The organism is Pelistega suis, assembly GCF_013133795.1.
Classification (GTDB): Bacteria; Pseudomonadota; Gammaproteobacteria; order Burkholderiales; family Burkholderiaceae_B; genus Taylorella; species Taylorella suis.
On the sequence record NZ_JABGBN010000002.1, the window covers coordinates 115,344 to 173,014 of the forward strand.

Here is a 57,671-nt window from a genome sequence, read left to right on the forward strand (position 1 = left end):
TCTAAGCAATTATCAGTATTCGTTGGCTTGATTATTACTAACTGTATTGTGATGGGACGTGCTGAAGCCTTTGCGATGAAAGAACCTCCAGTAGCGAGCTTTGTAGATGGTCTTGGCAACGGTATGGGCTATGGTGTTATTTTAGTTATTGTTGCCTTTATTCGTGAACTGATTGGTTCAGGTAAATTGTTTGGTATCACTATTTTCCAAACTATTCAAGACGGTGGTTGGTATCAAGCAAATGGTTTATTCCTACTTGCACCAAGTGCTTTCTTTATTATTGGTTTTATCATCTGGGGTCTGCGTACTTTAAGACCAGAGCAGGCGGAGAAGTAAACGATGGAACACTATATTGCGATTTTCGTAAAGTCCATATTTATTGAGAATATGGCACTGTCATTCTTCTTAGGGATGTGTACGTTCTTAGCCGTCTCTAAAAAAGTATCTACCGCTTTTGGTTTAGGTGTTGCAGTCACGGTTGTATTAGCTATTTCTGTCCCTGTTAACCAATTAGTATTTTCGTTGGTACTTAAAGATGGAGCCATTGTTGAGGGAGTGGATTTAACTTTCTTAAAATTCATTACCTTCATCGGCGTTATTGCGGCTATTGTTCAAATTCTTGAGATGATTTTGGATAAATATTTCCCTGCGCTTTATAACGCATTAGGTATTTTCTTGCCTCTCATTGCGGTGAACTGTGCAATTTTTGGTGGCGTATCGTTTATGGTTCAGCGAGATTATAATTTTGCTGAATCAGTGGTATATGGTACTGGAGCGGGTCTTGGCTGGATGCTAGCGATTGTAGCATTAGCAGGTATCACAGAGAAAATGAAATATGCTGATGTACCAAAGGGTTTACGTGGTTTAGGTATTACCTTTATCAGCGGTGGCTTGATGGCATTAGGGTTTATGTCATTTTCTGGTATTCAGCTATAAGGAGGGTATCGAATGGAAATTACCTTAGGTATCGTTATGTTTACAGCGGTGATTTTGGTACTTGCCTTAATCATCCTTTTGGCCAAATCAAAACTAGTGAATAGCGGTGATATCACGATTGATATCAATAATGACCCAGAAAAATCAATTACCTTACCAGCTGGCGGTAAATTATTAGGTGCATTAGCTAGTAAGGGTATCTTTGTGTCATCTGCTTGTGGTGGTGGTGGCTCTTGCGGACAATGTCGCGTTATTGTGAAAAGTGGTGGTGGCGATATTTTACCGACAGAACTATCACATATTAATAAACGTGAAGCAAAAGAAGGTTGCCGTTTATCTTGTCAAGTTAACGTCAAAGGCGATATGCAAGTGGAATTGCCCGAGGACGTGTTTGGCGTGAAAAAATGGGAATGTACAGTTATCTCTAATGATAATAAAGCGACCTTTATTAAAGAGTTGAAACTAGCTATCCCCGAGGGCGAAGAAGTCCCTTTCCGTGCAGGTGGTTATATTCAAATTGAGGCAGGACCTCATACTGTAGCCTATAAAGATTTTGATATTCCTCAAGAGTATCATGAGGATTGGGATAAGTTTAATTTATGGCGCTATGTGTCTAAAGTGGATGAGCCGATTGTACGCGCGTATTCTATGGCCTCTTATCCAGAAGAAAAAGGCATTATTATGCTTAATGTGCGTATTGCATGCCCACCACCCAATAACCCTGATGTTGCACCAGGTCAGATGTCATCGTATATTTGGTCATTAAAACCAGGTGATAAAGTCACTATTTCAGGACCATTTGGTGAGTTCTTTGCCAAGGATACGGATGCGGAGATGGTATTTATCGGTGGTGGTGCAGGTATGGCTCCAATGCGTTCGCATATCTTTGACCAATTAAAACGCTTGAAGTCAAAACGTAAAATCACGTTCTGGTATGGTGCTCGTTCAAAACGTGAGATGTTCTACGTTGAGGACTTTGATACTTTACAAGCAGAGAATGAGAATTTCAAATGGCATGTAGCACTTTCAGATCCACAACCCGGTGACGATTGGGATGGCTATACAGGCTTTATTCATAACGTGCTTTATGAAAACTACCTCAAAAATCATGAAGCACCAGAAGATTGTGAGTTCTATATGTGCGGACCTCCAATTATGAATGCATCAGTCATTAAAATGCTCAAAGACCTCGGCGTTGAAGATGAAAACATTTTATTAGACGACTTCGGCGGCTAATAAAATGTTTAGGTAAGCCTCCTCACCAGCTAGTCTGGTGAGATATAAGCGAGCAAGGAGAGCTTATATAAAAATCGAAGATTTTATGAGGATTATCAAAATATTAGACGACTTCGGTGGGTAAATCCAGACCAAAAACAGTCCATTGAGGACTGTTTTGTGCAGGATTTACCAGAGGAGCTTTGCGACGAAGTGGGGACAATCCAGACCAAAAACAGTCCATTGAGGACTGTTTTGCGCAGGATTTACCAGAGGAGCTTTGCGACGAAGTGGGGACAATCTAGACCAAAAACAGTCCATTGAGGACTATTTTGCGCAGAATAGACAGGGAAGTAATGACCTGTCTATTTTTTTATGCAAATGAAGCATAAGGAGGCTTTATCAAGATATCCTATTAGACGACTGTAATGACTAAGAGTATAATCTCAACCACCTTAGTCATTGAATTTATCATGAAAAAACTTTTTACTGCATTCTGTCTTTTTTTGACTTTTTTACTTACTGCCTGCTCGGAAGATATTGAGCAAGTAAGTATTTCTGGACATACGATGGGTACGACTTATACCGTTAAATATCTATCTGCAGCAGATAAAACCTTACCACCACCTGCTGATGTGAAAGTGCAGTTAGATAATCTATTAAAAGAAGTCAATCGTCAAATGTCGACGTATATGCCAGACTCCGAAATCAGTCGGTTTAATCACTTGGATAAGTTGCCAATGACAATGCCCATTTCGGATGATTTTGCTAGGGTAGTGGCAGAAGCAATACGCTTACATAAAGTGACACATGGTGCGTTGGATGTGACGGTAGGTCCTTTAGTCAATATGTGGGGATTTGGTCCAGATAAAACTATTCAAAAGCGCCCCACAGCTGCACAGCTTGATGATGTTCGAGAAATTGTGGGTATTGATAAAATTACATTACAAGCACCGCATAAAAATGGCGAACCTTATCAGTTAAGTAAAACAAGAAAAGGTGTGTATATTGATTTATCCTCTATTGCCAAAGGATTTGGTGTTGATAAAATTGCTGACTATTTAGAACAAATAGGTGTAAACAACTATTTGGTTGAAATTGGTGGTGAGTTGCGAGCCAAAGGAGCTAATGCAGCAAAACAAGTTTGGAGAGTAGGTATTGAGCAACCCTCAGTTGTTCAAAAACAGGCAATGCAGATGGTTGTACCTTTGCATAATTTGGCGATGGCAACCTCAGGAGATTACCGTAATTTTCATACAGATGAAACAGGGCAGCGTTTATCGCATATCATTAATCCTAAGACGTTTGAGCCTATTAACCACCAATTAGCCTCGATTACGGTGATTCATCCAAGTGCAATGACGGCAGATGGTTTATCTACGGGTTTATTTGTTCTGGGTGAGCAAGAGGCGCTTGCTACCGCAGAAAGAGAGGGATTGGCTGTATTTTTAATTATAAAAACAGCCGACGGTTTTACAACAAAAATGTCATCAGCCTTTCAAAATTTGTTAAACTAACAAGTTAAGTCTATGCATTAGAACGTTTAATTCATACAAAGATGTAGCATACTATGGAAATCTTTCTCATTACTTTTGGTTTTTTTCTGGTGGTTATCCTAGCGATGGCAGTGGGTTATATTTTTAAACGTAAAGAGATTAAAGGAAGCTGTGGCGGTATTTCTGCGCTGGGTATGGAAAAAGTTTGTGATTGCGAAAATCCTTGTGATCGTCGTAAAGCGATGATGGCTCAAAAAACATAAAGAAAATTTTATATTTGTATTTTTAAAGAAGATGGGTTTTAATGGTTTACCTACTCGTCAACAAATGGAAGAACAACTCAAACAAATAGGTACGGATGAGCAGAAAGATAATACTTGTAAGATGACGCTCAGCACTGTCCGTATGATGAAGTAACAATAATTTATCTTTTGCTGCTTTCTCCCCCTATTTAAAACGGAGGATACTTTACGGCAAACAGAAGATAAAATGAAAAGACCAATTTACCGTGAGATAAATTGGTCTTTTTTATGCATTAAGGTATTGCTTATTTCAACTTACTTAACTGATCTTTGACCTTATCAAGCAAGGCAGAGAAATCAGCCAGACGTTGTTTCTCTTGCTCAATGACAGCTGCTGGCGCACGTTGAACAAAGTTCTCATTATTGAGTTTACCGCTAGCTTTAGCGATTTCATTCTCTAGACGAGTGATTTCTTTGTTAAGACGAGCGGTTTCGGCTACCACATCAATCTTCACGTTTAGCATCAATTCACAATGACCAATGATTTGGCTTGGTGCACCGAGTTCAGGGAGTTTTTCAACAAATTGAACATCATTGATTTTGCCTAATGCCATAATATAAGGTTTTTGTTGCTCAATTAAATCTGATGCGCCGACCATATAGATACCGACTTTCTCTGCTGGGGAAATATTCATTTCACCGCGTAAAGCACGGATAGCCTCAATACTTTGTTTGAGCAAGGCAACATCATTTTCTGCCGCTTCATTAATCCAGTTTTCTTGGAAAAGAGGATAAGCTTGATTGCTTAGCAATACACCTTCCACATTAGGGTCGCGTTTACCTGCGAGTACCGATACTTTTTGCCATAATTCTTCCGTAATAAATGGAATAATAGGGTGAGCGATACGTAGGATGCCCTCAAGAATATTGATTAAGGTACGACGAGTGCCAAGTTGCTGTGCTGGCGTGCCGTTTTGTAGTTGTACTTTGGCGAGTTCGACATACCAGTCGCAATATTCATCCCAAGCAAAACGGTAAATTGTATTAGCAATCATATCAAAACGATACTCTTGGAAGCCTTTGTGAACTTCAGCCACAAAACGTTCGTATTGACTAATCATCCACTGATCAACGAAAGAGAGTTCAGCGACACCTGTTTTTAAATCATGCCCTTCGACATTCATCATCACAAAGCGAGTAGCATTCCATAACTTGTTGCAGAAGTTACGATAGCCCTCACAACGTTTGAGGTCAAAGTTCATATTGCGTCCTAATGTCGCATAGGCCGCCATGGTAAAGCGCAGTGCATCTGCACCGTAACTATTGATGCCTTCAGGGAATTCTTTGCGCGTATCTTTTTCAATCTTAGCTGCTTGTTTGGGGTTCATTAAGCCTTGTGTGCGTTTAGCTACCAGAGACTCCAAATCAATACCGTCAATGAGATCCACAGGGTCTAATGTATTGCCTTTAGATTTACTCATTTTTTGACCTTGAGCATCTAGAATCAGACCATGTACATACACTACTTTGAAGGGGACTTGTCCTGTGAGGTGCATGCTCATCATAATCATGCGAGCCACCCAGAAGAAGATAATGTCAAAACCTGTTACAAGGACATTGGATGGCATATAGCGTTGGTAGTCAGGTGTCACCGCAGGCCAGCCCATGGTGGTAAATGGCACAAGTGCAGAAGAGAACCATGTATCAAGCACATCTTCATCGCGACGTAGTTGACCTGTAATACCGGCAGCAGCAGCTTTTGTATAAGCTTCTTCTTCGTTGCGAGCCACAAAGATTTGACCGTCCTCACTGAACCATGCAGGAATTTGATGTCCCCACCATAATTGACGAGAAATACACCAGTCTTGGATATTATCTAACCACTGATTGTAGGTGTTAGTCCAGTTTTCTGGGTAGAAGCTGACACGACCGTCACGTACCACTTCGAGCGCCATCTCTGTGATGCTTTTGCCCGGGTTATATGTACCCTCTGGGGCGGGTTTGCTCATTGCCACGAACCATTGGTCAGTAAGCAATGGTTCAATAACTGTCTTTGTGCGATCACCACGAGGGACTTTAAGCTTATGGGGCTCAACCTTTTCTAGATAGCCTTGAGCTTCTAAATCAGCAACAATTTGCTTGCGAGCGTCAAAACGGTCTAAGCCTTGATATTGAGTTGGCGCTGCATCATTAATCTTTGCATCAAGTGTTAGGATATTAATAAGCGCTAGTCCATGGCGTTGACCGACTTGATAATCGTTAAAGTCATGCGCTGGCGTTACTTTAACCACACCTGTACCAAACTCTAAATCGACATAGTCATCAGCAATAATAGGTAGCTCGCGATTGACAAGAGGAAGCTTAACTTTTTTGCCAATCAGATGTTTGTAACGTTCGTCTTCTGGGTGAACCATAACAGCAACGTCACCTAGCATAGTTTCTGGGCGTGTTGTCGCTACAATAAGATGTGTCAGTTCTCCGCTAGGTTCAACGAGGGGATAACGGATATGCCATAAAGAACCGTCTTCTTCGACGCTTTCTACCTCGAGGTCTGAAACAGCGGTACCTAATACAGGATCCCAGTTTACAAGACGTTTACCGCGGTAGATAAGACCTTGTTCATAAAGACGAACAAAGGTTTCAATCACACCAGCTGACATTTGCTCATCCATCGTGAAGTATTCACGAGCCCAGTCAGCTGAACTACCAAGACGACGCACTTGTGAGTGAATCGTACCACCAGAAAGTTCTTTCCATTCCCACACTTTTTCGAGGAATTTCTCACGACCTAAGTCATGGCGAGAGATATTTTGTGCATCTAATTGACGCTCTACAACAATTTGTGTCGCAATACCCGCATGGTCAGCACCCGGAACGAAAACCGTATCACAACCGTTCATACGATGATAACGAATTAACCCATCCATAATGGTCTGGTTAAAAGCGTGACCCATATGCAAGGTGCCTGTCACATTTGGAGGAGGGAATTGAATGATATAGGGGGTACCTGAAAGCGGGGAGTCAGTTTGCACATGTTGTCCTGCTTTAAAGGCAGAGAGAGATTCCCATTGATTATACCAATAAGCTTCAAGGGCTTTAGGTTCAAAATTCTTGGCTAATTGCGAGTTATCTTGTGATTCTGTTGACATAGAGATGAATACAGTAGTTATGTATGAAAAATGTACGATTTCAAAGAATGAAAGATCGGCATTCTGATAAAAACACTATTTTAAAGGAATTTGCGCTATTAAGTGTCATTTGACTGCAGAATAAGGCAATATTTCTGCGCAAGTAAAATCCTAATATGTTAAAATGCGAGATTATTTTGGGCAAGGTATTTCTTGCTTTTTAATCATTTTATTAACAGGAGTTTTAAATGGCTATCGAACGTACATTATCTATCATTAAACCAGACGCAGTTGCTAAAAATGTTATCGGTGAAATCATCACTCGCTTTGAAAAAGCAGGTTTGAAAGTAGTTAACGCAACATTAAAACAATTAACACGTGCAGAAGCAGAAGGCTTCTACGCAGTTCACAAAGAGCGTCCTTTCTTTAACGACTTAGTAAACTTCATGATTTCTGGCCCTGTATTTGTACAAGTACTAGAAGGTGAAAATGCTATCGCTAAAAACCGTGAATTAATGGGTGCGACTGATCCTAAGAAAGCGGCACCAGGTACAATCCGTGCTGACTTCGCAGAAAGCATCGATGCAAATGCTGTTCACGGTTCTGATGCACCAGAAACAGCGGCTGTTGAAATCGCTTACTTCTTTGGTAAATAATCGAACCTTAGAATGACTGAACGCCTCAATTTATTGGGCTTAGATAGTGATGCCCTCGCACAGCAAGTTGCTGAGTGGGGGCACAAGCCATTCCGAGCCAAACAGTTAGCCCGTTGGGTTCATCAGCGTGGTGCGAGTAGTTTTGACCAGATGACCGATCTGGCAAAGGATTTTCGTGCGCAATTGGAAAGTTGTTGTGCGATTAGTACACCGCCGGTGATTACCAAGAAAGTGTCTTCTGATGGCACGCGTAAATGGCTTTTTGATGTGGGTAACCACAATGCGATTGAAACGGTCTTTATTCCTGAAGACGATCGAGGTACTTTATGTATTTCAAGTCAGGCGGGGTGTACGGTAGCTTGCCGATTTTGTTCGACAGGTCATCAAGGCTTTAATCGTAATCTCACAACGGCTGAGATTATTGGTCAGTTATGGCATGCACGTGCCGATATTTTATCTGATCAAGGTGCTGCACGTTTAAATGCAGAACTAAATGAAAATGACCGCATTATCAGTAATGTGGTGATGATGGGGATGGGCGAGCCCTTATTAAATTATGACCAAGTTGTTCCAGCCCTCAAACTTATGTTGGATGATAACGCCTATGGTTTATCACGTCGTCGAGTGACGGTATCAACCTCTGGTGTGGTACCCATGATGGATCGATTAGCACAAGATTGTCCTGTGGCATTGGCGGTGTCTTTACATGCGCCCAATGACGATTTGCGCGATCGTTTGATTCCTTTAAATAAAAAATATCCACTGGCAGAATTAATTGCTGCCTGTAACCGTTATCTTGAGTATGCACCTCGTGACTTTATTACGTTTGAGTATATTATGCTTGAGGACGTCAATGATACGGATAAACATGCACTTGAGTTGATTGAAATCACCAAACAAGTGCGTTGCAAAATTAATTTGATTCCTTTTAATCCATTCCCTGAGTCAGGGCTGAAGCGTTCAAGCAATGCACGTGTCAAACAGTTTGCACAGATTTTGATGGACGCAGGTGTGGTGACGACTGTTCGTAAGACTCGAGGGGATGATATTGATGCGGCTTGTGGTCAGCTTGCCGGCGAGGTTAAGGATCGCACTAAGATTAGTGCACGTATGCAAATGCAAAAAACTATCCCTATTCAGGAGATTAAACCGTGAGTCTAGATACGCCAGATTTAACAAAAGCTTCTGCTAATGCACCTGATGCTGATACATTGGGTGGCTATTTGGCGACAGCACGTTTAGCGCAAAATATGACCTTGCAACAGGTAAGCGACATCACGAAGTATCATGTTAGTCAATTACGTGCTGTCGAAGAGCAACAATGGAGTAAATTGCCTTCAGGTTTTGTGTTGCGTAGCATTATTAAAAAATATGCAACAGCCGTTGGTGTCGATGAAAATATCGCTTTAGATAAGTTGGCTAAAGCGACTGGCAATGTGACACCGCAACCTAATAAAAACTTAAAATCCAGCATCGATCATAAAGTCAATGAGCAATTAAATGAACGTATTGCTAATAGCAGCAGTGGGACATGGTTATGGATTTTATTAATTATTGTGGTGTTGGGTATTGTGGGTTATATCGCCTTTTCACAAGGTATGTTTAGCCTAGACGATATTGAATTTATTAAAAAGTGGTTTGGTAATAATGTCTGATATTGCTTGTGCAGCTCAACCTTATGCGGTAGGCCCAGATAGTCGTCGATTGACGCGCGCTGCGCTCATTAGTTGGGGCGATAAACATGTTCGTGTTGGTGGTGGGGCACCAGTGGTTGTGCAATCGATGACCAATACCGATACCGCAGATGCTATTGCTACGGCTATTCAAGTTAAGGATTTAGCATTGGCTGGCTCTGAATTAGTGCGCATCACGGTAAATACACCAGAGGCCGCAGCAGAAGTACCTAAAATTCGCGAGCAGCTTGATAAAATGGGTGTGAGCGTACCTTTAGTGGGTGATTTTCACTATAACGGTCATAAGTTGCTGACAAGTTTTCCAGAGTGTGCGCAAGCCTTATCAAAATACCGTATTAATCCTGGCAATATGGGTGGCGGCAAAAAACGTGATGATAATTTTGCGCAGATGATTGAAGTGGCGGCCAAATACAATAAAGCCGTGCGCATTGGCGTGAATTGGGGGAGCTTAGATCAAGACCTTATGGCGCGTATGATGGATGAGAACAATGCACGTAGCACTCCATGGACAGCACAGGCCGTAATGCGGGAGGCTTTGGTTATTTCGGCGATTAGTAATGCTCAGAGAGCAGAGGCCTTAGGTTTAGCTGGAGACAAGATTGTTCTATCGTGCAAAGTAAGCCATGTGCAGGATTTAATTTCCGTGTATCGCAATCTTTCTAGTCGTTGTGATTATCCTTTACATCTAGGTTTGACTGAAGCAGGGATGGGTAGTAAGGGGATTGTGGCATCAACGGCAGCCTTATCTGTACTATTACAAGAAGGAATCGGTGATACGATTCGCATTTCTTTGACACCTGAGCCGGGTGGAGATCGTCGCAAAGAAGTGATTGTTGCCCAAGAAATTCTACAAACAATGGGTTTGCGAGCCTTTACGCCGATGGTGGTGGCTTGCCCCGGATGTGGTCGTACAAGTAGTACTTTTTTCCAAGAATTAGCCGATAGTATTCAAACCTTTTTACGTAATCAAATGCCTGTATGGCGGACTCAATATCCTGGCGTAGAAACGATGAATGTTGCCGTAATGGGGTGTGTGGTTAATGGCCCAGGAGAAAGTCAGCATGCGGATATTGGCATTAGTTTGCCTGGAACAGGAGAGGTTCCTTCTGCGCCAGTTTTTATTGACGGTCAGCGTACCGTGACACTAAAAGGCGAAACCATTGCAGAAGAATTCCAAAAAATTGTATTAGATTATGTACAACGTCGTTACGCCGTAAAATAATCTACATCAGTGTGAAAACACAGGATATAACATAAGACTATGACAAAATTTGAAAAAGTTACTGCCATTCGTGGCATGAACGATATTTTGCCCAATGAGAGTTGGCAGTGGGAACGCTTAGAAAGCATTCTTAAAATGTGGTTAGCACAATATGGTTATCTCAATGTGCGTACGCCGATTTTAGAGCAAACACGTCTATTTGCACGTGGTATCGGTGAAGTGACGGATATTGTTGAAAAAGAGATGTACACTTTCCGTATGTCAGAGGACTCAGATCAGCTGACGATGCGACCAGAGTTTACCGCAGGGATTGTGCGCGCTGCGATTGAGCATAATATTACTTATGATCGTCCTCAGCGCTTATTTTCTATGGGGCAGGTGTTCCGTCATGAGCGTCCACAAAAGGGACGTTATCGTCAGTTTCACCAAGTTTCTATCGAGGCATTAGGCTTTAATGGTCCTGATATTGATGCAGAGCAAATCATTATGCTGGCTCGACTTTGGAAATTATTAGGACTTAAAGATATTCATCTTGAACTCAATTCATTGGGTCAAACAGAAGAACGTAAAGCTCACAGAGAGGCGTTGATTAAGCATCTTGAGGCGAATATTGATATATTAGATGAAGACGGTAAACGTCGTATGTATAGCAATCCTTTACGTGTCTTGGATACTAAAAACCCCGCCATGCAAGAGATGGCAAATAATGCGCCTAAATTATTTGACTTCTTAGGTGAGGAGTCAAAAGCGCATTTCCAAGAAATTTGTACACGTCTAGAAGAGGCTGGTATTGCGTATACGATTAATCCTCGTTTGGTGCGTGGTTTAGATTATTACAACTTAACCGTATTTGAATGGGTAACGGGTAGTCTAGGTGCGCAAGCGACCGTATGTGGTGGTGGTCGTTATGACGGTCTTTGTGAGTTATTAGGCGGTAAAGCGACACCTGCGGTAGGTTTTGCTATTGGTTTAGAGCGACTGCTTGCGTTGATGGAACAAGCAGAGACGGTACAAGCGCCTAGTGAGACAGATATTTATGTGATTCATCAGGGTGAGGCAGCCAGTCGTCGAGCCTTACGTCTAGCTGAAACATGTCGCGATAAGGGGTGGCGTGTGCTGGTTCATGCCGGTGCGGCTTCATTTAAAGCGCAGTTTAAGCGTGCTGACTTCAGTGGAGCAAAGGTTGCGCTGATTCTGGGTGAGTCTGAAATAGAAACCAATACAGTGAGTATCAAACCATTACGTTTAGCAGATAATGGTATGATGTCAGAACAAGTAACGATTAGTCAAACTTCTCTCGTAGAAGAATTACAAAAAAGGATATAAGCATTATGGCTTTTGATTTAGAAGAACAGGAAAAGATTGAGCAGCTAAAAGCGTGGTGGGCACGTTTTGGTAGTCTTGTGACTGCTCTATTGACAGTAGTATTGCTCGCAATTATTGCTTACTTTGCGTGGGGTATGTATAAGAACTATCGTTCAGAACAAGCGCTAGGTTATTACGATACCATTAATATGGCGGTTAAAAATGCACGACCTGATGCTAACGATAAGGCACGTATCCAAGAAGCATTGTCAGTGCTACAAAAAGATTATGTGGGTACGGCGTATCCTGCACGTGCGAGCTTGGTAGCGTCAAAGTATTTTGTTGAGAAAAAAGACTTAGCCGCTGCACAGCAAGCCGTTCAATGGATTATTAGTGATAGCAAAGAAACAGAATTAGTGCCAGTGGCGCAATTACAATTAGCGGCTATTCTGATGGATCAAAATAAATTTGATGAGGCGCTTGCACAGGTAGCAAACCCGACAGGTGATTTCAAGGCACTCTTTTTGGATCGTCAAGCCGATATTTTATTAGCGAAAGGTCAGAAGCAGGAAGCTATCCAGGCATGGAAGTCTGCATTAAATGAGAAAAATCTTGATCCAACATTTGTACGTTTGATGGAAATGAAACTTAATGTTTTAGGTGGAGAGTAAATATGAAGGTTCGTGCATTAAAAGGTTTTGCCCTAGCATTAGGTGCTGCATTAACTTTATCTGCTTGCGGTTTAATGAGTAATGATAGTCGTTATGAACCCGTAGATTTAACAGAGTATCAAGCACAAGTCCAACCTCATATTACATGGACAGTCTCTATAGGTAGTGGTAGTGGGCATGGTTTTACACCTGTACTTGTTCAAGAGAGTATTTTTGCAGCAACTCCAGACGGTCAAGTGGTTCGTGTAAATGCAACAACCGGCGCTGTTGAGTGGCGTATTAAATTAGACAAGGCACTGGCGGGTGGTGTAGGCGTTGGTGAGGGTTTAGTGGCTGTCACCACACGTGATGGTCAAGTGCAAGTATTAGATGCCAATACTGGCGAAGCACGCTGGTCTAGCCGTACATCGACGATTTCTACGACACCACCTGTTATCGGTAGTGGTGTTGTGATTGTTCGAGGTGATGACTTCCGTGTACAAGGATTCAATGTAACAGATGGTTCATTGTTGTGGAGTTATGTTCGCACCAATCCAGAGATGTCTCTAAAAACTAATTCAAGAATGGTATTTGCTGATGCACGTACTGTGTTTGCTGCGGTACCAACAGGACGTTTAGTCGCACTTGATGTAAGTAACGGTCGTTTGTTATGGGAAGTATTGGCTGCGACGGTTAAAGGTCCAACTGATTTGGATAGCGTGACTGATGTGGTAGGTCAGCCTATTCTTTATGGGAATGAGGCCTGCTTTGCCAGCTATCAAGGTAATGTAGTGTGCTATAACTTTACCCAAAAAGGACCTGCATTGAGTTGGGCTCAACCATTTTCTAGTGCGGTAGGCGTAGATGCTACACCTAATGCTATTGTGAGTGCTGCTATTGACGGTACAGTTGCACTATTTGCTCGTCAAAATGGTCAAACCGTATGGGCAGATAGAACGTTAGCTAATCGTGGATTGACAAATCCTATCGTATTCAATAATTATGTTGTGGTTGCTGACTATGAGGGTTATGCCCACTTCTTTGATTTTAATTCAGGAACCTTATTAGGACGTGTATCACTAGGTGATAGCGATCCTGTGGTATCACCATTAATTGCAACCCCTAATGGTGTGGTAGCACAAACAGGTGACGGTGATTTAGTTTTATTTGGTGCTAAGTGAAGAAAACACAATTTAAGCCCGTTGTTGCCTTAGTGGGTCGTCCCAACGTAGGTAAATCAACATTATTTAATCGTCTTACGCGTTCACGTAATGCTTTAGTGGCAGACTATTCAGGTCTTACCCGAGATCGTCATTACGGTGAGGGGCGCGTGGGTTCTTATCCTTTTTTAGTGATTGATACAGGTGGTTTTGAGCCAGTCGTCAAAACAGGGATTCTTAAAGAAATGGCGCGTCAGACAGAGCAAGCGATTGCGGAGTCTGATGTGGTGATTTTTCTTGTGGATGCCCGTGCGGGTGTCAATGCACATGATCACGAAATTGCGGCAATGTTACGTCGTGCAGGTCCTAAGATTATCCTTGCCGTGAATAAGGCAGAAGGGATGAATCGAGTACAAGCAACGGCAGAGTTCCACGAGCTTGGTTTAGGTGAGCCTAATCCTATTTCCTCAGCACATGGGGATGGGGTGGTGGATCTCATTGAAAAAGCATTGGCATCGTTGGTGAATCCTGTTATCGAAGAGGAAACCGAAGAGGAATTTGTAGAGCTTGATGAAGATGCAGTAGAAGCTGAGTTGGCGGCAGGTGATACACAAGGTGCTGAGGAGGCTGACGAAGATGAAGATTTTCAGCATCGCATTAAGCTAGCGATTGTCGGTCGTCCTAATGTAGGTAAATCTACCTTGATTAATACACTTTTAGGTGAGCAACGCGTTATTGCCTTTGATATGCCGGGTACAACACGTGATGCGATTGAAATTGACTTTGATCAGGGCGATAAAAAATACACCATTATTGATACGGCAGGTTTGCGTAAACGTGGTAAGGTGTTTGAGTCTATTGAGAAATTCTCTGTGATTAAAACCTTGCAAGCGATTGAAGCATGTAATGTGGTGGTATTAGTTCTAGATGCACAAAGCGAAATATCTGAGCAGGATGCCCATATTGCAGGTTTTATCCTAGAAAGTGGTCGCGCTTTAGTTGTGGCAATTAATAAATGGGATGGTCTCGATGAGGATAAGCGTGATTGGATTATCCGTGAGTTCGAACGTAAAATGCGCTTTTTATCTTTCGCGAAATTGCATTATATTTCTGCCCTGAAAGGCCATGGTGTTAAAGCATTATTAAAATCAGTGAATGAGGCACATGCAGCAGCATTCCGTAAGCTTTCTACACCGAAACTGACTCGAGAGTTACGTGCCGCCGTAGAGCAACAACCACCTCCACGGAAAGGTATTTTCCGTCCTAAGATGCGATATGCGCATCAAGGTGGGCAGAATCCACCATTGGTGATTGTGCATGGTAATGCTTTAGATGCGATTAGTGAATCTTATAAACGTTACTTAGAATCACGTTTCCGTCGAGTGTTTAAACTCGAGGGGACACCAATGCGCATTGAATTCAAATCTTCAAATAATCCTTATAAAGACGCTTAACTATGAGTAATCAATTCTGGAGTGATATCGTAGGGGAGTTAAAACCTTACGTGCCAGGCGAACAACCTAAAGAAGGGCTATTTATTAAATTAAATAGCAATGAGTCACCTTATGAACCATCGCCAAAAGCGATGCAAGCGATGGAAAAGGCCATTCATGGTGGGCTAGCCCTTTATCCAGAAGCGGATGCTACACCAGTGCGAGAGGCGGTGGCGAAGTACTATGACATTGCTCCAGATCAAGTTTTTGTGGGGAATGGTTCTGACGAGGCGTTGGCTCACGTATTTAACGGTTTATTCCGTCATGCTGGCAAACATATTCTTTTTCCCAATATTACTTATAGCTTTTATCCCACATATGCGAAGTTATATAGTGTGCCTTACAAAGAAGTGCCTTTAGCGGACGATTTTAGTTTGGATTTAACGCCTTATTTGGCGGCCTCTAGTGATGAAGTGGCAGCGATTATTTTTGCCAATCCCAATGCACCTACAAGTGTGGCATTAGGTTTAGACAAGATTGAGCAACTACTGCAAGCACAGCCCAATATAGTGATTGTTGTGGACGAAGCCTATGTGGATTTTGGTGGCGAGACAGCGATTCCATTAATCAAGAAATATCCTAATCTTGTGGTGATTCAGACCTTATCGAAATCACGCTCTTTAGCTGGTATTCGTGTGGGCTTTGCTTTTGGTCAAGCCAGCTTGATGGAAGCATTAGTTCGTGTGAAAAATAGCTTTAATTCATATCCTATTGATCGCGTAGCACAAGCAGGGGCGATTGCCGCCTTTGAAGATGAAGAGTACTTCCAAAAAACACGCAAAATGATTATGGATTCGCGAGAGTATCTGATGGCGGAAGTAAAACGCCTTGGTTTCCAAGTGTTGCCATCGAGCACTAATTTTATTTTTATGCGTCATCCGCAATATGATGCTGCTAAAATCGCAGCAGCCTTGCGTGAACATAGATTATTAGTACGTCATTTTAAACAAGCACCGATTGAGCAGTATCTACGTGTAACAATTGGGACACAAGAAAATTGCGAAAATTTAGTAAATGCCTTGTCTGAAATCCTTTCTAAGGGTATTATTTAACTAAGCCAACGAAGATTGTGCAGTTGTTGATGAAAAGCTCACAATCTTTGTTTAGAATTTTAAAATTAAAAATATGGAGCTTTTATCAATGAGCACTAAAGGACAGTCTTTACAAGATCCTTTCTTAAACGCACTACGCAAAGAGCACGTACCAGTATCTATTTACTTAGTTAATGGTATTAAGCTACAAGGTCAAATTGAATCTTTTGATCAATATGTCGTGTTATTGCGTAATACAGTTACACAGATGGTATACAAGCACGCTATTTCTACGGTCGTACCTGCTCGTGCAGTTAGCTTCCCAGACGTAGCTTCAGAAGAATAATCCTTGTTTCTGATTCCAAACGCTTAATTCTTTCAAAATGCCTACCCACCTTTTTGGAGGGCAGGCATTTTGTTTGTCGCAATTATGAAAGCAATTATTATCAGTGTTGATTTTGGCAAACTAGATTATCAAGCTCATGCTCAAGAGTTTGAAATGCTAGCAACGGGTGCAGGGGCAGAAATCCTTGCTACCGTTGTGGCTAAACGCGACCGCCCCGATGCTAAATTTTTTATTGGTTCAGGCAAGGTCGATGAAGTTGCCTTGCTTATCCAAAGCTGTCAGCCTGACATTGTCTTATTTGATCAACCATTAAGTCCCGCACAGCAACGTAACTTAGAGCGTGTCTTTAATTTGCGAGTAGTGGATAGAGTGACGTTGATTTTGGATATTTTTGCTTTACGTGCACAAAGCCATGAGGGTAAGCTACAAGTTGAGTTAGCTCAACTACAGCATCTCACTACACGCCTAACGCGGATGTGGACACACTTGGAGCGTCAGCGTGGTGGTATTGGTATGCGCGGTCCAGGTGAGTCGCAGTTAGAGATGGACAAGCGGATGATTGGTGACAAAGTCCGTATGCTTAAAGAGCGTTTAGCTAAGGTAGAAAAACAGCGAGCGACACAGCGTCGTTCACGAGAGCGATCACATACCTTATCGGTTTCTTTGGTGGGGTATACCAATGCAGGTAAATCCACTTTGTTTAATGCACTGACACGAGCAGGGGCGTATGCAGCCGATCAGCTTTTTGCAACGTTGGATACCACCACACGTCGTATTTGGTTGGAGACGGCAGGGCAGATTACTGTATCCGATACCGTAGGGTTTATTCGTGACTTACCGACGACATTGATTGCGGCATTTAAAGCGACATTAGAAGAAACAGTACATGCGGATTTATTACTTCATGTGATTGATGCTTCAAGTCCACAGCGTGATGAGCAAATTTCAGAGGTAAATAAAGTATTACAGGAGATTGGTGCACAAGACATCCCCACCATTCTCGTTTACAATAAGATTGATTTAGTGGGTTATGAGCCAAAAATTGATCGAGATGAATTAGGGCGAATAACTCGTGTTTTTGTTAGTGCACAAGAACGTGCAGGATTAGAGGGTTTGCGTCTGGCGATGGCAGAGGCAAAAGCTCAGATTTTAGGAATGACGAACGTTGAGACTTACGAAAATTTTTAATCTAAATGACCCGGGCTGGGGGCGTGGTAATAATCAATCACCTCAGCATAAACCAGAAAATCAAGACCCCCCGCGGCGCCCACAAAATAACGATAATCCTCCTGATTTGGATCAAGTATTAGATGATTTTTCTAAGCGCTTGAAGTCGGTCTTTGGAGGTGGTTCAGGGGGTAATCATCGCCCGGGTAATCAGCCTTTAGGCGGTGGTCGCCGACAAGGCCCTTCGCCTAAAATGTTTAAGTTTGGTGCGGTAGGGCTTGCTGTGATTGCAGCAGGTGTATGGGCCACTAGTGGGTTTTATATCGTACGCGAAGGACAGGTTGGTGTTGTTACCCAGTTTGGTAAATATCACAAAACAGTTTCTCCGGGCTTTCAATGGCATATTCCATCACCTATCCAAAATGTGGAGCTTGTGGATATTTCACGAGTGCGTTCGTTTTCGGTAGGTTATCGTGATAGCGCACGCAATAAGGTATTGCCAGAAGCATTAATGCTGACAGAAGACGAAAACATCGTTGATGTACAGTTTGATGTGCAATATCGTCTAAAAGCAGGCATGCCAGATGAGCAAGGTCGTCAATCCGCTGCAGCAGACTATTTATTCCAAACCGTCTCCCCAGATGAGGCCGTACGCCAAGCTGCAGAAACGGCAATGCGTGAGATTGTTGGTAAACAGTCAATGAATAAGATTTTATATGAGAGTCGTACACAGGCAGCGATTGATGTACGTCAATTAATGCAAAATATTCTTGATCGTTATCGTACGGGTATCGAGGTGATTACTGTGGCTATCCAAAACGTACAACCTCCTGAGCAAGTACAAGCGGCATTTGAGGATGCGATTAAAGCGGGCCAAGATAATGAGCGCCAAAAGAATGAAGGTCATGCTTATGCGAGCAAGGTCATTCCAGAGGCACGTGGTCAAGCGTCTCGTATCCTACAAGATGCAGAAGGTTATAAGGCAGCAATCGTTGGTCAAGCCAAGGGTGCCGCAGAACGCTTTGTGAGCATTGAAAAGGAATATGCTAATGCACCAGCAATTACTCGTGAGCGTATGTATATTTCGACCTTAGAAGAAGTATATAGCAATGCCTCAAAAGTGATGTTGGATACGCAAGGTGGCAATAATATGATGTATTTGCCGATTGATAAAATCATTGAGCAAAGTAGTCAAACAGTAGTGCCTGCGACATCTACTACGCCATCAGTTACACCGTCATCAATGACTTCTGCGCCTAGCAATAGTGCAGCGAGTACTAATGCGGCTAATACGAGCACATCACGCAGCAATGATTTGACGCGTGATCGTAATGCATTAAGTCGTACACGACCAGCGCAGTAAGGAGTAAAGCATGAATCGTTCAACTTTAGGTATTATTTTATTAGCGGTGATTGCTTGGCTTGCATCATCGACATTGTTTATTGTGAGTGAGCGCAATTATGCCTTGGTGTTTAAGCTAGGTGAATGGCAGCGCACCATAACAGAGCCAGGTTTGTACTTTAAATTACCTTCACCATTACAAAACGTCGTGATGTTGGATAAACGTGTACAGACGATTGAGTCTGGAGATACTGAGCGTATTCAGACCTCTGAGAAAAAGAATTTGATTATTGATTCTTATATCAAATGGCGTATTCAAGACCCGCGTCAGTTCTATATCTCATTTGGTTCAGATACAAAAGCAGCGCAAAATCGTTTAAATGCGCAAATTCGTGATGCCTTAAACGCTTCCGTGAATACGCGTACAGTACGTGCGGTTGTATCGCAAGAGCGTGACATTGTGATGGCGGAGATTTTACAAAATGTTGAATCGCGTGCTAAACCTCTTGGTATTCAAGTGGTGGATGTACGTCTAAAACGTATTGAATTCTCACAAGAAGTTTCAGACTCTGTGTATACCCGTATGCAAGCAGAGCGTAAGCAAGAAGCCAATAGCTTGCGAGCAAATGGTGCCGCAGAAAGCGAAACTATCCGTGCAGATGCTGATCGTCGTGTCCAAGAAGTGTTAGCGGAGGCCAATGCAAAAGCACAAGCTATTCGAGGTGAGGGCGATGCACAGGCAGCCAAAATTTATGCTGACGCTTATAGTCGCAATCCTGACTTTTATAGTTTCTACAACAGTATGAATGCTTACAAAAACGTTTTTTCTTCTAAAAACGATTTGTTAGTGGTTGATCCAAAATCGGAGTTCTTTAAATATTTTAAAGAGTCTAAATGACGATAAAACAGCATGGCATGAAAAGTATTAAGACTTATTTCATATGAAAGAGAAACTTAATACGCTAAATTAATAAAAATTTTGCTATAATGCCGTGTAAGTTAAGAAATGTAAATACGGTCTACTTGCTTACGCAAATAGACCGTTTTTTTATTGGGCTTTCAAGATGAGTGCGCAAAATTGGTTATTGCCAGACTATTTATCGGATATCTTGCCAGCAGAGGCTAGACGCATCGAGGAGTTACGTCGCCGTTTACTTGACCTGTATCGAACCCATGGTTTTGAAATGGTGACACCACCATTGGTCGAGTACACAGACTCTTTATTTGCAGGTCAGCAAGATGCTTTATTTTTACAGACGTGTAAATTAGTCGATCAAATATCGGGGCGCACAATGGGTGTGCGTGCGGATATGACACCGCAAATTACACGTATTGATGCACACTTATTAAATAGAGAGGGTGTAACACGTCTTTGTTATTGCGGTTCGGTCTTGCATGCTAAACCAGCCGGTCTTTTATCAGATCGCGAGCTGATGCAGATTGGTGCAGAGATTTATGGTTATGCGGGTCCAGAGGCGGATTATCAAGTGATCGAACTAGCATTAGAGAGTTTATCTGTTGCTGGTGTTGTCAATCCGCGAGTAGATTTAAATCACCCTGGTATTACGCGAGCATTGATAGAGGCATTTCCTGCTTTTGCCAATGATATTGACACGATTTATACTTACCTTAAAGATAAGGATGTGGCATCTTTAAGCAGTTTGTTAAATCAATATCCAGAATTGCCTGCGACTATTCGAACAGGCTTATTGGCATTACCACAACTATACGGTGGCGTAGAGGTGTTAGAGCGAGCCAAACAGGTATTGCCAGATTTGGAAGGGGTAACAGCGGGTCTAAATGCACTGGGCGAAATTGTCGCAACACTCGATAGTAATTTGGTGAGTATTGATTTGGCAGATGTCACAGGGTATGCCTATCATTCAGGCGTTATTTTTGCATTATATGCGGACGGTTGGCATGAGGCATTGGTACGAGGTGGGCGTTATGATAATGCAGGCGCAGTCTATGGACGTGCACGACCTGCGACAGGATTTAGTTTGGATTTGCGTAAATTATCAGCAGGCTTGACCCCCGCTAAAGCAAGTAGAGCGATTCGTGCACCTTGGTCTAAGGATGAGGCCTTGACGGCTAACATTAAAACCTTGCGAGCACAGGGCAATATTGTGGTACAAGAATTTCCAAATAGCCAATTTGCAGTAGATGAGTTTGTGTTTGAACAAGAACTTGTTTTTGAAGCGGGTGCATGGATTTTAAAGGATAAAAAGTAGTTTACAAAAGCGCATGGTTGTACATAGTAAGACACATTTGCGCTGAATAAGATACGTCATAGAGAGAACATAGGGCACGCTCTCGGAGAAAGGTTTTTGTTGTAGCTTCTATATCCGAGGGATAGTTAAGCAAGATAAAAATAGTCTATAGAGCGTGTACGGTATTTTGATTTGGAGCTTAAGAATATGAGCAAAAACGTTGTAGTCATTGGTACCCAATGGGGCGATGAAGGAAAAGGTAAGATTGTGGATTGGCTAGCTGAGAGCGTGCATGGTGTTGTACGTTTCCAAGGTGGTCATAACGCAGGTCATACTTTATGGATTAATGGTCAAAAAACGATTCTTCGTTTGATTCCATCAGGCATTATGCACAAACACACAACGTGCTATATTGGTAATGGTGTGGTGCTTTCGCCAGAGGCGCTTTTAAAAGAAATTGGTGAGCTTGAGGCGGCAGGTATTGATGTACGCAGTCGTTTAAAGATTTCTGAGGCAGCTACCTTAATTCTTCCTTATCATATTGCGATTGACCAAGCGCGTGAAGCAGCCAAAGGTGATGCTAAGATTGGTACAACGGGTCGTGGTATTGGTCCTGCGTATGAGGATAAAGTTGCTCGTCGAGCGATTCGTGTTCAGGATATGTTCCAGCCAGACGTATTAGATACAAAACTAAAAGAAATCGTTGAATACCACAACTTTATTTTAGCGAATTTCCTAAAAGCACCGACTGTGTCTTATGATGAAATCCGTGCACAAATTAAAGAATGGGCTGAACAGATTAAACCGATGGTGGCTGACGTTGCTTCAGAGCTTTATGATGTTCAAAAAGCAGGTAAAGCCTTATTATTCGAAGGTGCGCAAGGGGCGTTGTTAGATATTGATCATGGTACGTATCCTTTTGTGACAAGTAGTAATTGTGTGGCAGGTCAAGCTTCTGCGGGTGCGGGTGTTGGACCGTCATCATTACATTATGTATTAGGCATCACTAAAGCTTATACCACACGTGTAGGTTCGGGTCCTTTCCCAAGTGAGTTATTAAACGAAACAGGTGCGCATATTGCAAAAGTCGGTCAAGAGTTTGGTTCAGTGACAGGTCGTCCTCGTCGTTGTGGTTGGTTTGATGCGGCGGCTTTAAAGCGTTCTGCCATTATCAATGGTATTAGTGGTTTATGTGTGACTAAGCTAGATGTATTAGATGGTTTGCCAGAAGTAGGTATCTGCGTAGGTTATAAACTAGATGGTAAAGCCATTGATGTATTGCCATATGGTGCCGAAAATTGTGCTAAAGTGGAGCCTATCATTGAGATGATTCAAGGCTGGACAGAAAGCACAAAAGGGGTGACGGAGTATGATAAGTTACCAGAAAATGCACGTAAATTTTTAGCGCGTATGCAAGAAATCTGCGAAGTACCTATTGCGATGATTTCTACAGGTCCTGATCGCAAAGAAACCATTATGTTAAATAATCCATTAAAAGGTTAATGATGAGCCTACCACAAAGTACAGAGACAGATTTATGGGTGAGTTGGTCAGACTACAATCGATTGATTGAGCGTTTGGCATTAAATGTTCACCAGTCTGGTTGGAAATTTGATCAAATCGTTTGCTTAGCGCGTGGTGGTGTACGCGTAGGCGATGTACTATCACGTATTTTTGATGTGCCATTAGGTATTCTTGCGACGAGCTCTTATCGAGAAGCAGCAGGGACAGTACAGGGTCAATTAGATATCGCAAAATTCATTACGATTACACGCGGGACACTAGAAGGTCGAGTATTGCTCGTGGATGATATGGTGGATACAGGGCTAACTTTTAACAAGGTTTACGAGCACCTTTTATCCCAATTTCCAGCGATTGAAGAAATGCGTTCTGCCGTATTGTGGTGGAAAGGACATTCTAAGGTTGAGCCACATTATTATGTGGATAAATTACCGACCAATCCTTGGATTCATCAACCATTCGAAGATTACGATAGCTTACGTCCACACCAATTAGAAGCATGGATTCGTAAGGGTACATCACAAAATTTATAATCTTTGCTTGAAATATCACCGATAGATACCCTATCCGTAGTGGATAGGGTATTTTTAATGGTAACGATAAGTGCTTGACAATATTAAAAAAATTGTGTCATAATTGATGGTTTATAGGTCTAGCTAGTTTTAGTTAGAAATAGTATTAACATTACTTACTTAAAAAAGGTCAGGTGATTTATTAAACCGTCTTTCGTTTTAAAGATAGAGTAGACGAAAGATTATGTCAGTATTTGGTATGGACTAGGCTGACACTTTTTACAGAACACCGTGAGTTATGCTGTAATAATTCACACTAGATTAAAGGATTTTAGAATGCCAAGCGTTCGTCTTAAAGAAAATGAGCCATTTGAGGCTGCTCTACGTCGTTTTAAACGTACTATCGAAAAAACAGGTCTTTTAACAGATTTACGTGCTCGTGAATTCTACGAAAAACCAACAACAGAGCGTAAGCGTAAACACGCTGCTGCGGTTAAACGTCACTACAAACGTATCCGTAGCCAACAATTACCTCCACGTCTATACTAATTTTTAGTATGATTCCTGAATCCTTTGTTCAGGAGTTGCTCAACCGTGTCAATGTTGAGGATGTGGTTGGGCAATACGTGCAATTAAAAAAGAGCGGGGCCAATTTATTTGGCCTTTGTCCTTTTCATAACGAAAAAAGCCCATCTTTTTCAGTTAGTCCTCAAAAACAGTTTTTCCATTGCTTTAGTTGTGGTCAAGGTGGTAGTGCCATTGACTTCTTGATGAAGCATTTAGGATTGTCCTTCCCCGAAGCCGTTAAGCAATTAGCAAGTCGTGTGGGTATGCAGGTCCCACAGAACCAACGGCGATTAAGTCCTAGACAAATAGCGGCAGAAAAAGCCCAAAAAGCCCGTAGTGAATTATTGCATGAGTGTTTAGAAAAAGCACAACAACATTATAAGACGCAGTTGCGTCATGCTACGTCAGCAATTGATTATTTAAAAGGTCGAGGTCTTGACGGTAAAACGGCCTTAAAATTTGGTCTGGGCTGGAGTGGTACGGATCGTCAAGGTTTAAAGACGGTTTTTGAGAACTATGATGATGCTTTATTGGTCGATGCTGGCTTAGTTATTCAGAGTGAGGACTTGCGTAAGTATGATCGCTTTCGCGAACGTGTCACTTTTCCGATTTACAATGCAAGAGGCAAAATTATCGGATTTGGTGGTCGCATTATCGGTAATGGACAACCTAAGTATTTAAACTCACCAGAAACAGAGATTTTCCACAAAGGCTCAGAGCTTTACGGTCTTTTTGAAAATCGACAAGGCATTCATAAAGAGGGCTTTGTACTGGTGGTAGAAGGCTATATGGATGTGGTGAGCCTAGCACAATTAGGACTAGAAAATGCCGTAGCCACATTAGGGACAGCGACCTCAAGTGAGCATTTAACCAAGTTAATGCGCGTCACCCATAAAATAGTGTTTAGCTTTGATGGCGATAAGGCAGGGCGTCGAGCGGCTTGGAAAGCGTTGAATATTTGCTTACCTTTATTGCGTGATGATGTCGCTATGCGCTTTTTATTCTTGCCAGAAGAGCATGATCCAGATACCTATATTCGTGAGTTTGGGCAAGAAAAATTCCGTGAGCAGGTTCAACAGTCTTTACCCTTATCCAGTTTTTTAATCGAAGAATTAAAGCAAAATTATCGATTGGATGAAGCAGAGGGTAGGGCAGCGTGTTTGCATGAAATTCGGGCAATGTTGGTGCAAATCCCACAAGAAGCGATTATTCGTTTACAGATAGAAAAGGATATTGCTAAATTATTGGGTTTGACGCATGAAGAGTTAAAACAAGATTTAGCACAGTATCTTGAAGCACAACAATTGCGACAAGCACAGTATGTTCAACATGGGCAGCAAAGTGTGAGTTCAACCATCGTTGCTCATGAAGATGTCTTTGGGGCACGTTCAAATGTATCTGAATCGTCATCGAGCGGTAAGTTAGTATCCCCCAAAAGACCCACGCCTAAGTTTAAAGGACGTACTCATCGAACAGTGGATCCTTTGTCTTTACGGATTATTCGATTGGTGATTAATCATCCAGAATTAATTCATAGTATGACAGAACGACAGCTTGAAATTTTAAACAAGCAGCCCCATTATGAGTTAGTAGTACAATTTTTGGCGATATGTATGGCACAAGGAACTGCGGTGGTAGGTCATTTGCAGCCATATCTTGCCAATGAAGAAGAAATTCAACGCATTATCATGTCAACGGATAAAGATTCTTTACATGATGAAGTGTTAAATGACCCTATCGCAGAATGGTTAGGGATTATTAAAAAAGTAGAAATCGAAGGCTTAAAACAAGCGCTTAGCGAATTTACCTCAGCTGATTTACAGGACGAACAAAAAGTGCATCGTTATCGTCAACTGACCAAAAGGTTAAATAGACTGAGAGAAAAGCACATATAGCGGAAATATTGTATAATTTAAGGTTACCGACTACTTTTATCTGTTAGAAGTATCAATCAATTTCACACGAAAGCATCACTATGGCAGAAAACAAAAAAGCAGCGACCGCCAAAAAAACAACGGCTCAGTCGGCTGACAAAGTAACAAAAGCAGTAGCAGACGCTACTGTAGAGAAAAAGGCGAAAAAGACGACAGTTTCTGACGCACCGATTACTGAGAAAAAGGTAGCTAAGAAAACCGCAAAAGCGCCAAAAGAAGCGAAAGCAAGCAAAAAAGCAGAAGAATTAGAAGACGATTTTGATGATTTTGACGATTTCGAAGAAGCGCCTAAGAGCAAAAAATCGCCGGGTCGCCCTAAATCATCTTCATCATCAGACGATTTGGATTTTGATGATGATGGTGGCGATGATGATAGCGTAGATATTGACTTCTCTGATAGTAAACAGGGACGTGGTAAGCGCCGTAGCGAAGGTTCTCGCTCGTCTACGCCAGAGCAAATTGAAGCACGTCGTGCCCAGATGAAGCAGCTTATTAAGCAAGGTAAAGATCGTGGATACTTAACTTATGCTGAAATTAATGACTCTTTATCGGATGATTTGGTTGATGCAGATGCTATTGATAGTATTATCAGTACATTCAGTGAAATGGGTATTCCTGTTTATGATCAAGCACCGACAGCTGAAGATTTAATCCTCAACGACAGTACGCCGATTAGTGACGATGATGATGTTGAAGATGAGGCTGAAGCAGCATTAACCACAGTAGATTCTGAGTTTGGTCGCACGACTGACCCTGTGCGTATGTATATGCGCGAGATGGGTTCAGTCGAATTATTAACACGTGACGGTGAGATTGAGATTGCCAAACGTATTGAAGAAGGCTTAAAGGCGATGGTGATGGCAATTGCTGCCTCTCCAACCACTATCGAAGAAATTCTTAATCATATCCAACGTGTACGTGACGGTGAGGCGCAAATTGATGAAATCGTAGACGGACTAATTGCCGATGACGGTGAGGAATACGCGGGTTCAGGTGCTGCCTTAGAAGAAGACGCAGACGATGGTCCAGGTGGTATGAGTAGCAAACAAATCGAAATGCTACACGAACAAGCCATGGTGAAGTTTGACCAAGTCGAAAAAGCTTTCAAAAAAATGAAAGCCGAGTGCGAAAAAGGTGCTTACCAATCCAAAGCTTACGAAGCAGCTCATCAAATCATCCATGATGAATTGCTAGGTGTTCGTTTTACCGCTAAGATTGTAGAAAAACTCGCTAATACCTTGCGTGCCCATGTTGATCAGGTACGTAATTTAGAGCGTCAGATGCTAACGGTTTGCGTGGATCGTGTTGATATGCCACGTGAGCATTTTATTGAATCATTCCCCGGTAATGAAACCAATTTAGAATGGGTCAATAAAGAAATCGCTTCTGGTGCAAAATATGCAGAAAAATTAGCGCGTTTTATTCCAGATATCCATGAAATTCAACAGAAATTTATTGAGCTTGAAAAAGAGGTGATTCTACCCATTCAAGATCTAAAGGATGTGAATAAACGCATGGTTAATGGTGAGGCAAAAGCCAAGAAAGCTAAGCGCGAAATGATTGAGGCGAACTTACGTCTGGTGATTTCAATCGCTAAGAAATACACTAACCGTGGTTTACAATTCTTAGACCTTATCCAAGAGGGCAATATCGGTTTGATGAAAGCCGTGGATAAGTTTGAGTATCGTCGAGGCTATAAATTCTCAACCTATGCGACATGGTGGATTCGTCAAGCGATTACACGTTCTATCGCTGACCAAGCCCGTACAATTCGTATTCCTGTCCATATGATTGAAACGATTAATAAGATGAATCGTATTAATCGTCAGATTTTACAAGAAACAGGCGTTGAGCCTGATCCAGCGACATTGGCACAGAAAATGGATATGCCAGTCGAAAAAGTACGTAAAATTCTTAAAATCGCCAAAGAACCTATCTCTATGGAGACCCCAATTGGTGATGATGACGATTCGCACTTAGGTGATTTTATCGAAGACTTGAGCACATTAGCGCCAGCAGATTCTGCATTGCAGCGTTCAATGAGCGAAGTTTTTGAAGAAGTGATTAACTCACTCACACAGCGTGAGGGTAAAGTATTACGTATGCGTTTTGGTATTGGTATGAGCTCAGACCAAACACTAGAAGAAGTCGGTAAACAATTTGATGTAACACGTGAACGTATTCGTCAGATTGAAGCAAAAGCCTTACGTAAATTACGTCACCCAAGCCGTGCGGATAAGCTAAAGAGTTTCTTAGAGAATTCTTAACTTATTGGAATAAAAGCCCTTTTGGACGTGTAAGCACGATTTGAAGGACTTTTTAAGCGAATACTTAAGCGCCCCACTATAGTTGTATAGTGGGGCGTTTTTTTGGAATTTTGGCATAAAAAGTCTCTAGGACATTTTTGTCATATTGAAAATTTATCTTTCTAGAAATATCCTTTTTGTAAGTTATTACATTGATTCATGTGTATATATGTGTATAATAAAAGGAGTTTCAGAATGAACTCAAAGGATTTGATTAAAGAGTTAAAAGAAATAGGGTGTATTTTTATCAGGTATGGTAAAGGAGATCACCAAATATGGATGTCACCTATTACACATAAGAAATTTGCTATACCTCATCCCAAAAAGGAATTGCCGATAGGGACTTTAACTACTATAAAAAAGCAGCAGGTTTAATTAGGAGATAATGATGTTATTTACTGTGGGTATTGAAACACCTAAGAGTACGGATGAAGCATTTGGCATTGTTGTGCCAGTATTATGTTCTGATGAATATAGCTGTTTTAGTGCAGCAGATACAATAGAACAAATTCACTCACAAGCGATTGATGCTATCTATTCTTTATTAGATGAAATGTTAGCAGATGGCATTAATCTTTTAAATTTAAAGGATTTGGGATTTAGTACGTATAGGGAATTAGACGATTTTAAACATTGTGATGCGTGGTTATTGCTAGAAGTAGATATTAGTGGTTTCTTTGGGAAACGGCAAAGAGTAAATGTTGTATTGCCTCAGTATCTTATTGACCGCATTGATCAGCGGGTATTAACTAATCCAGCGTATCAAGATAGAAGTCATTTTTTGACTATTGCGTCCCAGCATGAATTAGCCATTCCCTCTATTTAACCCCCATCATCGTTGGCAACGAGGGCAAAAGAAAGTCCCTCGCTGACCAATAATACTTTTTTGAATGGGTGTGTCACAAACTTGACAAACCTCACCAACATCTTCTCCATAAATACCATTCATTCTGCATAGCGGAATATTTTGTTTTGTCTTGATTGTTTTTATTATTATATTTTTGCATGATGGATAAAAAGCATCAAAAATGAAACAAAATTAGTGTTAATACGAGTTTTATTTAATGTCGAGTTTTAAGAGAATAGTCAACGAAGGAGGTTGTTGTAATGCAGTAATAAATTTAATTGAATTCTGGAGACATCTATGAAAAAAATGGCTTTAATATGTGCGACTATGGCGACACTACCAACAGTTGTTCTAGCGGACTCTTCCGTAACATTATATGGGGTAGTTGATGGAGGTTATGCTTATAGAGATCAGGTTGTTAAGTTTTCGGGTAGTGGAGGGGCTTCTCAGGGAAGGATAGAAACTACTTCGTTGGGGTTCCGGCATGGCTTACGTAATGGCAATCGTTGGGGGTTAAGAGGAAAAGAGGATTTGGGTAATGGCACAAGTGCTATTTTTGCGATTGAAAGTGGTTTTAATTTAGGAACAGGGGAATCATTACAAGGAGGACGTTTATTTGGACGACAGTCTTTTGTTGGGCTTTCAGGGGATAGTTGGGGGAGTTTGACATTAGGTCGACAATACAATATTAGTGATGTATTTGTGCAACTTTTAGACCCATTTGGTCATAATGGATGGCAATCCTCTACACATGCTGCATTTAATTTGTCGCATTCGTACCGTTACGATAATATGCTGAAATATGTTTCGCCTGCCTTATCAGGCTTTCGTTTTGCCATAGGGGGATTTTATCAAGAGAGTAAAACAACACGATATGATGTTAATAATACAGAAACATTAACGCATAATCGAGATAAGGGTTTTATTATGGGGATGGGGTATCGTAAGGATGGTTTTACGATAGGGATGACAATGGATACCGTTAACCAAACCGTAAAAAATACTATAAATGCCGTTAATCGTCATACGAGAACACAGCAATGGAATGTAGGTATGAGCTATGATTTCAAAGTGATTACCCTTTATATGCTTTATGGTCTTCAACGTGATGGAACGTTTTTTGGAATGGGTTTAGCCGATTATTTGGTTAATCCACAAGGTAAGCGTCATTTATCTAGTGCCTTAAACAGCAAAGGATTTCGTCAACATTCTTGGATGGTTGGCTTGTCTGTGCCGGTAAGTGCTGCATCTAATATCGTATTTTCTTATCAAGGGAATGCCATTAAAAATCCTAAAGCGAATCAGTATGAAAATGCAAGAATTCGGACAGATGTTTATAGCTTAGGCTATATTCATAACCTTTCTAAACGGACGAATATGAGTCTTATCGCCTCGTACGGTCTTTCGGCACTTAACATGAATGATGTGCTTAATCAGAAGCGTAGGCTAAAAGCGATGGATGTACAATTAGGTTTACAACATCGTTTTTAACCTTCAAGTCTGTATTCATCATCGCTGGCAGCGAGGGCAAAAGAAAGTCCCTCGCTGACCAATAATACTTTTTTGAATGGGTGTGTCACAAGCCTTACAAGCTTCATCAGCTCGTCCATAAACTTTATATTCTTGTTGGAAATAGCCACTACGTCCTTCACTATCGACAAAGTCTTTGAGTGTGCTGCCTCCTGTTTCGATAGCACGGCGGAGGATTTTTTGAATGGCTTCCACTAATGTTATACATTCTTTTTTCTTTAGCGACTTTGCTGCTCGTGTAGGAAGAATACCCGCCGCAAAAAGACTCTCATTCGCATAAATATTGCCGACCCCGACGACAACCTCATTATCCATTAATGCTGTTTTAATAGGGCGTGATTGTGTTTTGAGCGTTTGATAGAGATAGTTACCATTAAAGTTATCTTCTAAAGGTTCAGGGCCGAGGTGAGTGAGTAGAGGAATAGCATCATGCTTTTCTTCAAACCATAGAATTGCACCAAAACGACGTGGGTCATGGTAACGGAGTACGACACCATTCTTAAAGCGAATATCCACATGGTCATGTTTAAGAGGAGCAGGGATATTGTCACGGAAAATTCGCAAACTCCCTGACATGCCGAGATGGATAATGAGCGTGCCGATTTCAAATTGGATTAATAGATACTTTGCACGGCGATGACATCCAATAATGCGTTGTCCACGGAGGATATCATTTAAATTATCTTGAATACACCAACGCAGCTGAGCTTGTCTAACCACCAAAGCATCAACAAGCTGGTGGGTAATATAAGGTTCAATACCGCGTAAAGTGGTTTCGACTTCGGGGAGTTCGGGCATGAATTGCTACGGCTGAGTATTTATAAAATAGCCTCAGGTGATTCAGGGAGTATTTGACCACCATCAACAACAATCGTTTGACCTGTAATAAAACTCGCTTCTTTAGAGGCAAGGAAACATACGGCATAGCCAATATCTTCTGGCTTGCCGAGTTTTTTTGTAGGAATAGAGCGTGTCATTTGTCCTAGATATTCTTCACCTTGTGCGGCCAGTCCCTCTGTCAGGATATTACCCGGCATCACTGCATTAATGGTGATGCCTTGATTAGCACATTCTAAAGCCGCACTACGCATAAAACCTAGTTGACCTGCTTTACTAGCACCATAATGACTCCAATTCGGATAACCTGTGATTGGGCCCGTAATTGAGGAGGTGATGATAATGCGCCCATACTCGTGAGGTCGCATCGCTTTTAAGGCGGCTTGCACCATGAAGAAAGTGCCTTTTAGATTAATATGATGAACAAAGTCCCAATCTTGTTCGGTCATCTCACTTAGGCTGGCTTGAGGAAAAACTCCTGTATTCGAGCACAAAATATCTAAGCGCCCAAATGTTTGAACAACCTCATCAATAAGACCTTGGCAAGCCGCTTGTGACGTCACATCAACGTATTTAAAGGCGCATCCTAGCTCTTGAGCGGTGAGTTCCCCTTGCTTTTCATCAATATCCGCAATAATAACCGTGGCTCCCGCATTTTTAAGTACCTTGGCAATACCTTTTCCAATACCTTTAGCACCACCCGTAACAATAGCAATTTGTTGATTTAAATTGAACATAAATGACCCTTGAATAGAAGAGTGTAGGATAAATTTGTCTTATCCTTTCACACGTACAATTTTACGTACTTGAGGTAGAAGACGTATAGCACGAATAACCGAGGCGAGATGTTTACGATCTTCAACTTGAACAGTCAGATGCAAGGTGGCAATTTCTGAGAGCTCATTAGGCATATTGAGTTGGACAATATTGGCATCAGCACCTGCAATTTGGGCGGCGATACGACCAATCATTCCTTTGACATTTTCAATGGTGAGAGTGAGGCGTGTGCTGAGATGTTTGTTGTATTCTTTGTCCCAGCCAACAGAAATCCAACGTTCAGGTTCTTTTTTGCGTTGAGCAAGTGCAATAGGACAATCGTCTGTATGTACCACCATACCAAATCCAGGACGTACGAGAGCGATTAAACTATCACCCGGAATAGGGGAGCAGCAACTTGAGAGTGTGACAGATTGCCCTTCATTGCCTTGGATGAGGATTTGGCTTGCATGTGCTGCACTAATTTCATCAATATCCATGGCGCTGGTGGCAATCATTGGGGAATTGATTAAGAAACGACGTGCTACAACAGCAGCAAGACGACGACCTAGACCAATATCAATGAGAATTTCATCAATAGTTTGAGCTCCTGATTCCTTAGCGATTTTGGCCCATAATTCGTCCTCTCGCTCAGGCATAGGGATATTTAAATCTTGTAATGCTTGGCGAAGGAGTTTTTCACCGAATTTAATCGAGTCATTAAGATTAATTGTCTTAAGGTAATGGCGAATTTCTGAGCGAGCCTTACCAGTACGAGCAAAATTAAGCCAACTGAGGTCAGGTTTAGCCTGCTCTGAAGTGATAATTTCAACCGTATCGCCACTCACGAGTGTCGTCTTAAGCGGAGCAGGCTCACCATTAATGCGTGCAGAAACCGCGTGAGTACCAATCTTGGTATGAATAGAGTACGCAAAATCCACGGGCGTCGCACCACGCGGAAGGGAAATAATCTTACCTTTCGGCGTGAGGACATAGACTGCATCAGGGAAAAGATCTACCTTAACATTGTCTAAAAATTCAGAGGAATCGCCTGTTTGGCTTTGAATATCGAGTAAAGACTGCAACCAACGGTGAGTTTGTTTTTGTAAATCGCTAAGCGACATATCCTCACTTTTATAAATCCAATGTGAAGCAACACCTTCTTCGGCGATATGATCCATATGAGTTGTACGAATTTGAAACTCAATAGGTGTACCATAAGGACCGACAAGCGTCGTATGTAAGGATTGGTAGCCATTGACTTTAGGTAAGGCAATATAGTCTTTAAATTTACCAGGAACAGGGCGATAGAGCTGATGCAAAATCCCTAGTACGATATAACATTCAGTAAGCGTATTGACAATGATACGAAAGCCATAGATGTCCAGTACCTCAGAGAAAGATTTGTGCTGCTCTTTCATCTTTTTGTGAATACTGTATAGCGTTTTTTCTCGGCTAGAGAGCGTTCCTTCGATGCCGTAAGCAGGAAGTGCCGCTTGGATGTTTTCGGTGATTTTATGAAAGAGATTACGACTATTGCCTTGGGCGCTGGCTAAGGCTTTTTTCAGGACACGTGAGCGATGAGGATAGTAAGCCTCAAAAGCTAAATCCTCGAATTCGCGTACTAAAGCATTTAAACCTAAACGATTAGCAATCGGGGCATAAATCTCCAGCGTCTCGTTAGAAACACGACGGCCTTTGCTAGGTTCAACCCCACCAAGCGTACGCATATTATGCAAACGGTCAGCTAGCTTAACTAAAATGACACGTACATCTTTAGCTGTCGCTAACAGCATCTTGCGAAAGCTCTCCGCTTGTTGTTCGGCTTTGCTGGCAAATTTAATCCGTTCTAACTTAGTTAAACCATCGACTAAATCCGCTACATCAGGATTAAAACGCTCGGAGATTTCGGATTTAGAAACATCTTGATCCTCAATGACATCATGCAGAAGAGCGGCCATTAACGCATTAGGGTCAAGCTTCCATTGGGCACAGATTTCGGTGACAGCGACAGGGTGGGTGATATAAGGCTCACCGCTAGAGCGCATTTGCCCTGTGTGAGCCTCGTAGGCAAAATAAAAGGCCTCGCGAATCTTGTCAATATCGGCAGAGGAGAGGTATGTGCTTAGTCGCTCAAGCAGAGGTGTAACGAGTGTCTCTGGAGAATAATCAGGTAATTCTTCTTTTAAGCTCATAAGCACTTCCCCCAATGAAAATATTAAGTAGGTACCTTGCGTAACATCTCTAAACCTGTTTTGCCCTCAGCAACTTCGCGTAAAGCAAGAACAGTAGGCTTATCGTTTTGAACCTCTACGCGTGGTTGATGACCTTGCGCTAATTCGCGTGCACGATAAGTGGCAACAAGCGTTAAATCAAAACGATTTGGGATTTTTTCTAAACTATCATCTACAGTGATACGTGCCATGGTGATAAAGACCTATTTGGAAATATATGAAATACCAAGCTCAGCAAAGAGTTTGTGGTTTTTGACCGCTTGACTTGGATAACGTAAACCAGCTGTCGCGACAATCTGCTCTAATTGCGCTAAAGCCGTGTCAAAACAATCGTTTATGATAACATATTCGAACTCATCTGCGTGAGCAATTTCGCTACTTGCCGCTAATAAACGGCGAGAAATGACACTATCAGAATCCTGTCCACGATTACGTAGACGCTTTTCTAACTCATCGACTGAGGGTGGAAGAATAAAAATATCAATAATATCAGGGAATTGCTTGCGTACCTGACGTGCGCCTTGCCAGTCAATTTCCAGTAGGATGTTTTCCCCATTTTTGATTTTTTCTTCGACAAAAGAGCGGGGTGTGCCGTAATAGTTGCCATGCACTTCAGCCCACTCTAAGAGATTGTTTTCATCACGCCATTGAGAAAATTCATCCACAGAAACAAAATGATATTCACGACCATTAATTTCACCGGGACGCGCTGGGCGTGTTGTGCAAGAAATCGATAAATGAATATCGGTGTGTTTTTTAAGGAGTGCATTAACGAGACTCGATTTGCCTGCACCACTAGGAGCAGAAATCATAAAAACATTACCAGGGTATTTCATCATAAACCTTATTGTTGATGGAAATACCCTTAATGATAACAAAAATAAGAGGGTAATCCTATCTACCAACCTACCATTGGATTAGATAGTAATTGAAAAATTTTAAACAGCTTGATTGAGTTGCTTTTTCCCTATGAAATAGCTTACTTCTATTATGGTGTGGTTGCACAGACGCTAAAATTATCAGAGATTGGTACCAGCCCAGTTGCGGCAGATTTAGTACTCGGTGGTGCGGCAAGTATTCAAGATGGAGATAGAGGTGAAAAAAGTTCTTCTGTTTTGGGTGCGAGTGCCAGAGCCTATGGGCAGTAGCCTTACTGCAAGTTACCTTATTTGGTAAATCACTTTTTGCGGTTGATGCGGGTGTAGGTGGCCAATGGTAATACACGACTAAATCATCTCATATGGAGGCAAGTATTTTGGTGCTTGACCTCGTCAATGAGTGGTTTAACTACCGTGAATCAACAAAGCCATAAATGTGATGAGCATTTATGGCTTTGCTACTTAAGCGATGTTTTTTGTATAAAAAAGTTATTTTGTCGGAAAAACTACTCACTTTCTTCTTGCATGAATCGCTGGGCAATCGCCAAACAGCAGTCATAAAATTTATCCATATATGGACGAATCTCGTCTTGGTGTGTCTGCATATCGAACCATTGTTGTAATGCTTTGATGGTAATCAGTAAACCCATTCCCATACCGTATCGTTTAGTAGGATGTAAGGTGATGGAGTCATCTCGACGACGATAGAAATAACAGATAAGATTGGTTTCTAAGACCTTTGCTGTAGGGTCACTTAAGCAGAGTAGTGTAGTAAAGTGTGCATCTTCTGCTAGAATGCCTTCAAAAAACTTAATTTGATGCTTTATTAAGAAATCTCGCTGAATAATCATTTTGCATACACTGGGTTGCCATGCATCAAGCATTTCTCGTTTGAAGTAGTCTGTAGCGGTACTGAGAACAAACTTCTCTGCAGGCAAAACAGGTATCATAGTTTGTGTGCGATAATCCAAGCGGACAATAGGGGCATTCGCCTTTTTTGCTTTGAATAAAATTTCGATAAGCGGTTGGTCGAGTAAATAATCGTCAGAATCGATAAACTGAATATATTCCCCTCGAGCGAGCTGTAATCCTTTATTGCGTGCTGCGGATAAGCCTTCATTTTTACTATGAATCACGGTAATAAAAGGGTAGCGACGTGCATAATCCATCGCAATGTCTAGACTATTATCCGTAGACCCATCATCCACCAGAATAATTTCTTTATCGAGTTTCTGTCGGATTAGGCTATCAATACATTCGGCAAGATAAGGGGCGACATTGTAGATAGGTACAACAAAACTCATTGCAGGATAATGCTGTTGAGGGAGCGTGATATCGTCGAGACCAATATCGCGTTTATGATAGTAAGTTTTTCCTCGTTGGGTACGCAAGATATCTGATTTCATTTTTAAGGCTTGCGTATATTCTTCTTCCGATAATATCCATCGACTAAAAGGCTCATGATTGGCTTGAGCTATACTGTATCCAGCATTCAGCAGATTCTGGTAGTGACGTGTCAAATCAAGGCGTGTGCTGAGAATACAGTATTGAATATAGCGTGACGATAAGTCATTTTGCTTTTGTGCAATCTCAATCAGTGCTGTGAGATAACGTGCGTATGCATTGATGGATTTAACTCGAATTTCCTTAGAGTTAGAAGCAGAGCCAACACGTTGCTGATAGTGATATAACACATAAGGAACTTCCATTAACTTAAGATCAGTTGAGAGTAGTTGGTAGAAGAAGAGGGGGTCTTCACACACAATTAGGTCAGTTCTGAAGTTTAAGTGCAAGGCAGTGATGACGGAGCGACGGATAAAAACACTGCCAATTGCCCACATATTCATCTCACCGACACAATGCTCTAGGTAGGCCTTACTTGATAAAAAGGTGATTTTATCTTCGCGGGTTTGATCTAGTGTGGGTTGCTTAACACGATTGGGTCTATCACGACCACTCACCATATAAAGCCCTTTAATGATATCGACCTGATGTTGATGAGCAATGGTCAATAAAGCGTGTAAGTCCGTATCGTTAATAACGACATCATCACCGTCAATAAATGCCACCCACTCACCGTTAGCATGAGAGAGGGCGAGATTACGTGCGCTACTCACGCCACCATTCTGTTGATGATAGACATGGATAGTATCGTATTGTGTGGCATATTCCTCAATAATCGTTGCGGTGTCATCCGTGGAGCCATCATTCACAATAATGATTTCTTTGGAAATAGGGAGGGCTAATATGCTATCCAGACAGCTACTGATAAAAGGGGCGACATTATAAGCAGGGATTAAAAAAGAAATGATAGGGTGAGACATAAAGCGATTTTGCGTAGATAAAATTAACCTTTATTATAACTTATTGATTTTTTTACAACAAATATACATTTCTTGACAAATTAAGAAGGGGTGTTTTAGAGATTAATGCCCAAAAATAGCTAAACTGGCGACATGTCAAATTTATATTAGTCGCAAAGCGAACTATTTTTTAGGAATAATGGACATGAATAAAATTTTTAAGACAAAAAAGATCGTCATGGTAAGACAGTAGTATGCTCTGAGCTATCACGTAGTAATGGTAAATTAAAGTCATTAGTATTAGCGATGGCAGCGATTGGTGTTGTACCAGCTGCACAAGCAGCTGATGTTGTTTTTGAGTCATCGATTTCTTCTGTGCAAAATGATGTGTTGGAAAAGGCTTATGTGACTGGGGGTACGTATGGTTATGAGCTAAGCAGAGAAGTATTAAATTATTACAATGTTGAGGATATTATTACGATTACCGGTGCAACAGGTGGTGCGGCAGATTTGTCAGTTACTTTTAACTCTACCAATGCAACAACAGTAAATGCGACCAAATCAAACACATTATCATTGTACCGCCCAGGTTATACCGTTACGCTGGATGTTCCTGAGGGTGATGTGAGTGCGTATTATGCCACTTATACAACCGATCCATCAGTATTGGTTATCCAAGATACGGATAATACTTCAAGTGTAACTAGCACGACCACATTCCTAAAAGTTACGCCACAAACAGCAGTTGCTAATGATGACACTAAAGGTATCGGTGCACATACTGAATATCAATTATCGCTAGATTACAACACAACGCAGTTTGCTGTGGTCGATGGTAAATTATCGCTAGCTGCTGGTGTTGGCGGTGCTCCAGATACTTATTTTCACGTCAATAATACGTCTAACGCTGGTGGTGATGCGACAACCAACCTTGGTGCAGCAGATGTGGCGGCAGGTGCAACTGCTAACTACGCTATTGCAGCAGGTGTAAATACCAGGGCACAAAGCCAAAATGCCATCGCTATCGGTAATGGTACAACAGCTGGTTTTGGTGCAGTCCCTGACTATGGTGTAAACGCTATCGCTATCGGTCAAAATGCGACAGCACAAGCGAAAGATACGATTGTAATCGGTACCAATGCTTCTATTGCTACCACACTGCTTCCAACAGGTGAATATGGTATACCAACTCAAGCTATCACCATCGGTGTGGATAGTTCTGCCACCGCAACAAATGCAACAGCCTTGGGTGCGCATGCGGTAGCAGGTATCGATTTCTTGAATGGTAATGGCACAACCACTGTGGGTGCGTATTCAAGTGCTCTATATGATAGCGCCAGTGCCTTTGGTTACCTAGCAAAGGCCGGTGCAAACCAAGCAACAGCATTGGGTGCAGAAGCTGAGGCGGCCTCATTTGCAACAACGGCAGTGGGCTATGACTCTAATGCATCACAAGACTATGCCACAGCGTTCGGTCATGGCGCAGATGCACTAGCTCGCTCAAGTACAGCGATGGGTGCCAATACAACGGTTACTGCTGATGCAACAGCGGGTATCGCAATCGGTATTTCATCAAATGTAAGTGCAACTTATGGTACTGCGCTAGGTGTTCGTGCAAATGTTACTGCAGCTGCAGTAAATGCTACAGCGATTGGTCGCTTAGCGCAAGCTGATCACGCTGAGGCGGTTGCTTTAGGTAGCAACTCTATTACGCGTGCAGCGACTACTGAGACGACAGCAACAGTAGGCGGTATTACCTACAGTGGTTTTGCAGGTAGTGCACCTAAATCAGTGGTATCTTTTGGTAAAGCAGGTGATGAGCGTCAATTAGTGAATGTCGCTGCAGGTAATATTTCTGCGACATCAACTGATGCGATTAATGGCTCGCAATTGTATATGGTTGCCGCTGAAGTTGCTAAGGGATGGTCATTACAAGGTAATGGTACGGAGGCAGATGCCGTAAAACCAGGTGATACGGTTAACTTTATTAACGGTGCGGCTACTGTTGTGACGGTAACACCAAATGCAGCAGGCACGGCAAGTGACGTTAAAGTTGATGTAGCTGTGGATGGTAGCACCATTAAAATTGTTGATGGTAAATTAACAGCAACGGCGACTAAGCCAAGCGTAACAGCCAATGCAGATGGTGACATTAACTTTGTGAATACGAATACTACTAACGTCACGGTAGATCCTACTACTGGTGATATTAAGATTGATGTAGTAACAACACCATTAACAACTGATGCCACAACAGGTAAAGTGAATACCCCAGCGAATCCAAATGCGACAGCTACAGCCGGTGATATTGCTAATGCGATTAACGGTTCTGGCTTTACCGTAACGGCTCAAGGTGCAAATGGTTCATTAGTCAATCCTGGTGAAACAGTTGATATGAAGAATACTGATGGTAATATCGTGATTTCTAAGTCAGCTGATAGTAATGACGTGGTTTACAATTTAGCGAATGATGTTAAAGTAGGTAACTCTGTGAGCACACCAAAAGTTAATGCAGATGCGGTGACTATTGGTAATGTGACTAATCCAAGTGCACCAAGCACAACTTTAACAACAGTAGCAGGTGGTAATTATAACTCTGCAGGTCAGTTGGTTGATGGTACAGCGACACCGGCATTAAGCGTTGGTGGTAACCAAATTACGAATGTTGCTAACGGTGCGATTACACCAACAAGCACAGATGCGGTGAATGGTAGCCAGTTATATGCTTTAGGTAGCAATATCAATAATAAGATTGATCAAGTGGCTGGTCGTGTAGAGCAAATTGGTAAGCAAGCAGACCGTGGTGCGGCAATTGCAGGTGCGATGGGTATGCTTCCACAACCACATTTACCAGGTAAATCACTTGTGGCAGTAGCGACAACGCGTTATCGTGGTCAACAAGCGGCAGCGATTGGTTACTCTCGTCTGTCTGATAATGGTAAACACATTATCAAAGTGAGCGGTTCGACAGGTGTCAACAGTGGCGCAGGTGGTCGTTCTACTATGGTAGGTGCAGCTTACGGTTATCAATGGTAATTGTCATATCGCCATATAAGTAAAGCGTAAAGCTAGGGTGTTCATCAGAATACCCTAGTTTTTTCTTTTTTTAGGAAAATAATTTATAAAACAAAGCCTTATAATTTTGCTAAGTAGGATAAATGAATCTTATTAATATAGTAGTATAAGTACTAGTATAATTAATAGGCTTGTTAAATTTTTAATGTTCGACATAATAGTATTCATAGAATTTTATTTGCCTTAGTTGACGATGGAGAATGAGATGGCAAAAACGCTTTATGACAAACTTTGGGATGCTCATGTGGTGAGCCAAGAGGAAGACGGTACCTGTTTAATCTATATCGACCGCCAGTTATTGCATGAGGTAACTAGTCCTCAGGCGTTTGAAGGCTTAGCGATGGCGAATCGTCAGCCATGGCGTTTGAGTGCTAACTTAGCCGTAGCCGATCATAATGTCCCGACGACCGACCGTGCTAAGGGGATTGCAGATCCTATCTCTAAGCTTCAAGTGGATACCTTGGATAAAAACTGTGCGACTTATGGCATTACCGAATTCCGTATGGATGATGTTCGTCAAGGGATTGTACATGTGGTGGGGCCTGAACAAGGGGCGACTCTACCGGGCATGACGGTAGTATGCGGTGACTCTCATACGAGTACGCATGGGGCTATTGGTGCCTTGGCTTTTGGTATCGGTACTTCAGAGGTGGAGCATGTCTTAGCCACACAGACCTTATTGATGAAAAAGAATAAAAATATGCTCATTAAGGTCGATGGTGCTTTACCAGTTGGTTGTACGGCAAAAGATGTCGTATTGCACATTATCGGTGTCATCGGTACAGCAGGGGGTACGGGTTATGCGATTGAGTTTGCCGGTAGCACTATCCGTGAATTATCGATGGAAGGTCGCTTGACAATCTGTAATATGGCGATTGAGGCAGGTGCGCGTTCTGGGTTGGTCGCGGTAGATGAGAAAACTATCGAGTATTTTAAAGGTCGTCCTTATGCCCCTAAGGGTGAAAAATGGACACAAGCGGTAGAGTACTGGAATACTTTGCACTCTGATGAGGGCGCGCTGTTTGATACGGTAGTTGAAATCAATGCCGCGGATATTAAACCTCAAGTGACGTGGGGGACTTCACCAGAGATGGTGTTAAGTATTGAGGATTCGGTGCCTAATCCTGCTCATGAGAGTGATGTGGTGAAGCGTAGCGGTATGGAGCGTGCGTTGGAGTATATGGGCTTAGCAGCGGATACATCGATTAAGGATATTCAAATTGACCGTGTCTTTATTGGTTCTTGTACCAACTCTCGTATCGAGGATTTGCGTTCGGCAGCCTCAGTGATTAAAGGTCGTAAAGTGGCGGCTAATGTTAAACAAGCGATGGTTGTACCGGGTTCAGGTTTGGTGAAATTGCAAGCCGAAGAAGAGGGATTAGATAAGGTTTTCTTAGAGGCTGGTTTTGAATGGCGTGAACCAGGGTGTTCGATGTGTTTAGCGATGAATGCCGATCGTCTAGAGCCGGGAGAGCGCTGTGCATCGACGTCAAATCGTAACTTTGAAGGTCGCCAAGGTCAGGGTGGGCGTACGCATTTAGTCAGTCCTGCGATGGCAGCGGCAGCTGCGATTGCGGGTCATTTTGTGGATGTGAGAAATTTCTAAGGTTAAGGGAGCAAAGATATGCAAGCATTTACAGTACATAAGGGTTTGGTTGCCCCATTAGACCGTGAGAATGTGGATACGGACTTAATCATTCCTAAGCAGTTTTTAAAGTCGATTAAACGGACAGGGTTTGGTCCCAATCTTTTTGATGAATTGCGTTATTTAGACCATGGTGAACCGGGTATGGATAATAGCAAACGTCCTTTAAATCCTGATTTTGTGCTGAATAAGCCTCGTTATCAAGGGGCATCAGTACTCTTAGCACGCAAGAATTTTGGGTGTGGATCGAGTCGTGAGCATGCGCCTTGGGCATTAGATCAATATGGTTTTAAGGTGATTATTGCGCCATCGTTTGCCGATATTTTCTTTAATAATAGTTTTAAGAATGGTTTATTGCCTATTCGTCTATCCGAAGAAACGGTTTCTGAGCTATTTGAGGAAGTGAATGCGACAGAAGGCTATGCTTTAACCATTGATTTAGAAAAACAAGTTATTATTACACCTACGGGTCGTGAAATCTCTTTTGAGGTAGAGCCTTTCCGTCGTTATTGTTTATTAAATGGTTTTGATGATATTGGTTTGACTTTACGTCAGGCTGATAAGATTAAGGCGTTTGAAGAAGCGCGTTTAGCAAAAATGCCTTGGTTGGTCGCTTAAAGGATTATTATGTCAAATCTCGTTGCAGTATTACCTGGTGATGGTATCGGTGAGGAAATCGTTGAGCAAGCAGTGCGCGTTTTAGCGGCACTTAAGTTGGATTTACAATTAGAAAAAGCAGATGTGGGTGGTCGTGCTTATGATCAATTTGGTCACCCGTTACCTGAAAGTACGTTAAATTTGGCGAAAAAAGCACAAGCGGTATTGTTTGGCGCAGTAGGGGATTGGAAATACGATACCTTGCCACGTGAGTTCCGTCCAGAACAGGCGATTTTGGGCTTACGTAAGAACTTAGGTCTTTTTGCCAATTTACGTCCAGCGGTGTTATATCCGCAATTGGCCAATGCGTCTACGCTGAAACCAGAAGTCGTATCGGGTCTTAATTTACTGATTGTGCGTGAATTGACGGGCGATATTTATTTTGGTACACCACGTGGTGTACGTACTGCAGAAGACGGTGCTTTCAAAGGGGAGCGCGAGGGTTTTGATACGATGCGCTATGCCGAGACCGAGGTGCGTCGTATTGCCCATATTGCTTTCCAAGCAGCACAAAAGCGTCAGAAAAAGCTTTGCTCAGTGGATAAGGCCAATGTACTCGAAACCTCTCAATTTTGGCGTGACATCATGATTGATGTGAGCAAGGAATATCCTGATGTTGCCTTAAGCCATATGTATATCGATAATGCGGCAATGCAGTTAGTGCGTGCCCCTAAAGAACTTGATGTGGTGGTGACAGGTAACTTATTCGGCGATATTTTATCCGATGAAGCGGCGATGTTGACGGGTTCGATTGGTATGTTGCCATCCGCTTCTCTCAATGCAAGTAATCAAGGGCTTTATGAGCCTAGTCATGGCTCTGCCCCTGATATTGCGGGTAAGAATATCGCTAACCCATTAGCAACGATTTTATCCGCAGCGATGATGTTGCGTTACTCATTTAATCATGAAGCCGCTGCTCAGAATATTGAACAGGCTGTGGCTAAAGTACTCGAGCAAGGGTTGCGTACGGCTGATATTTATGAAGAGGGTACGACTAAGGTGGGTACGGTTGAAATGGGTGATGCCGTGATTGCTGCATTGACGTCTTCATAGCAGATTTAGGTAATAATAAGTGCCTCTTATGTTTCAAAGAGGCTTTTTGGTTTTTTTATTTTTTAAGTGGTATATAAAATGACACAGTCAGTAGGTATTGTTGGTTGGCGTGGTATGGTCGGCTCGGTTCTGATGCAACGTATGCGTGATGAAGGCGACTTTAAACTGATTAACCCAGTATTTTTCTCGACCAGCAATGCGGGTGGTGCTGCACCGAGCTGGGCAGAGGGTGCAGGTCCATTGCAAGATGCGTTTGATATTGAGGCGTTGAAAAAACTGCCCATCATCTTGACGGCACAAGGCGGTGATTACACCTCAGAGGTTTATCCTAAGCTACGTGCAGCGGGTTGGAATGGTATCTGGATTGATGCCGCATCAACACTCCGTATGAAAGACGATGCAGTGATTGTGTTAGACCCAGTGAACCGTCATGTGATTGACGCGGCAATGGCGAAAGGGGTTAAGGACTATATCGGCGGTAACTGTACGGTCAGTTGTATGTTGATGGGTCTAGCGGGTCTATTCCGTGAAGATGCGGTAGAGTGGATGACTTCAATGACGTATCAAGCCGCTTCTGGTGGCGGTGCTAAGCATATGCGTGAGTTATTAACGCAGTTTGGTATTTTAAATGGTGAGGTCGGTGATTTATTAGCAGATCCTGCTTCAGCTATCCTTGAGATTGACCGCAAAGTCTTAGCTAAACAGCATGATGCGAATTTGCCTCGCGATAATTTTGGTGTGCCTTTAGCGGGTAACTTAATCCCTTGGATTGACAAAGACCTAAGTAATGGTCAATCACGCGAAGAGTGGAAAGCACAAGCGGAAACGAATAAGATTCTGGGACGTGGTGAAGGCTTTGATTTACCTATCGTGCCGATTGATGGTCTTTGTGTGCGTATTGGTGCCATGCGTTCGCATAGTCAGGCACTTACAATCAAACTAAAACGTGATATTCCATTAGATGAAGTGGAAGATATGATTAAGTCAAGTACAGACTGGGCACGTTTTGTACCCAATACGCGTGAGAACTCGATGAATGAACTCACACCTGTCGCGATTTCTGGTACGTTGAATATTCCAGTCGGTCGTGTACGTAAGCTCAATATGGGTGGTGACTTTATCAGTGCGTTCACGGTAGGTGACCAACTTCTATGGGGCGCTGCAGAGCCATTACGCCGTATGTTACGTATTGCGATTGGTGAGCTATAAGCTGTGACAACATCACCTAAACGAATGGCATTAGGCATCGCCTATGATGGGCGATGCTTTAATGGTTGGCAGACGCAGCCCAATGGTAATACGGTTCAGGATTACTTAGAGGCTGCGTTGAGTCAATTTACGGCTGAGCCTATTAGTACGATTTGTGCGGGGCGCACAGATACAGGAGTCCATGGTTTAGCACAGGTGGTGCATTTTGATACGCAAGCAGAGCGCAAGTTAATTTCTTGGGTAAGAGGGGTCAATGCCTTATTACCTGAGAGTATCCGTGTGCGTTGGGCACAAGAGGTTTCGGCTGATTTTCATGCGCGTTTTAGTGCGACAGCACGCACTTATGTGTATATCATTCGTAATGAGCCTAATCTTGCACCTAGCTGGGTAGGGCGTGCTGGCTGGGATTTTCATCCGCTGGATTTATCGGCAATGCAAGAGGCTGCCCAATATCTTATTGGCACACATGATTTTAGTGCTTTTCGCTCATCGATTTGCCAAGCGGCTAGTCCTATTCGTACGATGGAGCAACTCTCTATTGAACAAGAGGGTGTTTTCTTGATTTTTACCTTAAAAGCCAATGCTTTTTTGCATCATATGGTGCGTAATTTAGTGGGTGCGTTAGTGTATGTCGGCAAGGGACGCTTTGAGCCGAATTGGATAAAAACACTCTTAGAACAACGTGATAGACGCTTTGCTGCACCGACATTTATGGCAGATGGTTTGTATCTGGTCGATGTGGATTATCCAGCTGAAATTGGTCTGACCAGTCAGGCTAAATTTGTGGCATCCAATGCCTTCCAAAGTCTATTACAAGCCTTATAAGTGTAATAGTTTGTAAAGGTGTGACCAATTTTATACATTTTGTATAAGACCTAGGGTTTATCATAGTATTTTAACGAAATTGCCTTGTGTAATATCCTGAAAAAGTTCCATTTTTATCTCAGGAGATTTCCTCATGCAACGTCGTTCATTTCTTAAAAAAGCCTCTTTAGGTATCGCAGCAACAGGGGGTGCAACACTGGCTGCACCTGTGTTTGCACAAGATGCGCCAACACTTAACTGGCGTTTAGCGTCTAGTTTCCCAACGAGTGCCGATGCCATTTTTAACGGTGGTGTGCATTTCGCTAAATACTTATCAGAAGCAACTGGTGGTAAGTTTAATGTCCGCGTACATCATGCGGGTGAGATTGTACCCGCATTGCAAGTCTTTGATGCTGTACAAAATGGTACGGTAGAGTGTGGTCATACCGCTGCTTACTACTACTATGGCAAGAGCCCAGTATTTTCATTTGATGCGACCGTACCTTTTGGTATGAATACGCGTCAGTTAGTGGCATGGATGCACGCAGGTAATGGTCTTAAATTAATGCGAGAGGTCTATGATAAGTACAATATCGTTAACTTCCCATGTGGTTACACTGGCGCACAGATGGCAGGTTGGTTCCGCAAAGAAATTAATACGGTCGAAGACTTGCAGGGTCTAAAATTCCGTTGTAGTGCATTCGCCGGAGCGGTATTATCGCGTCTTGGTGTGATTCCTCAACAAGTCGCCGGTGGTGATATTTATCCTTCTCTTGAAAAAGGCACCATTGATGCGGCGGAGTGGATTGGTCCATACGATGACGAAAAAATGGGCTTCCACAAAGTGGCACCTAATTACTACTACCCTGGTTGGTATGAGGGTGGTCTTCAAGTGTCTTTATATATCAATAAAGACAAATATAATGAATTACCAGAGAGCTATAAAGCTGCGATTTTACAAGCGTCTAATATGGCTTCAACAACCATGATTAGTACCTACGACCAGAAGAACCCTCAAGCTTTACGTCGTCTCATGTCTGAGGGGGCTAAACTCAAACGTTTCTCTAAAGAGGTTTTAGATGCCTGCTATGCAGAGACTCAAAAACTCTATGCCGAGCTTTCAGAAAAAGACCCAGTCTTTAAGAAAGTATATGATGATTATGCGGCATTCTTAGAAGAGGTAACACCATGGTTTGGTGTGACAGAGTTTAACTTTGATTCGTTTATGATTAATGCTATTCGTCAGAAACGTAATGGTTAATCCGTTATAATGTCCGAACCTATTTATCGCTAAATAGGGGTTAGGAACGATGGGCTTTCCAGAGAAAGCCCATCTCAGTTTAAATCTTCGGGATTTTTATGAAATTTCTTCTTTCTATTTCCAAAGCAATCGATGCATTGATTGGTGCTATTGGTAAGTTAGTCACATGGATTACACTTATCGTGGTGCTTATTAGTGCGGGTAATGCGATTGTACGTAAGACATTCCACCTTAGTTCAAATGCATGGCTTGAGATTCAATGGTATTTATTTGGTGCAATTTTCTTATTGGCTGCAGGTTATACCTTTTTGAAAAATGAGCACGTGCGTGTGGATATTATCAACCAACGCCTATCAGAACGTACGCAAGTATGGATTGATGTGATTGGTGTACTGTTCTTTATGCTACCAGCATGTATTTTGATTTGCTACTTAGCGATTCCGTTCTTTGAGGTAGCATTTGTGTCTAATGAGCAATCATCAAATGCAGGCGGTCTTGTGCGTTGGCCTGTGAAGTTATTAATTCCGGTCGGTTTTTTCTTATTGTCTTTAACAGGTATCTCTCACTTAATCAAATGTTTGGCTTTCTTAACAGGGCATGGTCCTAATCCATTACGCCAGAAAGAAAGTGATGTGACAGCCGAAGAGGCATTAGCACAAGAGATTGCCGCTCGTGAAGCAGCGAAACAATAAGGTGGATTAACATGGAATTTTTAATTGCAAATATGCCGCCGATTATGTTTACGACATTAATCTGCTTCTTGTTATTGGGCTTTCCAGTAGCATTCTCATTAGCGGCAAATGGTATTTTATATACCGTCTTAGGTATTTATTTTGGTGAGTTCACTTTTGGGTTTATTCAAGCATTACCTGAGCGTGTATTTGGTATTGTACAAAATGACTCTTTATTAGCGGTACCATTCTTTACATTAATGGGGCTGATTTTAGAGCGCTCTGGTATGGCAGAGGACTTACTCGAAACGATTGGTCAGTTGTTTGGCCCAATTCGCGGTGGTTTAGCCTATGCCGTGGTGTTTGTAGGGGCGATGCTTGCTGCAACAACAGGGGTGGTGTCCGCTTCTGTGATTTCAATGGGCTTAATCTCACTCCCCATCATGTTGCGCTATGGCTATGATCGTAAATTAGCCACGGGTGTCATTGCGGCGTCAGGTACGCTGTCACAAATTATTCCGCCGTCATTAGTGTTGATTATTTTGGCAGACCAAGTCGGTCGTTCTATCGGTGATATGTACCGTGGTGCGATGATTCCTGGCTTGATGCTAACAGGTGCATATATCCTCTATATTATGATTATGACGCTTATTAAGCCAAAATCAGCGCCAGCGATTCCTGAGCAAGATCGTATCTATCGTGAGGCAGATGGATCATCAGGTCTCAAATCATTATTAGTATTGACAATTTTAGCTAGCATAGGTGCTTATTTTGCCGTTGGTCAGCTATTATCTGAAAAATCTCCAGTCGATGAGCGTATTGTCGTGTCATTGCTCATTTGGGGTACGATTGCTTTTGTGGTGGCAGTGGCTAATAAAGTACTTAAATTAGGTCTTTTATCGAAGATTGCTGAACGTGTGGTCTTTGTGATGATTCCGCCATTGTTCCTCATCTTCTTAGTACTCGGTACCATCTTTATTGGTGTTGCTACACCAACAGAGGGTGGTGCAATGGGTGCCGTAGGCGCTATTTTACTTGCCTTAATGCGTGGTCGTTTGAATCTAAGCTTACTTAAACAAGCGATGGATACCACCACAAAACTCACTAGCTTTGTTATCTTTATCTTAGTGGGTTCGACAATCTTTACCTTGACCTTTACTGGTTTTGGTGGTCAGCATTGGGTTGAGGGCTTATTCTCTGCTTTACCAGGCGGTGAGACAGGTTTCTTAATCGTGGTGAGTATTGCAACATTCTTATTGGCATTCTTCTTAGACTTCTTTGAGTTAGCCTTTATTATTGTTCCTTTATTAGCGCCAGTCGCTGAGAAAATGGGTATTGACTTGATTTGGTTCGGTGTGTTGTTAGCTGTCAATATGCAAACATCATTTATGCACCCACCATTTGGCTTTGCTTTATTCTTCTTGCGTTCAGTCGCACCAAAAGAGGACTACAAAGACAAAGTCACCGGTCAGATGATTCCTGCCGTGAGTACAGGTGATATTTATCGTGGTTCTATCCCATTTATTATCATCCAGCTTATTATGGTGGCCATTGTGATGATTTTCCCATCCGTGGTAACACACTATAAAGGTACTGGTGCGACAGTCGATCCGAGTACAATTGTGATTGACGGTGGTGGTAGTGGCTATGGAGATGATCCTTATGGCGGTAGTGAAGAAAATAAACCGGCATTCTACTGATAGGTAGTTTCTTTAGCTATAATGCAAAGGCGGGCAGTGATGTCCGCCTTTTGTCATAAAGAGAGGATCTAAGAGGATGCAAACAAAAGTCAAAATGTGTGGTTTACGTCGTGTAGAGGAAATACAGCTTGCCCATACCTTAGGTGTAGATGCCATCGGGTTTGTGCTCTATCCAGCCAGTAAGCGTGCTTTAAGTCTTGATGAGGCAATCGCTTTACGATCATCTATCGCGACACCTATGCAGTTAGTGGTACTCGTGGTCAATCCAAGTGTTGATGAGGTGAATGAGATTATCCGCCGCGTAAAGCCAGATATTATTCAATTTCATGGCGATGAAAGTGGAGAATTCTGTGAGCAGTTTGCTTATCCTTATTGGCGAGCAGTACGCGTTGGGGCGCCAGAATTGTGTACGGCAGATGAGCTTAAACACTATATGGCACAGTATCCCAATGCGCAAAAATTTCTTTTTGATGCCTATAGTAGTGGGCATTACGGTGGTTCAGGAATTCGTTTTGATTTAGGTATCCTTGATGCCTTAGAACTCGATGTACAACGCTATATCATTGCGGGTGGTATCAATATCAGCAATGTGGATGAGGTTTTGGGTAAATACCCCTTTATTGATTTAAGTAGTGGTATTGAGGAAGAGGCAGGAATAAAGTCCCTCACTAAAATGAGAGACTTTATGGCGTATATCCATGCTCAGACAACAGACAATACGGTGTGATAATGGTGTTGTATAGCTCCGCGTCGATTATCAATGGACATTATGCAGAGGGCTGCTCATCATTGATTTCAATGGTTTCTTCGGCGATAGGAGGCACAGGGAGAATAGAAATCTTATCCTGTGCGGTTTTATAAGCAGGTCGTGCTTGGATAGCCTCAATAAAATAATAAATATTTGGATGACTGTCCTTATTAACCAAGCCTCTGTTTAAGAGCGTCTCAAGGACATAACTGAGTTGAATATCTGCTAGACTAAAGTAACTATCACAAATCCAACCATGCTGACTAAGCGTGCTTTCAATAGCTGTACATTGTTCTTGTAGCGTACTTTCTGCGGTCTGAATGACAGCCGTGTTAATTACTTTCTTGAGAATAGAGCGTGCAAAGAAAGGGACACGTGTATTGGCTAGTTTCTCACCAGCGAGAAGCTTTTGTAAAAGAGGAACCAATAATCCTTCTGTTTGATAAATCCACTGCTGATGCTCAATATAGCCGATAGAGCTGATAGGTGGACGTAAGCCTTTGCGGTCATATTTGTTCAGGAGATACTCTGCAATTGCCACAGTACCCACAATAATGTGTGAGTCGTCTTTAAGCGTGATAATACAGGCACTCGCTAATGGGTGCGTACTGCTATCTAAAGTAGACGGTGAAATATCGTAAGCTAATTGTAACTCTTCTAATAACCACACGCTACGATAAGCACCGGGGGCATTGACATGATAAAGCGTAATCATAATTCCTCTACCTATATTTTTTAAGTCACCGTATTTTACGCTAAAAAATAATGAAACCCTAGTAAAAACAATATTTTAGATATAAAAAAATTGTGAATAAGAAGAAGGGGTATTAGGGGGGTATCGACTTTATAGCCTTATTTATTTTAAGGTTATTTAGATAAAAAGCTATAAAAAATATTTTAAATATCACTTTTAATCATATATCTTGGTGGTATTTGTGATAATATGTAAAAATTATAAGTAAATAATAAAAAATTATAAAGATAGATAAATTTTTAGGACGATTTTAATTAAGGCTTTTTGCCTGTGAATTCTTAAGCAGTAGTTAATCCATTTAGGCAGTGGTTATTATTTGGGAGGATAATATGAAACGATTGCTTTCTTTAACAGCACTGGCGGCATTTTTGTTGCCAATAGGGGCTCAAGCACAAGATGCTCAATCTATCGAAAGAGGTAAACAAGCTTCTATGGTATGTGCCGCCTGTCATATGCCCGATGGACGAGGCTCAGTCGTCCCTAATGTCGAAGCAAGACCTCGTATTACAGGATTAGATCCTGTATATTTTGTCAAGCAATTGCAAGACTATAAATCGGGTGCGCGCGATAACGCGTCGATGAAGCCCATGGCAACGATGTTGTCAGATAAGCAGATGCAAGATGTTGCCAATTATTTTGCTAGCCTACCTGTTGTGCATGATGTTGCTCAGCCAGCATCAGAAGATATGATGAAATTGGGTGAGCGTCTAGTTAAGCTTGGTGAGTGGGATCGCTTTATTCCAGCTTGTGTATCCTGTCATGGTGCAGAGGCACGCGGTGCAGGTGCGAATTTTCCTAATCTAAATGGTCAGCCAGCGGAGTATACCGAACAGCAATTAATCGCTTGGCAGAAAGGGACACGTAAGAACGACTTGCTTGGTCTAATGAAACCAATCGCAGAGCGTTTAAATGAAAACGAGATTAAAGCATTGGCAGCATGGTTTGCTGCACAACCAGCTCAGAAATAATCGGGAGGCATCATGTTAAAAAAAATATCTGTATTAGCGACCGTATTGGCAAGTGTATGGGCATTTAATGCTCATGCCGTACAAATCTCTAAAATGGGTAAGGATCTGACTGCTGAAGAGCGTGAGACGTTACGTAAGATGTTGCCTAATTTGCCAGAGCCTAAAGACGATGAGTTTGTGCATATTCCACCGACGATGGATGATTTAGAAGCTTCCAAAATGCATCCTAAACTCAAAGAAACCATCCGTCGTGGTTATGATTTGTTTATGAATACGCAGCAATTACGAGGTAAAAACGTATTTAATAATATGAACTGCGTGAGCTGTCATATGGGAGAGGGGCGTCGTCCTTTTGCTGGACAAATCTGGCCAGCAGCGGTATTTTTACCTAATTATCGTCCTAAAAATGACCATGTTAATACCTTAGAAGAGCGTATTGCAGGTTGCTTTAGCTACTCGATGAATGGTAAACCACCAGAGTATGGTAGTGATGATATGGTGGCTTTAGCGGCGTATCATCAATGGCAAGCTAAAGGTGTACCAATGTATCCGGGCGTAAAAGTGTATGGACGTGGCTATCCTAAACTTAAAGACCCTAAGCAAAAACCTGATTTCGCTCGTGGTAAAGACCTCTATATGAAGAACTGTGCTGCCTGTCATGGTGAAGACGGTGCTGGCTTAGTCCAAAACGGTAAAGTGCAGTTTCCAGCCTTGTGGGGAGATAATTCCTTTAACTGGGGGGCAGGTGCTGCTCGTATCTTTACGATGGCGGCTTTTATTAAATACAATATGCCATTGGGACAAGCGCCTAGCCTAACAGACCAAGAGGCATGGGATATTGGACAATTTGTTAGCTCGCAAGAGCGTCCTCAAGATCCTCGTTATACAGGTGATGTAAAAGAAACGCGTGCGAAGTACGAGGAAACATTCCATAAGCATTCGCTTTATGGTACAGAGGTTAATGGTAAATTACTGGGTGATCATAGCAATACAGGTGGCAAGGATTTCTTAAAACCTGATGTCTTACGTCCTCGTGATTTTTCAGGTAAAGCAGCTCAATAAAGTATCTATTTGATTGATGACTGGTGTTTGTCAGCCTCTACCGTAAAGCCTATTCTTTATGGTAGAGAGGGCGCTAAAGCATCCATTACCGCTATCGTAATGGATGCTTTTTTTATTAAAGGAGAGCTATCTGGCATAGATAGCTCTCTTAGATAGGACGATGTCTTTCTGAGTCTACGAGTCGGTGTTTTCGGCTAGGTTCTGATAAAATGCTTTTGCCAAAGGCATAGAGTGAATAATGAATAGGAGAAAAAGTCATATGCAGACGTGGACAGAGGCGATTGGCTCAGAAAAGCAAAAAACCTATTTTATGGAGTTATTGGCACGCGTAAAAGCGGCACGCCAACATGTGACTGTGTATCCTCCAGAGAGCGATGTCTTTAATGCATTTCGTTATACAGAGTTTGGCGATGTGAAGGTCGTCATTTTAGGACAAGACCCTTATCATGGTCCGGGGCAAGCGCATGGTCTTGCTTTTTCTGTTCGTGATGATGTCGCTATTCCTCCCTCATTAAAGAATATTTATAAAGAATTACAAAACGATATTGAGGGATTTCAAATTCCCATGAATGGCTATTTAAAACCTTGGGCAGATCAAGGCGTATTGCTATTAAATACGGTATTGACTGTCGAGGCAGGGCAAGCGAATTCTCATGCTAGTTGGGGATGGGAGCAGTTTACTGACCAAGTGATTAAAGCGCTAAATATGCATAGAGAGGGATTGGTATTTTTATTGTGGGGTAGTCATGCCCAAAAGAAAGGGGCATTTATTGATACCTCAAAACATTTGGTCTTAAAGAGTGCTCACCCATCACCTTTGTCCGCCCACCGAGGATTTCTGGGAAATCGTCATTTCTCAACAACGAATGCTTATCTCGTTGCTAAAGGCAAGAAACCGATTGACTGGATTTTGTCGTAGCGCAGTAAAAGAGTAGACTAACTAGATTTATTTTTTGATTAGAAAATTATTTTATGTTGAATTTAAACTAAAATAGTTTTTTAAATTCAATTAGTTACTTATTATTTTTAGTTAAATTCCACTAGGATAAATTCATCCAATGTGGCTTCTACGAATATCTTTTCTTTATTGACTCTTTCAAACTAAGAACTCCTCATCACTACTATTAAGGAGTTCTTATGTTATTGCCATTTTCATCTTTTTTATCAGAGTGTAGTAGCAGTAAAACAGCGCATTGGCGAGGGATAGCACACCGTACAGCACAAGGTATGGTGGAGTATATCATCGTGGTGGCGTTGGTTGCAGTGGCGGCGATTGGGGTGTATCAACTTTTTGGACAGGTGGTGCGTTCACAAACAGCCGCTATGGCAAAAGAGTTAGCAGGCGAAGACGGTTCTGCCGAATCACAAAATGCACAGACAGCGGCAGAAAATGCGTCAGCACAGACAGCGGCTAAATCCCTAAAAAGCTTTACAGGCAATGCCTCCGCAGGGAATTAGTCATGTGTAAAGCGGCATACCTCGATCATCGACAAGGACAAGTGTTAGTCCTCGGTTTAGCCATGATAGCGGTGCTTATCTTGGCATTTCTCGGTATGTACCGTAATGGCGTACTGATAGGTGCTAAGGTCAAGCAAACTCACGCTGTGGATGCGGCTAGTTATTCTGGTGCATTGATACAGGCTAGAGCATTGAATATGCAGGCCTATATCAATATTGCGCAGATTGGTCATCAAATGGCAATGGCGCATTTAGTGACCCTAGGGTCTTGGGCGAAATGGGCGAGTACCAGTGGACGCTCATTGTCGGCGAATAATCCGCCTGCGTGGGTGATTGCTACGCATTTTGGTGCGACACATGGGCAGTCTTATCGACGAGCAGGTGCCGCTTTATCACTTTCTACGATTGCTCACCAACATCAGGCCTTACACCAGCAATTTATTAAGCATGACGAGATTGTGGAGAAAGTCTTGGCAAGAGTAAGCTATGCCATACGAGATACGATGGAAAATGCTCGGGATAAGGCCATTAATGAAGTGTTAAAGGCAAACTATCCTGATATGACGGTTGATAGAGAGGGGAGTCTAGGCACTTGGTTACAAGGGCAGAAAGAGCAGGAGGGGCAGCATTTATCACCGTCTTTGTCTTGGCGTTTAGATAGTCCAGATTATTCACGATTTAGTGCTGTGTTTAAGCCTCGCGCAAATTATCGGTCGCTATTGTTTGAAGTGAGTGAGTTATATAAGTTTTTAGGCGACCGTGACTTCACCCGCAAAAGCCTATTACCCGTGAGTGAGCGCTGCCCGCATTTACGGCATGAATTACGTCGTCGGGGTAGTACCTTTTTAAATGATCAAGGCAATTGGCAGTCGATGGATACCCAGTCTTACCATGCCTTACGCTCTAATCGGTGGATTGGGTGCTATTTTCGTGAATACCCCATGGGCTGGGGATGGGTGCCAGGACAGTCTAATTCTGTGCCAGAGGGAATTGACTATACCGAAAATCCTCCCGGAGATTTTTCCTCTGATGATTTTTGGCGCTGGGTCAATAAGGCTACGCAATGGAATATTTTAAGCGGTGATAGTAATCCTTTAGCCAACTCTCGTGCGATTAGTGAGCGTCATCGTTGGTCAGGGGGTGGTGTAGTTCCTTATGTCGATATTGTGAATGCCAAACAGCAAGCCAGTCTGAACTTTACCTTATCGCTCAAACAAACATCGCTTAATGGTCATCAATTAGTGACACGTAGCCGTGCGGAGACATTTTTTGAGCGTCCTAGTTATCGCCAAGATAAGCGACAAGAAATGGCAAATCTTTGGCATCCCTATTGGCAAGCACGTTTGATTGGTCTAGAGGATTAAGCTTTAGAAGGAGAGAACAAAATGGATAGGAGGATACAGCTGCAGGACGTTATACGACAAGCGTATGCTGATAATCTGCCGTATCGGCAAGCTCAAGCTATCGCAGAGAGTTTAGTGCTTTTTCTGATTTTATTAAGTTTATTTATCGCTATTCCGTGGTTGGGTAGGCTGCTTGATATTCGTCAGCAACAAGATAACGCGAGTCGTTATGCGGCTTTTCAATGGACAAGACAACTAAATGGGATTGACGAGCCAGCCATCAAAGATAAGTTCTTTTTTGATAAAGCACATCGTTGGCAAGATCGTCAAGGACAAAAAATTCTCCAAAAAGAGAATGTACTATTGCAAATTAATAGGGAGCAGCAATTAAGCAATTTGGCTCAAGCGGCACAGCAAGCCAGTCATGCGCAGACCTTACGAGAACAATGGAATTTGCAAGATAAAGGGATTGTCTCCGCCGTGGTTAAGGTTTTACCAATGTATAGCGCAAAAGGAAAGGCGATGACGGAACTAAATGCAGAGATGGGTTTTTTAGAGCGATTAGTGATTCCTATGCAACGACAGACCGCGATTTTAAGTGATGCAGGGCATAGTGAATCGGATTTAGCAACACATCAACGGACGGGGCAATCTGCATTGGCATGGCGAGATAGCGCAGAAGATGCTTATGCATTAGGTCGGCATATTCAGCGATATGCCGCCCCCGTGGAGGGATTTCATCGAGCAGAACCTGTTTTTGACTGGTTAATGCCATGGACGGGACGTTTACCTAAGCATCATTTGAGTGGGGGGCAGTGAGATGAGATCACGGTTGAGAGCAATGATAAGGATGAGTTTAATAATGAGTAGTGTCTTTTCTATGCCTGAGGCTATGACTAAACCCTTAGTCAATTCAGGTCCTGCATTGTTGGAAAAATTAGGAATTCAGCAGGTGGCTTTATTGAGTGATGGACATTATTTCGGCTTACCGCAAACCGTATGGGGATTTACAGCACAGCAAGGATTTAAGCAATTACTCCAACAGCTAGAAAAAAATCCTCAGCCTTTTCAACAAATTGAGGTATGGGGAGGACAGTTTTTATTGAGTGGAGAAAGAGAATCTCAGCAAGTCGTACTTTGGATAAAACGCCATGCAGAGAATCAGTTTTCCGGTACCTTGACCTTATGGGGAATCCAGCAGGATAAGTCTACCAGTGGGCATGAGAATATTTCATCAATAGTAGCACCGACTGTATCAGGTTTGAGTCAGCTACCCATAGATGCTCAAGTGCTATTAGATATGAGTACCGAACAGCCCAATAAGGCACGTCAATGGATTTATCTATTGCCTTTTACTATCGATGAGGCTCAACGCTGGTTAAGTCAGTTGCTCAATCATCAGCATTGGCGCGAATTGTCAGCAGAGAGTGGCTTACAAGTCTGGCAACGTCAGCATGAGCAGCTTCAGTATCGTCTAGAGGATATTGAGGGTAACACTGCGCTGTATGTCGTAAAAAAGCATATCAAGAAATCGCTTGTATCGAAATAAAGAAGACGTAAAGGAGGTTTTATGCGGATACAACTCACCAAGAAAACGATAGTGTTGATAGGGTTGGCTTTAGTCGCAGGGATATTTGCCGCTTTATCAGCACAACAATATATTCAAAACCGTATTCAAGAAATTGAAGATAAGGCAAAGGTCAGTACGGTGCCTCGCATTGTCGCGGCCTATGATTTACCTGTTG

The 57,671-nt window shown here is 42.2% G+C and carries 56 protein-coding genes (2 of these 56 cut by a window edge); 47 read left to right on the top strand and 9 right to left on the bottom strand.

Translation table 11 applies throughout. The features are described from left to right. From HKX39_RS03840 to HKX39_RS10730, 6 genes are all read left to right on the top strand, one after another. Positions 1-336: the 3' portion of an NADH:ubiquinone reductase (Na(+)-transporting) subunit D gene (locus tag HKX39_RS03840; RefSeq protein ID WP_171679996.1), read on the top strand. Its footprint begins 291 nt before the window's first position; only the last 336 of its 627 coding nucleotides appear in the window; its start codon lies off the left edge, out of view; its stop codon occupies positions 334-336. Between the two features lie 3 nt (positions 337-339). Beyond that, on the top strand, positions 340-936 hold the full coding sequence (nqrE, locus tag HKX39_RS03845; protein ID WP_171679997.1) for an NADH:ubiquinone reductase (Na(+)-transporting) subunit E: 597 nt from the start codon (positions 340-342) through the stop codon (positions 934-936). Between the two features lie 12 nt (positions 937-948). After that, on the top strand, positions 949-2,172 hold the full coding sequence (gene nqrF, locus HKX39_RS03850; RefSeq protein ID WP_171679998.1) for an NADH:ubiquinone reductase (Na(+)-transporting) subunit F: 1,224 nt from the start codon (positions 949-951) through the stop codon (positions 2,170-2,172). Positions 2,173-2,624: 452 nt separating this feature from the next. After that, on the top strand, positions 2,625-3,668 hold the full coding sequence (locus tag HKX39_RS03855; RefSeq protein WP_171679999.1) for an FAD:protein FMN transferase: 1,044 nt from the start codon (positions 2,625-2,627) through the stop codon (positions 3,666-3,668). Positions 3,669-3,721: 53 nt separating this feature from the next. After that, entirely contained in the window at positions 3,722-3,910 is a 189-nt protein-coding gene (nqrM, locus tag HKX39_RS03860; protein ID WP_171680000.1) for a (Na+)-NQR maturation NqrM, read from the top strand. 31 nt (positions 3,911-3,941) lie between these two features. Further along, positions 3,942-4,064: a hypothetical protein gene (locus HKX39_RS10730; RefSeq protein WP_281356437.1), complete on the top strand. Its 123-nt coding sequence runs from the start codon at positions 3,942-3,944 to the stop codon at positions 4,062-4,064. A gap of 130 nt (positions 4,065-4,194) precedes the next feature. Here HKX39_RS10730 and HKX39_RS03865 read toward each other — a convergent pair whose 3' ends face one another. After that, the gene (locus HKX39_RS03865; protein ID WP_171680001.1) at positions 4,195-7,038 is read right to left on the bottom strand and encodes a valine--tRNA ligase; all 2,844 of its coding nucleotides are present in this window, start codon (positions 7,036-7,038) and stop codon (positions 4,195-4,197) included. Positions 7,039-7,265: 227 nt separating this feature from the next. Between HKX39_RS03865 and ndk the strand changes: the two genes are divergently transcribed. The 21 genes from ndk (at position 7,266) to HKX39_RS03970 (ending at position 28,959) form a co-directional block, all read left to right on the top strand. Then, positions 7,266-7,673 (top strand): nucleoside-diphosphate kinase, encoded by a 408-nt coding sequence (ndk, locus tag HKX39_RS03870; RefSeq protein ID WP_171680002.1) that lies wholly within the window; start codon positions 7,266-7,268, stop codon positions 7,671-7,673. Between the two features lie 12 nt (positions 7,674-7,685). Then, complete coding sequence (gene rlmN / locus HKX39_RS03875) at positions 7,686-8,828, top strand: dual-specificity RNA methyltransferase RlmN (RefSeq protein WP_171680003.1); 1,143 nt, start codon at positions 7,686-7,688, stop codon at positions 8,826-8,828. Beyond that, on the top strand, positions 8,825-9,328 hold the full coding sequence (locus HKX39_RS03880; protein WP_171680004.1) for a helix-turn-helix domain-containing protein: 504 nt from the start codon (positions 8,825-8,827) through the stop codon (positions 9,326-9,328). Before rlmN ends, HKX39_RS03880 begins: the two co-directional genes overlap by 4 nt. After that, on the top strand, positions 9,321-10,589 hold the full coding sequence (gene ispG, locus HKX39_RS03885; protein ID WP_171680005.1) for a flavodoxin-dependent (E)-4-hydroxy-3-methylbut-2-enyl-diphosphate synthase: 1,269 nt from the start codon (positions 9,321-9,323) through the stop codon (positions 10,587-10,589). The genes HKX39_RS03880 and ispG overlap by 8 nt, the downstream gene beginning before the upstream one ends. A 39-nt stretch (positions 10,590-10,628) precedes the next feature. Beyond that, the gene (gene hisS / locus HKX39_RS03890; protein WP_171680006.1) at positions 10,629-11,915 is read left to right on the top strand and encodes a histidine--tRNA ligase; all 1,287 of its coding nucleotides are present in this window, start codon (positions 10,629-10,631) and stop codon (positions 11,913-11,915) included. A 5-nt stretch (positions 11,916-11,920) separates the two neighbouring features. Beyond that, complete coding sequence (locus HKX39_RS03895; RefSeq protein WP_171680007.1) at positions 11,921-12,565, top strand: YfgM family protein; 645 nt, start codon at positions 11,921-11,923, stop codon at positions 12,563-12,565. 2 nt (positions 12,566-12,567) lie between these two features. Next, on the top strand, positions 12,568-13,725 hold the full coding sequence (gene bamB, locus HKX39_RS03900; RefSeq protein WP_171680008.1) for an outer membrane protein assembly factor BamB: 1,158 nt from the start codon (positions 12,568-12,570) through the stop codon (positions 13,723-13,725). Beyond that, on the top strand, positions 13,722-15,158 hold the full coding sequence (gene der, locus HKX39_RS03905) for a ribosome biogenesis GTPase Der (protein ID WP_171680009.1): 1,437 nt from the start codon (positions 13,722-13,724) through the stop codon (positions 15,156-15,158). The genes bamB and der overlap by 4 nt, the downstream gene beginning before the upstream one ends. Before the next feature lie 2 nt (positions 15,159-15,160). Continuing rightward, a complete protein-coding gene (gene hisC / locus HKX39_RS03910; protein ID WP_171680010.1) occupies positions 15,161-16,249 on the top strand; it encodes a histidinol-phosphate transaminase in 1,089 nt (362 codons plus the stop codon). 88 nt (positions 16,250-16,337) lie between these two features. Continuing rightward, positions 16,338-16,574, top strand: coding sequence for an RNA chaperone Hfq (gene hfq, locus HKX39_RS03915; protein WP_171680011.1), 237 nt, complete (start codon positions 16,338-16,340; stop codon positions 16,572-16,574). 84 nt (positions 16,575-16,658) lie between these two features. After that, positions 16,659-17,762, top strand: coding sequence for a GTPase HflX (gene hflX, locus HKX39_RS03920; protein ID WP_171680012.1), 1,104 nt, complete (start codon positions 16,659-16,661; stop codon positions 17,760-17,762). Then, positions 17,740-19,104, top strand: a complete 1,365-nt coding sequence (hflK, locus tag HKX39_RS03925) for an FtsH protease activity modulator HflK (RefSeq protein ID WP_171680013.1) — start codon at positions 17,740-17,742, stop codon at positions 19,102-19,104. The genes hflX and hflK overlap by 23 nt, the downstream gene beginning before the upstream one ends. A 10-nt stretch (positions 19,105-19,114) precedes the next feature. After that, on the top strand, positions 19,115-19,981 hold the full coding sequence (hflC, locus tag HKX39_RS03930; protein WP_171680014.1) for a protease modulator HflC: 867 nt from the start codon (positions 19,115-19,117) through the stop codon (positions 19,979-19,981). Positions 19,982-20,147: 166 nt separating this feature from the next. Further along, complete coding sequence (locus HKX39_RS03935; protein WP_171680015.1) at positions 20,148-21,314, top strand: ATP phosphoribosyltransferase regulatory subunit; 1,167 nt, start codon at positions 20,148-20,150, stop codon at positions 21,312-21,314. A gap of 186 nt (positions 21,315-21,500) precedes the next feature. Next, a complete protein-coding gene (locus HKX39_RS03940; protein WP_171680016.1) occupies positions 21,501-22,796 on the top strand; it encodes an adenylosuccinate synthase in 1,296 nt (431 codons plus the stop codon). Between the two features lie 2 nt (positions 22,797-22,798). Then, entirely contained in the window at positions 22,799-23,347 is a 549-nt protein-coding gene (locus HKX39_RS03945) for a phosphoribosyltransferase (RefSeq protein ID WP_171680017.1), read from the top strand. A 315-nt stretch (positions 23,348-23,662) separates the two neighbouring features. Next, positions 23,663-23,875, top strand: coding sequence for a 30S ribosomal protein S21 (gene rpsU / locus HKX39_RS03950; protein WP_159990714.1), 213 nt, complete (start codon positions 23,663-23,665; stop codon positions 23,873-23,875). Positions 23,876-23,883: 8 nt separating this feature from the next. Further along, positions 23,884-25,788: a DNA primase gene (dnaG, locus tag HKX39_RS03955; protein WP_171680018.1), complete on the top strand. Its 1,905-nt coding sequence runs from the start codon at positions 23,884-23,886 to the stop codon at positions 25,786-25,788. Between the two features lie 80 nt (positions 25,789-25,868). Next, entirely contained in the window at positions 25,869-28,094 is a 2,226-nt protein-coding gene (gene rpoD, locus HKX39_RS03960; RefSeq protein ID WP_171680019.1) for an RNA polymerase sigma factor RpoD, read from the top strand. A gap of 234 nt (positions 28,095-28,328) precedes the next feature. Further along, entirely contained in the window at positions 28,329-28,508 is a 180-nt protein-coding gene (locus HKX39_RS03965) for a type II toxin-antitoxin system HicA family toxin (RefSeq protein ID WP_171680020.1), read from the top strand. A 10-nt stretch (positions 28,509-28,518) separates the two neighbouring features. Further along, positions 28,519-28,959 carry a type II toxin-antitoxin system HicB family antitoxin gene (locus tag HKX39_RS03970; protein ID WP_216605041.1) on the top strand — a complete coding sequence of 147 codons (441 nt, stop codon included), beginning with the start codon at positions 28,519-28,521 and terminating at the stop codon, positions 28,957-28,959. 6 nt (positions 28,960-28,965) lie between these two features. On the opposite strand, the gene HKX39_RS10805 is transcribed toward HKX39_RS03970, so the two are convergent. Continuing rightward, a complete protein-coding gene (locus HKX39_RS10805; protein ID WP_171680021.1) occupies positions 28,966-29,082 on the bottom strand; it encodes a zinc finger domain-containing protein in 117 nt (38 codons plus the stop codon). A 195-nt stretch (positions 29,083-29,277) separates the two neighbouring features. On the opposite strand from HKX39_RS10805, the gene HKX39_RS03980 reads away from it, so the two are divergent. Next, on the top strand, positions 29,278-30,471 hold the full coding sequence (locus HKX39_RS03980; protein ID WP_171680022.1) for a porin: 1,194 nt from the start codon (positions 29,278-29,280) through the stop codon (positions 30,469-30,471). 18 nt (positions 30,472-30,489) lie between these two features. Here HKX39_RS03980 and mutM read toward each other — a convergent pair whose 3' ends face one another. Genes mutM through gmk form a run of 5 tightly spaced genes read right to left on the bottom strand, consistent with a single transcriptional unit; the run spans position 30,490 to position 35,173 of the window. Next, positions 30,490-31,308 carry a bifunctional DNA-formamidopyrimidine glycosylase/DNA-(apurinic or apyrimidinic site) lyase gene (gene mutM, locus HKX39_RS03985; protein ID WP_171680023.1) on the bottom strand — a complete coding sequence of 273 codons (819 nt, stop codon included), beginning with the start codon at positions 31,306-31,308 and terminating at the stop codon, positions 30,490-30,492. A 20-nt stretch (positions 31,309-31,328) separates the two neighbouring features. Continuing rightward, on the bottom strand, positions 31,329-32,084 hold the full coding sequence (gene fabG, locus HKX39_RS03990) for a 3-oxoacyl-ACP reductase FabG (RefSeq protein WP_171680024.1): 756 nt from the start codon (positions 32,082-32,084) through the stop codon (positions 31,329-31,331). Positions 32,085-32,123: 39 nt separating this feature from the next. Then, positions 32,124-34,298 carry a RelA/SpoT family protein gene (locus HKX39_RS03995; RefSeq protein WP_171680025.1) on the bottom strand — a complete coding sequence of 725 codons (2,175 nt, stop codon included), beginning with the start codon at positions 34,296-34,298 and terminating at the stop codon, positions 32,124-32,126. Between the two features lie 23 nt (positions 34,299-34,321). After that, positions 34,322-34,528, bottom strand: a complete 207-nt coding sequence (rpoZ, locus tag HKX39_RS04000; RefSeq protein WP_171680026.1) for a DNA-directed RNA polymerase subunit omega — start codon at positions 34,526-34,528, stop codon at positions 34,322-34,324. Positions 34,529-34,540: 12 nt separating this feature from the next. After that, positions 34,541-35,173, bottom strand: coding sequence for a guanylate kinase (gene gmk, locus HKX39_RS04005; RefSeq protein ID WP_171680275.1), 633 nt, complete (start codon positions 35,171-35,173; stop codon positions 34,541-34,543). Between the two features lie 111 nt (positions 35,174-35,284). Here gmk and HKX39_RS04010 point away from each other — a divergent pair, with 111 nt between their 5' ends. Beyond that, positions 35,285-35,485: a hypothetical protein gene (locus HKX39_RS04010; RefSeq protein ID WP_171680027.1), complete on the top strand. Its 201-nt coding sequence runs from the start codon at positions 35,285-35,287 to the stop codon at positions 35,483-35,485. A 236-nt stretch (positions 35,486-35,721) separates the two neighbouring features. Here HKX39_RS04010 and HKX39_RS04015 read toward each other — a convergent pair whose 3' ends face one another. Further along, positions 35,722-37,539, bottom strand: a complete 1,818-nt coding sequence (locus HKX39_RS04015; RefSeq protein WP_171680028.1) for a glycosyltransferase family 2 protein — start codon at positions 37,537-37,539, stop codon at positions 35,722-35,724. Positions 37,540-37,824: 285 nt separating this feature from the next. On the opposite strand from HKX39_RS04015, the gene HKX39_RS04020 reads away from it, so the two are divergent. From HKX39_RS04020 to HKX39_RS04065, 10 genes are all read left to right on the top strand, one after another. Continuing rightward, entirely contained in the window at positions 37,825-40,554 is a 2,730-nt protein-coding gene (locus tag HKX39_RS04020; RefSeq protein WP_171680029.1) for a YadA family autotransporter adhesin, read from the top strand. A gap of 244 nt (positions 40,555-40,798) precedes the next feature. Then, positions 40,799-42,199 (top strand): 3-isopropylmalate dehydratase large subunit, encoded by a 1,401-nt coding sequence (leuC, locus tag HKX39_RS04025; protein WP_171680030.1) that lies wholly within the window; start codon positions 40,799-40,801, stop codon positions 42,197-42,199. Positions 42,200-42,217: 18 nt separating this feature from the next. Next, entirely contained in the window at positions 42,218-42,856 is a 639-nt protein-coding gene (gene leuD / locus HKX39_RS04030; protein WP_171680031.1) for a 3-isopropylmalate dehydratase small subunit, read from the top strand. Between the two features lie 9 nt (positions 42,857-42,865). Then, a complete protein-coding gene (leuB, locus tag HKX39_RS04035; RefSeq protein WP_171680032.1) occupies positions 42,866-43,948 on the top strand; it encodes a 3-isopropylmalate dehydrogenase in 1,083 nt (360 codons plus the stop codon). 78 nt (positions 43,949-44,026) lie between these two features. Further along, positions 44,027-45,157 carry an aspartate-semialdehyde dehydrogenase gene (asd, locus tag HKX39_RS04040; protein WP_171680033.1) on the top strand — a complete coding sequence of 377 codons (1,131 nt, stop codon included), beginning with the start codon at positions 44,027-44,029 and terminating at the stop codon, positions 45,155-45,157. 24 nt (positions 45,158-45,181) lie between these two features. Then, positions 45,182-45,982 carry a tRNA pseudouridine(38-40) synthase TruA gene (gene truA, locus HKX39_RS04045; protein WP_171680276.1) on the top strand — a complete coding sequence of 267 codons (801 nt, stop codon included), beginning with the start codon at positions 45,182-45,184 and terminating at the stop codon, positions 45,980-45,982. Positions 45,983-46,115: 133 nt separating this feature from the next. Then, on the top strand, positions 46,116-47,222 hold the full coding sequence (locus tag HKX39_RS04050) for a TRAP transporter substrate-binding protein (RefSeq protein ID WP_171680034.1): 1,107 nt from the start codon (positions 46,116-46,118) through the stop codon (positions 47,220-47,222). Positions 47,223-47,320: 98 nt separating this feature from the next. Further along, complete coding sequence (locus HKX39_RS04055) at positions 47,321-47,914, top strand: TRAP transporter small permease subunit (RefSeq protein WP_171680035.1); 594 nt, start codon at positions 47,321-47,323, stop codon at positions 47,912-47,914. An 11-nt stretch (positions 47,915-47,925) separates the two neighbouring features. Next, positions 47,926-49,593: a TRAP transporter large permease gene (locus HKX39_RS04060; protein WP_171680036.1), complete on the top strand. Its 1,668-nt coding sequence runs from the start codon at positions 47,926-47,928 to the stop codon at positions 49,591-49,593. A gap of 76 nt (positions 49,594-49,669) precedes the next feature. Further along, on the top strand, positions 49,670-50,320 hold the full coding sequence (locus HKX39_RS04065; RefSeq protein ID WP_171680037.1) for a phosphoribosylanthranilate isomerase: 651 nt from the start codon (positions 49,670-49,672) through the stop codon (positions 50,318-50,320). 40 nt (positions 50,321-50,360) lie between these two features. Here HKX39_RS04065 and HKX39_RS04070 read toward each other — a convergent pair whose 3' ends face one another. Continuing rightward, positions 50,361-51,056: a glutathione S-transferase family protein gene (locus HKX39_RS04070; protein ID WP_171680038.1), complete on the bottom strand. Its 696-nt coding sequence runs from the start codon at positions 51,054-51,056 to the stop codon at positions 50,361-50,363. A 368-nt stretch (positions 51,057-51,424) separates the two neighbouring features. Between HKX39_RS04070 and HKX39_RS04075 the strand changes: the two genes are divergently transcribed. The 8 genes from HKX39_RS04075 to cpaB all read left to right on the top strand — a co-directional run. Then, positions 51,425-52,063: a c-type cytochrome gene (locus HKX39_RS04075; RefSeq protein WP_171680039.1), complete on the top strand. Its 639-nt coding sequence runs from the start codon at positions 51,425-51,427 to the stop codon at positions 52,061-52,063. Positions 52,064-52,075: 12 nt separating this feature from the next. Next, positions 52,076-53,125 carry a c-type cytochrome gene (locus HKX39_RS04080; RefSeq protein WP_246226021.1) on the top strand — a complete coding sequence of 350 codons (1,050 nt, stop codon included), beginning with the start codon at positions 52,076-52,078 and terminating at the stop codon, positions 53,123-53,125. 259 nt (positions 53,126-53,384) lie between these two features. Further along, positions 53,385-54,044, top strand: a complete 660-nt coding sequence (gene ung / locus HKX39_RS04085; protein WP_171680040.1) for a uracil-DNA glycosylase — start codon at positions 53,385-53,387, stop codon at positions 54,042-54,044. Positions 54,045-54,352: 308 nt separating this feature from the next. Continuing rightward, on the top strand, positions 54,353-54,583 hold the full coding sequence (locus tag HKX39_RS04090; RefSeq protein ID WP_171680278.1) for a hypothetical protein: 231 nt from the start codon (positions 54,353-54,355) through the stop codon (positions 54,581-54,583). 2 nt (positions 54,584-54,585) lie between these two features. Beyond that, entirely contained in the window at positions 54,586-55,947 is a 1,362-nt protein-coding gene (locus tag HKX39_RS04095) for a Tad domain-containing protein (protein WP_171680041.1), read from the top strand. Positions 55,948-55,968: 21 nt separating this feature from the next. Next, a complete protein-coding gene (locus tag HKX39_RS04100) occupies positions 55,969-56,745 on the top strand; it encodes a pilus assembly protein (RefSeq protein ID WP_171680042.1) in 777 nt (258 codons plus the stop codon). A gap of 43 nt (positions 56,746-56,788) precedes the next feature. Next, positions 56,789-57,475: a hypothetical protein gene (locus HKX39_RS04105; protein ID WP_171680043.1), complete on the top strand. Its 687-nt coding sequence runs from the start codon at positions 56,789-56,791 to the stop codon at positions 57,473-57,475. Positions 57,476-57,496: 21 nt separating this feature from the next. After that, positions 57,497-57,671 carry the start of a Flp pilus assembly protein CpaB gene (gene cpaB, locus HKX39_RS04110; protein ID WP_171680044.1) on the top strand. The gene runs 767 nt beyond the window's last position, so only the first 175 of its 942 coding nucleotides appear in the window; its start codon is at positions 57,497-57,499; its stop codon lies off the right edge, out of view.

Excerpts from the sequence above, each read along its gene's own strand:
- nqrE (WP_171679997.1), top strand. The coding sequence starts at position 340 with ATGGAACACTATATTGCGATTTTCGTAAAGTCCATATTTATTGAGAAT.
- nqrF (WP_171679998.1), top strand. The coding sequence starts at position 949 with ATGGAAATTACCTTAGGTATCGTTATGTTTACAGCGGTGATTTTGGTA.
- HKX39_RS03855 (WP_171679999.1), top strand. The coding sequence starts at position 2,625 with ATGAAAAAACTTTTTACTGCATTCTGTCTTTTTTTGACTTTTTTACTT.
- nqrM (WP_171680000.1), top strand. The coding sequence starts at position 3,722 with ATGGAAATCTTTCTCATTACTTTTGGTTTTTTTCTGGTGGTTATCCTA.
- HKX39_RS10730 (WP_281356437.1), top strand. The coding sequence starts at position 3,942 with ATGGGTTTTAATGGTTTACCTACTCGTCAACAAATGGAAGAACAACTC.
- HKX39_RS03865 (WP_171680001.1), bottom strand. The coding sequence starts at position 7,038 with ATGTCAACAGAATCACAAGATAACTCGCAATTAGCCAAGAATTTTGAA.
- ndk (WP_171680002.1), top strand. The coding sequence starts at position 7,266 with ATGGCTATCGAACGTACATTATCTATCATTAAACCAGACGCAGTTGCT.
- rlmN (WP_171680003.1), top strand. The coding sequence starts at position 7,686 with ATGACTGAACGCCTCAATTTATTGGGCTTAGATAGTGATGCCCTCGCA.
- ispG (WP_171680005.1), top strand. The coding sequence starts at position 9,321 with ATGTCTGATATTGCTTGTGCAGCTCAACCTTATGCGGTAGGCCCAGAT.
- hisS (WP_171680006.1), top strand. The coding sequence starts at position 10,629 with ATGACAAAATTTGAAAAAGTTACTGCCATTCGTGGCATGAACGATATT.
- HKX39_RS03895 (WP_171680007.1), top strand. The coding sequence starts at position 11,921 with ATGGCTTTTGATTTAGAAGAACAGGAAAAGATTGAGCAGCTAAAAGCG.
- bamB (WP_171680008.1), top strand. The coding sequence starts at position 12,568 with ATGAAGGTTCGTGCATTAAAAGGTTTTGCCCTAGCATTAGGTGCTGCA.
- hisC (WP_171680010.1), top strand. The coding sequence starts at position 15,161 with ATGAGTAATCAATTCTGGAGTGATATCGTAGGGGAGTTAAAACCTTAC.
- hfq (WP_171680011.1), top strand. The coding sequence starts at position 16,338 with ATGAGCACTAAAGGACAGTCTTTACAAGATCCTTTCTTAAACGCACTA.
- hflX (WP_171680012.1), top strand. The coding sequence starts at position 16,659 with ATGAAAGCAATTATTATCAGTGTTGATTTTGGCAAACTAGATTATCAA.
- hflC (WP_171680014.1), top strand. The coding sequence starts at position 19,115 with ATGAATCGTTCAACTTTAGGTATTATTTTATTAGCGGTGATTGCTTGG.
- HKX39_RS03935 (WP_171680015.1), top strand. The coding sequence starts at position 20,148 with ATGAGTGCGCAAAATTGGTTATTGCCAGACTATTTATCGGATATCTTG.
- HKX39_RS03940 (WP_171680016.1), top strand. The coding sequence starts at position 21,501 with ATGAGCAAAAACGTTGTAGTCATTGGTACCCAATGGGGCGATGAAGGA.
- HKX39_RS03945 (WP_171680017.1), top strand. The coding sequence starts at position 22,799 with ATGAGCCTACCACAAAGTACAGAGACAGATTTATGGGTGAGTTGGTCA.
- rpsU (WP_159990714.1), top strand. The coding sequence starts at position 23,663 with ATGCCAAGCGTTCGTCTTAAAGAAAATGAGCCATTTGAGGCTGCTCTA.
- dnaG (WP_171680018.1), top strand. The coding sequence starts at position 23,884 with ATGATTCCTGAATCCTTTGTTCAGGAGTTGCTCAACCGTGTCAATGTT.
- rpoD (WP_171680019.1), top strand. The coding sequence starts at position 25,869 with ATGGCAGAAAACAAAAAAGCAGCGACCGCCAAAAAAACAACGGCTCAG.
- HKX39_RS03965 (WP_171680020.1), top strand. The coding sequence starts at position 28,329 with ATGAACTCAAAGGATTTGATTAAAGAGTTAAAAGAAATAGGGTGTATT.
- HKX39_RS03970 (WP_216605041.1), top strand. The coding sequence starts at position 28,519 with ATGATGTTATTTACTGTGGGTATTGAAACACCTAAGAGTACGGATGAA.
- HKX39_RS10805 (WP_171680021.1), bottom strand. The coding sequence starts at position 29,082 with ATGAATGGTATTTATGGAGAAGATGTTGGTGAGGTTTGTCAAGTTTGT.
- HKX39_RS03980 (WP_171680022.1), top strand. The coding sequence starts at position 29,278 with ATGAAAAAAATGGCTTTAATATGTGCGACTATGGCGACACTACCAACA.
- mutM (WP_171680023.1), bottom strand. The coding sequence starts at position 31,308 with ATGCCCGAACTCCCCGAAGTCGAAACCACTTTACGCGGTATTGAACCT.
- fabG (WP_171680024.1), bottom strand. The coding sequence starts at position 32,084 with ATGTTCAATTTAAATCAACAAATTGCTATTGTTACGGGTGGTGCTAAA.
- HKX39_RS03995 (WP_171680025.1), bottom strand. The coding sequence starts at position 34,298 with ATGAGCTTAAAAGAAGAATTACCTGATTATTCTCCAGAGACACTCGTT.
- rpoZ (WP_171680026.1), bottom strand. The coding sequence starts at position 34,528 with ATGGCACGTATCACTGTAGATGATAGTTTAGAAAAAATCCCAAATCGT.
- gmk (WP_171680275.1), bottom strand. The coding sequence starts at position 35,173 with ATGAAATACCCTGGTAATGTTTTTATGATTTCTGCTCCTAGTGGTGCA.
- HKX39_RS04015 (WP_171680028.1), bottom strand. The coding sequence starts at position 37,539 with ATGTCTCACCCTATCATTTCTTTTTTAATCCCTGCTTATAATGTCGCC.
- HKX39_RS04020 (WP_171680029.1), top strand. The coding sequence starts at position 37,825 with ATGGCAGCGATTGGTGTTGTACCAGCTGCACAAGCAGCTGATGTTGTT.
- leuC (WP_171680030.1), top strand. The coding sequence starts at position 40,799 with ATGGCAAAAACGCTTTATGACAAACTTTGGGATGCTCATGTGGTGAGC.
- leuD (WP_171680031.1), top strand. The coding sequence starts at position 42,218 with ATGCAAGCATTTACAGTACATAAGGGTTTGGTTGCCCCATTAGACCGT.
- leuB (WP_171680032.1), top strand. The coding sequence starts at position 42,866 with ATGTCAAATCTCGTTGCAGTATTACCTGGTGATGGTATCGGTGAGGAA.
- asd (WP_171680033.1), top strand. The coding sequence starts at position 44,027 with ATGACACAGTCAGTAGGTATTGTTGGTTGGCGTGGTATGGTCGGCTCG.
- truA (WP_171680276.1), top strand. The coding sequence starts at position 45,182 with ATGGCATTAGGCATCGCCTATGATGGGCGATGCTTTAATGGTTGGCAG.
- HKX39_RS04050 (WP_171680034.1), top strand. The coding sequence starts at position 46,116 with ATGCAACGTCGTTCATTTCTTAAAAAAGCCTCTTTAGGTATCGCAGCA.
- HKX39_RS04055 (WP_171680035.1), top strand. The coding sequence starts at position 47,321 with ATGAAATTTCTTCTTTCTATTTCCAAAGCAATCGATGCATTGATTGGT.
- HKX39_RS04060 (WP_171680036.1), top strand. The coding sequence starts at position 47,926 with ATGGAATTTTTAATTGCAAATATGCCGCCGATTATGTTTACGACATTA.
- HKX39_RS04065 (WP_171680037.1), top strand. The coding sequence starts at position 49,670 with ATGCAAACAAAAGTCAAAATGTGTGGTTTACGTCGTGTAGAGGAAATA.
- HKX39_RS04070 (WP_171680038.1), bottom strand. The coding sequence starts at position 51,056 with ATGATTACGCTTTATCATGTCAATGCCCCCGGTGCTTATCGTAGCGTG.
- HKX39_RS04075 (WP_171680039.1), top strand. The coding sequence starts at position 51,425 with ATGAAACGATTGCTTTCTTTAACAGCACTGGCGGCATTTTTGTTGCCA.
- HKX39_RS04080 (WP_246226021.1), top strand. The coding sequence starts at position 52,076 with ATGTTAAAAAAAATATCTGTATTAGCGACCGTATTGGCAAGTGTATGG.
- ung (WP_171680040.1), top strand. The coding sequence starts at position 53,385 with ATGCAGACGTGGACAGAGGCGATTGGCTCAGAAAAGCAAAAAACCTAT.
- HKX39_RS04090 (WP_171680278.1), top strand. The coding sequence starts at position 54,353 with ATGGTGGAGTATATCATCGTGGTGGCGTTGGTTGCAGTGGCGGCGATT.
- HKX39_RS04095 (WP_171680041.1), top strand. The coding sequence starts at position 54,586 with ATGTGTAAAGCGGCATACCTCGATCATCGACAAGGACAAGTGTTAGTC.
- HKX39_RS04100 (WP_171680042.1), top strand. The coding sequence starts at position 55,969 with ATGGATAGGAGGATACAGCTGCAGGACGTTATACGACAAGCGTATGCT.
- HKX39_RS04105 (WP_171680043.1), top strand. The coding sequence starts at position 56,789 with ATGAGTAGTGTCTTTTCTATGCCTGAGGCTATGACTAAACCCTTAGTC.